This window comes from Klebsiella sp. K5-306 (genome assembly GCF_051835185.1).
GTDB lineage: Bacteria > Pseudomonadota > Gammaproteobacteria > Enterobacterales > Enterobacteriaceae > Klebsiella > Klebsiella oxytoca.
Genome location: NZ_JAIFJY010000016.1, coordinates 57,672 through 112,230 on the forward strand (window position 1 = coordinate 57,672; position 54,559 = coordinate 112,230).

Annotated in this window: 62 protein-coding genes (2 of these 62 only partly in view); 43 read left to right on the forward strand and 19 right to left on the reverse strand. The window is 54.3% G+C overall.

The annotated features are described in order from the left end of the window. The 4 genes in view from hslO to K2184_RS21905 are tightly spaced (at most 60 nt apart) and all read right to left on the reverse strand, a layout consistent with a single transcriptional unit that may run on beyond the window. On the reverse strand, positions 1-736 hold the 5' portion of the coding sequence (hslO, locus tag K2184_RS21890; protein ID WP_162556112.1) for an Hsp33 family molecular chaperone HslO. The gene continues 149 nt to the left of window position 1, outside the view; 736 of the gene's 885 nt are visible here — the first part of the coding sequence; the start codon lies at positions 734-736; its stop codon lies beyond the left edge, outside the window. 18 nt (positions 737-754) lie between these two features. Then, complete coding sequence (hslR, locus tag K2184_RS21895; protein WP_004115998.1) at positions 755-1,156, reverse strand: ribosome-associated heat shock protein Hsp15; 402 nt, start codon at positions 1,154-1,156, stop codon at positions 755-757. After that, positions 1,153-1,836: a GMP/IMP nucleotidase gene (yrfG, locus tag K2184_RS21900; RefSeq protein ID WP_004106458.1), complete on the reverse strand. Its 684-nt coding sequence runs from the start codon at positions 1,834-1,836 to the stop codon at positions 1,153-1,155. Before yrfG ends, hslR begins: the two co-directional genes overlap by 4 nt. 60 nt (positions 1,837-1,896) lie before the next feature. After that, the gene (locus tag K2184_RS21905) at positions 1,897-4,026 is read right to left on the reverse strand and encodes an intracellular growth attenuator family protein (RefSeq protein ID WP_163525601.1); all 2,130 of its coding nucleotides are present in this window, start codon (positions 4,024-4,026) and stop codon (positions 1,897-1,899) included. A 330-nt stretch (positions 4,027-4,356) separates the two neighbouring features. Here K2184_RS21905 and nudE point away from each other — a divergent pair, with 330 nt between their 5' ends. Next, positions 4,357-4,917: an ADP compounds hydrolase NudE gene (nudE, locus tag K2184_RS21910; protein WP_004106453.1), complete on the forward strand. Its 561-nt coding sequence runs from the start codon at positions 4,357-4,359 to the stop codon at positions 4,915-4,917. Positions 4,918-5,076: 159 nt separating this feature from the next. Here nudE and mrcA read toward each other — a convergent pair whose 3' ends face one another. Further along, a complete protein-coding gene (mrcA, locus tag K2184_RS21915) occupies positions 5,077-7,635 on the reverse strand; it encodes a peptidoglycan glycosyltransferase/peptidoglycan DD-transpeptidase MrcA (RefSeq protein WP_163525599.1) in 2,559 nt (852 codons plus the stop codon). 117 nt (positions 7,636-7,752) lie between these two features. Between mrcA and K2184_RS21920 the strand changes: the two genes are divergently transcribed. The 12 genes from K2184_RS21920 (at position 7,753) to trpS (ending at position 17,737) form a co-directional block, all read left to right on the forward strand. Then, complete coding sequence (locus tag K2184_RS21920) at positions 7,753-8,544, forward strand: hypothetical protein (protein WP_023329056.1); 792 nt, start codon at positions 7,753-7,755, stop codon at positions 8,542-8,544. Then, entirely contained in the window at positions 8,541-9,080 is a 540-nt protein-coding gene (locus tag K2184_RS21925) for a PilN domain-containing protein (protein WP_023321708.1), read from the forward strand. The genes K2184_RS21920 and K2184_RS21925 overlap by 4 nt, the downstream gene beginning before the upstream one ends. Then, on the forward strand, positions 9,064-9,504 hold the full coding sequence (locus tag K2184_RS21930) for a HofO family protein (protein WP_016810008.1): 441 nt from the start codon (positions 9,064-9,066) through the stop codon (positions 9,502-9,504). Before K2184_RS21925 ends, K2184_RS21930 begins: the two co-directional genes overlap by 17 nt. Beyond that, positions 9,494-9,901: a HofP DNA utilization family protein gene (locus tag K2184_RS21935; RefSeq protein WP_064361336.1), complete on the forward strand. Its 408-nt coding sequence runs from the start codon at positions 9,494-9,496 to the stop codon at positions 9,899-9,901. Before K2184_RS21930 ends, K2184_RS21935 begins: the two co-directional genes overlap by 11 nt. Next, a complete protein-coding gene (hofQ, locus tag K2184_RS21940; RefSeq protein WP_032726768.1) occupies positions 9,810-11,051 on the forward strand; it encodes a DNA uptake porin HofQ in 1,242 nt (413 codons plus the stop codon). The genes K2184_RS21935 and hofQ overlap by 92 nt, the downstream gene beginning before the upstream one ends. A gap of 269 nt (positions 11,052-11,320) precedes the next feature. Then, positions 11,321-11,842 (forward strand): shikimate kinase AroK, encoded by a 522-nt coding sequence (gene aroK, locus K2184_RS21945; RefSeq protein WP_004106441.1) that lies wholly within the window; start codon positions 11,321-11,323, stop codon positions 11,840-11,842. A gap of 54 nt (positions 11,843-11,896) precedes the next feature. Next, positions 11,897-12,991, forward strand: a complete 1,095-nt coding sequence (gene aroB / locus K2184_RS21950; protein ID WP_004106440.1) for a 3-dehydroquinate synthase — start codon at positions 11,897-11,899, stop codon at positions 12,989-12,991. A gap of 84 nt (positions 12,992-13,075) precedes the next feature. Continuing rightward, a complete protein-coding gene (damX, locus tag K2184_RS21955) occupies positions 13,076-14,386 on the forward strand; it encodes a cell division protein DamX (RefSeq protein ID WP_163525597.1) in 1,311 nt (436 codons plus the stop codon). A 78-nt stretch (positions 14,387-14,464) separates the two neighbouring features. Continuing rightward, positions 14,465-15,292, forward strand: coding sequence for an adenine-specific DNA-methyltransferase (gene dam / locus K2184_RS21960; protein ID WP_004106438.1), 828 nt, complete (start codon positions 14,465-14,467; stop codon positions 15,290-15,292). Between the two features lie 17 nt (positions 15,293-15,309). After that, positions 15,310-15,987 carry a ribulose-phosphate 3-epimerase gene (gene rpe, locus K2184_RS21965; protein WP_004106437.1) on the forward strand — a complete coding sequence of 226 codons (678 nt, stop codon included), beginning with the start codon at positions 15,310-15,312 and terminating at the stop codon, positions 15,985-15,987. Next, complete coding sequence (gph, locus tag K2184_RS21970; protein ID WP_004106435.1) at positions 15,980-16,729, forward strand: phosphoglycolate phosphatase; 750 nt, start codon at positions 15,980-15,982, stop codon at positions 16,727-16,729. Before rpe ends, gph begins: the two co-directional genes overlap by 8 nt. A 3-nt stretch (positions 16,730-16,732) precedes the next feature. Continuing rightward, a complete protein-coding gene (gene trpS, locus K2184_RS21975) occupies positions 16,733-17,737 on the forward strand; it encodes a tryptophan--tRNA ligase (RefSeq protein ID WP_004106433.1) in 1,005 nt (334 codons plus the stop codon). A 254-nt stretch (positions 17,738-17,991) separates the two neighbouring features. Here trpS and K2184_RS21980 read toward each other — a convergent pair whose 3' ends face one another. From K2184_RS21980 to nirB, 5 genes are all read right to left on the reverse strand, one after another. Next, positions 17,992-18,165, reverse strand: coding sequence for a YhfL family protein (locus tag K2184_RS21980; RefSeq protein ID WP_016810006.1), 174 nt, complete (start codon positions 18,163-18,165; stop codon positions 17,992-17,994). A gap of 231 nt (positions 18,166-18,396) precedes the next feature. Then, complete coding sequence (cysG, locus tag K2184_RS21985) at positions 18,397-19,770, reverse strand: siroheme synthase CysG (protein ID WP_004106431.1); 1,374 nt, start codon at positions 19,768-19,770, stop codon at positions 18,397-18,399. 220 nt (positions 19,771-19,990) lie between these two features. After that, on the reverse strand, positions 19,991-20,797 hold the full coding sequence (gene nirC / locus K2184_RS21990; protein ID WP_023321706.1) for a nitrite transporter NirC: 807 nt from the start codon (positions 20,795-20,797) through the stop codon (positions 19,991-19,993). Positions 20,798-20,935: 138 nt separating this feature from the next. Continuing rightward, positions 20,936-21,262, reverse strand: coding sequence for a nitrite reductase small subunit NirD (gene nirD / locus K2184_RS21995; protein WP_004106426.1), 327 nt, complete (start codon positions 21,260-21,262; stop codon positions 20,936-20,938). Continuing rightward, the gene (nirB, locus tag K2184_RS22000; RefSeq protein ID WP_023321705.1) at positions 21,259-23,802 is read right to left on the reverse strand and encodes an NADPH-nitrite reductase large subunit; all 2,544 of its coding nucleotides are present in this window, start codon (positions 23,800-23,802) and stop codon (positions 21,259-21,261) included. The genes nirD and nirB overlap by 4 nt, the downstream gene beginning before the upstream one ends. Positions 23,803-24,042: 240 nt before the next feature. Between nirB and K2184_RS22005 the strand changes: the two genes are divergently transcribed. Beyond that, on the forward strand, positions 24,043-25,365 hold the full coding sequence (locus K2184_RS22005) for a cytosine deaminase (protein ID WP_004106417.1): 1,323 nt from the start codon (positions 24,043-24,045) through the stop codon (positions 25,363-25,365). Here the strand turns inward: K2184_RS22005 and tsgA are convergent. After that, complete coding sequence (gene tsgA / locus K2184_RS22010; RefSeq protein WP_004106415.1) at positions 25,362-26,546, reverse strand: MFS transporter TsgA; 1,185 nt, start codon at positions 26,544-26,546, stop codon at positions 25,362-25,364. The genes K2184_RS22005 and tsgA overlap by 4 nt on opposite strands. A 277-nt stretch (positions 26,547-26,823) precedes the next feature. Here tsgA and ppiA point away from each other — a divergent pair, with 277 nt between their 5' ends. From ppiA to argD, 5 genes are all read left to right on the forward strand, one after another. Continuing rightward, a complete protein-coding gene (ppiA, locus tag K2184_RS22015) occupies positions 26,824-27,393 on the forward strand; it encodes a peptidylprolyl isomerase A (protein WP_004854889.1) in 570 nt (189 codons plus the stop codon). A 107-nt stretch (positions 27,394-27,500) separates the two neighbouring features. Continuing rightward, positions 27,501-27,668 carry a YhfG family protein gene (locus K2184_RS22020; RefSeq protein WP_004106412.1) on the forward strand — a complete coding sequence of 56 codons (168 nt, stop codon included), beginning with the start codon at positions 27,501-27,503 and terminating at the stop codon, positions 27,666-27,668. Further along, positions 27,658-28,260 (forward strand): putative adenosine monophosphate-protein transferase Fic, encoded by a 603-nt coding sequence (locus tag K2184_RS22025; protein ID WP_004106410.1) that lies wholly within the window; start codon positions 27,658-27,660, stop codon positions 28,258-28,260. The genes K2184_RS22020 and K2184_RS22025 overlap by 11 nt, the downstream gene beginning before the upstream one ends. 31 nt (positions 28,261-28,291) lie before the next feature. Further along, positions 28,292-28,855, forward strand: a complete 564-nt coding sequence (gene pabA, locus K2184_RS22030; protein WP_004106408.1) for an aminodeoxychorismate synthase component 2 — start codon at positions 28,292-28,294, stop codon at positions 28,853-28,855. 90 nt (positions 28,856-28,945) lie between these two features. Continuing rightward, a complete protein-coding gene (gene argD, locus K2184_RS22035) occupies positions 28,946-30,166 on the forward strand; it encodes a bifunctional acetylornithine/succinyldiaminopimelate transaminase (RefSeq protein WP_004106406.1) in 1,221 nt (406 codons plus the stop codon). Here the strand turns inward: argD and K2184_RS22040 are convergent. After that, positions 30,156-32,234, reverse strand: coding sequence for a YccS/YhfK family putative transporter (locus K2184_RS22040; RefSeq protein WP_049127652.1), 2,079 nt, complete (start codon positions 32,232-32,234; stop codon positions 30,156-30,158). The two genes, argD and K2184_RS22040, sit on opposite strands and share 11 nt — an antisense overlap. A gap of 51 nt (positions 32,235-32,285) precedes the next feature. Further along, complete coding sequence (crp, locus tag K2184_RS22045; protein ID WP_000242758.1) at positions 32,286-32,918, reverse strand: cAMP-activated global transcriptional regulator CRP; 633 nt, start codon at positions 32,916-32,918, stop codon at positions 32,286-32,288. A 304-nt stretch (positions 32,919-33,222) separates the two neighbouring features. Between crp and K2184_RS22050 the strand changes: the two genes are divergently transcribed. Next, a complete protein-coding gene (locus K2184_RS22050; protein WP_004106401.1) occupies positions 33,223-33,627 on the forward strand; it encodes an OsmC family protein in 405 nt (134 codons plus the stop codon). Positions 33,628-33,673: 46 nt separating this feature from the next. Here K2184_RS22050 and K2184_RS22055 read toward each other — a convergent pair whose 3' ends face one another. The 4 genes from K2184_RS22055 to K2184_RS22070 all read right to left on the reverse strand — a co-directional run bounded on the left by K2184_RS22055 (position 33,674) and on the right by K2184_RS22070 (position 37,889). Next, complete coding sequence (locus K2184_RS22055) at positions 33,674-34,543, reverse strand: phosphoribulokinase (protein ID WP_004106399.1); 870 nt, start codon at positions 34,541-34,543, stop codon at positions 33,674-33,676. Between the two features lie 35 nt (positions 34,544-34,578). Then, positions 34,579-34,797, reverse strand: coding sequence for a YheU family protein (locus tag K2184_RS22060; protein WP_004106398.1), 219 nt, complete (start codon positions 34,795-34,797; stop codon positions 34,579-34,581). Further along, positions 34,794-35,792, reverse strand: coding sequence for a hydrolase (locus tag K2184_RS22065; protein WP_163525604.1), 999 nt, complete (start codon positions 35,790-35,792; stop codon positions 34,794-34,796). Before K2184_RS22065 ends, K2184_RS22060 begins: the two co-directional genes overlap by 4 nt. Positions 35,793-35,984: 192 nt before the next feature. After that, positions 35,985-37,889 (reverse strand): ABC transporter ATP-binding protein, encoded by a 1,905-nt coding sequence (locus K2184_RS22070; protein ID WP_163525595.1) that lies wholly within the window; start codon positions 37,887-37,889, stop codon positions 35,985-35,987. Between the two features lie 172 nt (positions 37,890-38,061). On the opposite strand from K2184_RS22070, the gene kefG reads away from it, so the two are divergent. From kefG to slyD, 4 genes are all read left to right on the forward strand, one after another. After that, positions 38,062-38,625, forward strand: coding sequence for a glutathione-regulated potassium-efflux system ancillary protein KefG (kefG, locus tag K2184_RS22075; RefSeq protein WP_024274771.1), 564 nt, complete (start codon positions 38,062-38,064; stop codon positions 38,623-38,625). Continuing rightward, positions 38,612-40,417 carry a glutathione-regulated potassium-efflux system protein KefB gene (gene kefB / locus K2184_RS22080; protein WP_004115968.1) on the forward strand — a complete coding sequence of 602 codons (1,806 nt, stop codon included), beginning with the start codon at positions 38,612-38,614 and terminating at the stop codon, positions 40,415-40,417. Before kefG ends, kefB begins: the two co-directional genes overlap by 14 nt. Before the next feature lie 11 nt (positions 40,418-40,428). Further along, positions 40,429-40,629 carry a YheV family putative zinc ribbon protein gene (locus K2184_RS22085; RefSeq protein WP_004106389.1) on the forward strand — a complete coding sequence of 67 codons (201 nt, stop codon included), beginning with the start codon at positions 40,429-40,431 and terminating at the stop codon, positions 40,627-40,629. Between the two features lie 94 nt (positions 40,630-40,723). After that, positions 40,724-41,311: a peptidylprolyl isomerase gene (gene slyD, locus K2184_RS22090; protein ID WP_004106387.1), complete on the forward strand. Its 588-nt coding sequence runs from the start codon at positions 40,724-40,726 to the stop codon at positions 41,309-41,311. Positions 41,312-41,370: 59 nt separating this feature from the next. Here slyD and K2184_RS22095 read toward each other — a convergent pair whose 3' ends face one another. After that, on the reverse strand, positions 41,371-41,589 hold the full coding sequence (locus K2184_RS22095; protein WP_004106384.1) for a protein SlyX: 219 nt from the start codon (positions 41,587-41,589) through the stop codon (positions 41,371-41,373). 222 nt (positions 41,590-41,811) lie between these two features. Here K2184_RS22095 and fkpA point away from each other — a divergent pair, with 222 nt between their 5' ends. The 11 genes from fkpA (at position 41,812) to bfr (ending at position 50,025) form a co-directional block, all read left to right on the forward strand. After that, a complete protein-coding gene (fkpA, locus tag K2184_RS22100; protein ID WP_004106382.1) occupies positions 41,812-42,648 on the forward strand; it encodes an FKBP-type peptidyl-prolyl cis-trans isomerase in 837 nt (278 codons plus the stop codon). A gap of 165 nt (positions 42,649-42,813) precedes the next feature. Further along, complete coding sequence (locus K2184_RS22105; protein WP_004106380.1) at positions 42,814-43,536, forward strand: helix-turn-helix transcriptional regulator; 723 nt, start codon at positions 42,814-42,816, stop codon at positions 43,534-43,536. Then, positions 43,536-43,922 carry a sulfurtransferase complex subunit TusD gene (gene tusD, locus K2184_RS22110; protein ID WP_064343917.1) on the forward strand — a complete coding sequence of 129 codons (387 nt, stop codon included), beginning with the start codon at positions 43,536-43,538 and terminating at the stop codon, positions 43,920-43,922. Before K2184_RS22105 ends, tusD begins: the two co-directional genes overlap by 1 nt. Further along, positions 43,922-44,281 (forward strand): sulfurtransferase complex subunit TusC, encoded by a 360-nt coding sequence (gene tusC / locus K2184_RS22115; RefSeq protein WP_163525593.1) that lies wholly within the window; start codon positions 43,922-43,924, stop codon positions 44,279-44,281. The genes tusD and tusC overlap by 1 nt, the downstream gene beginning before the upstream one ends. Positions 44,282-44,288: 7 nt before the next feature. Beyond that, a complete protein-coding gene (tusB, locus tag K2184_RS22120) occupies positions 44,289-44,576 on the forward strand; it encodes a sulfurtransferase complex subunit TusB (protein ID WP_004106373.1) in 288 nt (95 codons plus the stop codon). A gap of 124 nt (positions 44,577-44,700) precedes the next feature. Then, positions 44,701-45,075, forward strand: coding sequence for a 30S ribosomal protein S12 (gene rpsL, locus K2184_RS22125; RefSeq protein WP_002920115.1), 375 nt, complete (start codon positions 44,701-44,703; stop codon positions 45,073-45,075). 95 nt (positions 45,076-45,170) lie between these two features. After that, entirely contained in the window at positions 45,171-45,641 is a 471-nt protein-coding gene (gene rpsG / locus K2184_RS22130) for a 30S ribosomal protein S7 (RefSeq protein ID WP_004106370.1), read from the forward strand. A gap of 96 nt (positions 45,642-45,737) precedes the next feature. After that, positions 45,738-47,852, forward strand: a complete 2,115-nt coding sequence (fusA, locus tag K2184_RS22135) for an elongation factor G (protein ID WP_004115957.1) — start codon at positions 45,738-45,740, stop codon at positions 47,850-47,852. Positions 47,853-47,922: 70 nt separating this feature from the next. After that, positions 47,923-49,107 (forward strand): elongation factor Tu, encoded by a 1,185-nt coding sequence (gene tuf / locus K2184_RS22140; protein ID WP_004115955.1) that lies wholly within the window; start codon positions 47,923-47,925, stop codon positions 49,105-49,107. Positions 49,108-49,280: 173 nt separating this feature from the next. Continuing rightward, the gene (gene bfd, locus K2184_RS22145; RefSeq protein ID WP_004106366.1) at positions 49,281-49,475 is read left to right on the forward strand and encodes a bacterioferritin-associated ferredoxin; all 195 of its coding nucleotides are present in this window, start codon (positions 49,281-49,283) and stop codon (positions 49,473-49,475) included. Between the two features lie 73 nt (positions 49,476-49,548). Beyond that, entirely contained in the window at positions 49,549-50,025 is a 477-nt protein-coding gene (gene bfr / locus K2184_RS22150) for a bacterioferritin (RefSeq protein ID WP_004106364.1), read from the forward strand. Here bfr and K2184_RS22155 read toward each other — a convergent pair. Continuing rightward, positions 50,009-50,485 carry a prepilin peptidase gene (locus K2184_RS22155; protein WP_024274769.1) on the reverse strand — a complete coding sequence of 159 codons (477 nt, stop codon included), beginning with the start codon at positions 50,483-50,485 and terminating at the stop codon, positions 50,009-50,011. The two genes, bfr and K2184_RS22155, sit on opposite strands and share 17 nt — an antisense overlap. A gap of 378 nt (positions 50,486-50,863) precedes the next feature. On the opposite strand from K2184_RS22155, the gene rpsJ reads away from it, so the two are divergent. The 8 genes in view from rpsJ to rpsC are tightly spaced (at most 32 nt apart) and all read left to right on the forward strand, a layout consistent with a single transcriptional unit that may run on beyond the window. Then, entirely contained in the window at positions 50,864-51,175 is a 312-nt protein-coding gene (rpsJ, locus tag K2184_RS22160; RefSeq protein ID WP_001181005.1) for a 30S ribosomal protein S10, read from the forward strand. A 32-nt stretch (positions 51,176-51,207) separates the two neighbouring features. Further along, on the forward strand, positions 51,208-51,837 hold the full coding sequence (gene rplC / locus K2184_RS22165; RefSeq protein WP_004106354.1) for a 50S ribosomal protein L3: 630 nt from the start codon (positions 51,208-51,210) through the stop codon (positions 51,835-51,837). A 10-nt stretch (positions 51,838-51,847) separates the two neighbouring features. Continuing rightward, complete coding sequence (gene rplD, locus K2184_RS22170) at positions 51,848-52,453, forward strand: 50S ribosomal protein L4 (RefSeq protein WP_003031119.1); 606 nt, start codon at positions 51,848-51,850, stop codon at positions 52,451-52,453. Further along, entirely contained in the window at positions 52,450-52,752 is a 303-nt protein-coding gene (gene rplW / locus K2184_RS22175; protein WP_000617546.1) for a 50S ribosomal protein L23, read from the forward strand. The genes rplD and rplW overlap by 4 nt, the downstream gene beginning before the upstream one ends. 17 nt (positions 52,753-52,769) lie before the next feature. Next, the gene (rplB, locus tag K2184_RS22180; protein WP_000301869.1) at positions 52,770-53,591 is read left to right on the forward strand and encodes a 50S ribosomal protein L2; all 822 of its coding nucleotides are present in this window, start codon (positions 52,770-52,772) and stop codon (positions 53,589-53,591) included. Between the two features lie 16 nt (positions 53,592-53,607). Further along, the gene (gene rpsS, locus K2184_RS22185) at positions 53,608-53,886 is read left to right on the forward strand and encodes a 30S ribosomal protein S19 (RefSeq protein WP_001138115.1); all 279 of its coding nucleotides are present in this window, start codon (positions 53,608-53,610) and stop codon (positions 53,884-53,886) included. A gap of 14 nt (positions 53,887-53,900) precedes the next feature. Next, positions 53,901-54,233, forward strand: a complete 333-nt coding sequence (rplV, locus tag K2184_RS22190; RefSeq protein WP_002919773.1) for a 50S ribosomal protein L22 — start codon at positions 53,901-53,903, stop codon at positions 54,231-54,233. 17 nt (positions 54,234-54,250) lie between these two features. Next, positions 54,251-54,559 carry the start of a 30S ribosomal protein S3 gene (rpsC, locus tag K2184_RS22195; protein WP_004106350.1) on the forward strand. It continues 390 nt past the right edge of the window, so 309 of the gene's 699 nt are visible here — the first part of the coding sequence; its start codon is at positions 54,251-54,253; its stop codon lies beyond the right edge, outside the window.

The following is a 54,559-nucleotide window of genomic DNA, read 5'->3' on the forward strand; positions in this document are numbered from 1 at the left end:
GCGTTTTCAGCGCGCCGGCGCAGCGTTCGCGAGAGCAGGTGCACTTAAACTCGACGTTCTGCGGCTCGTAAACGGTGACTTCCTCTTCGTGATACAAACGCCAGAGCACATCGTTCGCTGGCAGGGTAAACAGTTCTTCAGCTTTGATGGTTTCGGTCAGCGTGCTCAGATGTTCAAAATCAGCCGCCTGCGCATCTTGCGCCGGCAGAACCTGCAGCAGCATGCCGCCGGCCATCGGTTTGCCTTCGTGCTCGCCGCTGCGGATGATCAGCCGGGTCGGCAGCTGTTCGGAGCGCTGGAAGTAATCTTCCAGGCAGGAAGCCAGGGTGTCTCCCTCAAGGCCGACCACGCCCTGATAGCGCTCGCCCTCTTCCGGAGAGATGGTGATGACCAGATATCCGTTACCGACCATAGTTTTCAGATCCGCTCCATCCGGGATCTCGCCCTGGACGCGGGCTACGCCGCGCATCTGCTGCTGGTTGTTGCCGTTGATCACCGCCAGCGACAGCGGGCCATCGCCCTGCAGCTGAACGGTGATATCGCCAGCGAATTTCAGCGTCGCGGTCAGCAGGCTGGTGGCGACCAGCAGTTCCGCGAGCACGGTTTTCACCGGCTGCGGATAGCTATGGTTAGTCAGGATCTGTTCTAACGTTTCAGAAACTGTCACCAGCTCACCGCGTACGGCATAGTTTTCAAACAGATAGCGGTGTAATTGATCGTGTTGAGTCATAATCATCTCTCTTGCGGGCCACAGTTATTCACTATCGCCGTGTTTAAATCTCATCAGGTCGCGGCGCTCTTTCTTATCCGGACGCCTGTCGGGATGCGGCATAGTTAGCGCGTTCATTTTTCGCGCCAGCGCCATTTTCTCGCGTTTCTCGATGCTCTCTGCCGTCTCTTCATAGAGCGCGACGGCTTCGCTGGCAGGTCTGCGCTGTTCGGTAATGCCTTTTACCACGATAGTGCGTTCATCATTGCCCTGGCGGATCGTCAGGGTGGCGTTGAGTTCGACCACTTTTCCCGGCTTACTACGCTGTCCGTTGTAGTGTACCTTGCCGCCTTCAATCATCTCGCGCGCCAGCGCTCGGGTTTTATAAATGCGGGCTGCCCACAGCCATTTGTCCAGCCTGACGGCTACGACGGGTTTTTCTTTCATGGCCTCTCCTGTAGGGTCAGCGAGGGGATCAGATGCCGGTAGTCATTCAACCCGGGATGACGAACGTAGCTTTTTTCCGCCAGTCCGGAATCTGGGTTGGTGATGCCCAGGCAATAGCGGATGCCAAACTCCGCCGCCGCGTCCAGAATCGCCTCGTTATCGTCGACGAAGAGCGTATTACGCGCGTCGAAGCCGGTCTCTTCAGCCACAGCGTGCCACAGACGCTGATCTTCTTTCGGATAACCAAATGTGTGGGTGGAAAGCAATAAATCAAGGTGCGCATCCAGCCCGGTATGTTTTAGCTTCACCGCCAGATTGTGCGGATGCGCGTTAGTCAGCAAAATCCGGCGCTTACCGCTGGTTTTAAGCGCCTCAAGGAACGGCACGGTATCATCACGTAGCGTCGCCCTTGGCCCCTGCTCGCTGGTCATCGCACAAATATCCAAACCCAGGCGCTCGCTCCAGTAGTCCAGGCAGTACCAGTTTAGCGTATGTTGCACCGCATGATATTCCTGGCGCATCGCGTCTCTGGCTTCCTGCAGGTTGAGCCCGCGCGCGGCGCCCCAGGTTTCGGGAACCAGTTTTTGCCAGAAGTAGTTGTCGAAAGCGAGGTCGAGCAGCGTGCCGTCCATATCCAGCAGAACGGTATCAACCTCCTGCCAGGCGATATCAAAATGCATGGTAAGTCTCCAGCGAAGGGAAATTGCGCGACAGGGTATCACACCCCGCCGTACAGAGAATTATTCTTGCGGGTCCGGCGAGGAGAGCAGAACCGGATTCAGGCAGCTTTCGTAGTATTTCTGGATCTCTTCCTGGCGCTGGCGATGGCGCTGATAGCGACGAAAAGCCTGGATGCCGTGATACGCCGTGCAGCCCAGCATGGCCAGCAGCAGCAGCGTTGTCCCGAGGTAGCGCCACAGGCCAGTGCGGTCAGGGATACGGTGCAGGTTGATATGCTGCGTGCCGTTAGCATCGGTATAAAGGCTGGTGACGATACCTTCAGCCTGGAACGGCGTGTGCATCAACATGCTCGCCAGGCGCCGTAGTTCACTCCACTGCTGGTGCGCAGGGAAGTCGTATAATCCGGTGCTTGGCCAGGGCTGATTGACCAGGTCGCTGCCTTCATCGCTGGCAATCAGAAAACCGCCAGGCGCCGGGCTATTCAGCGCCTGAGCGGCACGTGAGGTTTCCCGACTGACGAACGGCGCGGTGGAGGTGGTAACCAGATTCTCCAGCGACTCCGCGCTTACCGGACGCAGCAGCACGTTAACCCCGTCCAGTTTGCCCGCGCTGGCGCGTTTGGTCAGCGTTTCCCAGTTACGGGTGTTACCGAGGTTAACCAGCGCATTCTTCAGGCGAACGCAATCGTCTTTCGCAGAGCACAGGTCGTTGGTTTTGGTGACGATATCGCCAAAGTCATCCAACAGCACCATGCCGGATTTCTGAATAGTGGAGCGTAGCGCCGGGCTGACCCGCGAATCGTCATCGGATTCGGGGTGGAGCTGGCGCTGAACGGTCTGCATCAGCGCGGCGGCCTTACTGACGATATCTGACTCCGGCAAGGGCAGGGGAGGCGCATCATTCCAGACGATTTGTGAACAATCGAACGGCATAAACGGCGAGTTTTCTTTTGCTGTCCACGCGCCCGGGGTGTGAATGTTACACATTCCCGAGCCTTTCAGGCGCAGCGTATCGCCAATGCGAATTTTCGATTTCTCCAGCTGGGCGACCGTAGTGGCTTCGATGGTCTGTGCGCCTTTTAGCCATGACAGCGTGAATTTAAACGGCATGTTTAGCGGAACGCTGGCCCACAGCATGACAACCACCAGTAGTGCTCCCAGGGCGATAATCGTGCTACGAAGCCAGTATTGAAGCGGGAAGTTTTTAACCTCATCGTGCAGCGACAGATAGCGTCCCTGGCGGACTACATGGCGGCTGAGATAGATGTCGATATCCGTTTGCTGACCAAGGTCCTGCGCGATCCACGGTTGCCAGTGGCGCGGGTAGATGAGGTCAATAATGCCGAGAGAAATATTGTTGGTATGCTCCTGGGTGTTTTCACCAAACAACCCCCAGCGTTTAGGCATACCGCGCAGACAATGAATTTCCCGCAGCGATGTTTTGCGCGGCGGCGCGTAGATTCCCCATACGCTGGCAAGAAGTAGCAGTATACCGCCGCCGAGAAGCCAGGGCGAAAAGACGTCGGGGGCGATCAGGCTACAATAAAACAGCAGGAACGCGGAGACTGCCAGAATAGCTTCGCGAAGGCCGTCGGGGCGGCTCAGTGCGTGCTCTTCGGGCGTTTCCGGGCGGATGTTGAGCAGCTCAATTTGTTCGCTCTCTTCCCCGCGGATAGATGCCTGGGTCGCCGGGGCTTGTTCAAGGGCGAAACCACGGGACTCCTGCGGATAGTCGCTCAGCGTCTGCCCGTTAAGCGCAATCACCAGCGGTAGGCTCGTGGTGGAGATTAATTCGACGCTGTTCTCGTCATTAATATGTTGCTCCCAGAATGGGGGCAGATGAATTTCTACTGAATCAAGGAAGTAGCGCCATTTGTTGAGATCGTCCGTGGTGATGCCGTAGCGAGTGATCGCTCGGGTAACGCTATAAACGGTATCGCTCTGTTCGTTCAGCATCAGGTTTAGCGGCGCGGTACTGGCGCCTGAAGCTGGCAACTGCTGGTTGCGGCTGAGACTTTCGAGGTATTTTTCTACGGCGCTGCGCTCTTCATCGGAGAGGTTGCGCGTAGCGGCATCGCTAAAGGCGTGCAGCAGCGGCAGGCGGCGACGTCTGGCATGCGAGCGATACCACCACCCGATAAGCAATGCGCAGATTAGCAGAGCTAACAAAAATATCAGAAAGGTGCCCATGCCCATCCCATCATAGTTATTCTTTTCTTATTGGTATCGTCGGTTGCCATTCATCATGCAGGTAAAACAGCCGTTGCCATCGGCACTTATCCTGTCAAAGCGGGAACATCTATTGTGCAATGCAGCAGCATACAACCTTATCAAAAACGTTAAAATCCAGGAATCGGTATATTCTCAAATACTGGTCAACCTATTGACTTTTGAGTCTTTGTGATAATAGGTTTCAAAACGAAAAGGTTGCAACTATGTAAATTAGTGGCGAATTGGATTGCCGAAACCGTGCTGCGTATCGCACAATGCCCTCTGTAATCACAGCATAGACCGATGACAATGAGCAAATCATTACAAAAACCCACCATTCTCAACGTTGAAACAGTCGCGCGCTCGCGCCTTTTTAATGTTGAAAGCGTGGACCTTGAGTTCAGCAACGGGGTGCGCCGCGTATATGAACGGATGCGGCCTTCTACCCGTGAAGCCGTGATGATTGTGCCGATTGTCGATGACCACATAATCCTGATTCGCGAATACGCTGTTGGTACCGAGTCCTATGAGCTGGGCTTTTCGAAAGGCCTGATCGATCCTGGCGAAAGCGTTATGGAAGCCGCCAACCGCGAACTGAAAGAAGAGGTCGGATTTGGCGCGCAAAAGCTGACGTTTTTGAAAAAGCTCAGCATGGCTCCGTCCTATTTCTCCAGCAAGATGAATATCCTGGTGGCGGAAGATCTGTATCCGGAATCGCTGCCTGGCGATGAGCCAGAGCCGCTGCCGCAGGTTCGCTGGCCGCTATCGCAGCTGATGACGCTGCTTGATGAAGAAGACTTCAACGAAGCCCGTAACGTGAGCGCGCTGTTCCTGCTGCGGGAATGGCTTCAGGCTCAGGGGCGACTTTAACGCACTCGCAGGTAAAAAACGCCCGTTGCCTGCGGAGTGAATGCCTGTACCGCACCGCCTGGGCGGGTAAGGCGCCAGCCGCCTGGCTACGCGGCGGGCAGCGTCTCTAGAATGGTGACCATCAGCCAAAGAAAAAAGCGCCCGCAGGCGCTTTTTTTGTCAGAACAGTTCGTGAGTCTCGCCCCCGCCATCGGTGATGGTGGTGCCCACTTCGTGAACGGCCTGCTGGGTAGGTTGAGTTCCCTCAATAAAGTACTCTGCGCGGCTATTCCCGCCGCTGGCTAACTGACCGGTGCTGCGGTCAATGTTGACCGTAATAATGCCCGGCGGCGGCGTGAGCGGCTCTTCCGGTACGCCTTCCAGCACCCTTTTCATAAAATCATCCCAGGCCGGCTGCGCGCTTTTGGCGCCACCTTCGTAGCCCGATATCTGATTTTTGATGGCGCCGGAGGCGGTGGTGCGGCCGAGATCGCGACGGTGGTCGTCAAAGCCAATCCATACCGATGTCACCACGCCAGGGCCATAGCCGGAGAACCACGCATCTTTTGAGCTGTTAGTGGTCCCGGTTTTGCCGCCGATATCGTGACGCTGCAGGTCGCGGCCTGCTCGCCAGCCGGTACCCATCCAGCCGGGTTCGCCGAAGATATTGGTGTTGAGGGCGCTTTTAATCAGGAACGCCAGCGGCGTGTTGATCACGTGCGGCGCATACTCCGGAGCGCCACTTTGCGCGACCAGAGACTGGTTTGCCTGCGCCAGCTGCGGCTGCGGAGGAACGCCGGGATTTTGCGGATCCTGCGAGGTCGCTACGTCCTCAACGTCTTTATTTTCCAGCACATCAGACTTCGGCGTATCGCCGTAAATCACCGGAATATTGCACTGTGGGCAGGCAATTTTTGGCCGCTCTTCAAAAATGACGCCGCCCTGATCGTTCTCGATTTTGCTGATGAAATAAGGGCTAACCAGGAAACCGCCGTTAGCCATAACCGAGTAGCCGCGCGCAACCTGCAGCGGCGTGAACGATGCGGAGCCCAGGGCCAGTGATTCGGTCCGCACGATGTTCTGCGCCGGGAAGCCGAAGCGCTGCAGATACTCAGCCGCGTAATCCACGCCCATAGCCCGCATCGCGCGGACCATCACCACGTTCTTTGATTGACCCAAACCCTGGCGCAGGCGGATAGGACCCGCATACTGCGGCGGGGAGTTTTTTGGCCGCCAGTCGGAGCCGGAACCGGCATCCCAGCGGGAAATCGGCACGTCGTTGAGCATGCTCGCCAGGGTCAGGCCTTTATCCATCGCCGCGGTGTAAAGGAACGGTTTAATGTTAGAGCCAACCTGACGCAGCGCTTGAGTGGCGCGGTTGAACTTGCTTTGGTTGAAATCGAAACCGCCGACCAGCGCAATGATTGCCCCGTTTTGCGGGTTGATCGATACCAGCGCCGAGTTGACGTCCGGCACCTGCGCCAGCCACCAGCTGTTGCCTACCTGGCGAACCCAGACCTGTTGTCCGGTCTGCACGACATCGTTCACCTTACGCGGCGTGGCGCCCTGTTGAGTATCGGAGATAAAGCGCCGCGCCCAGCGGACGCCTTCCATATTCAGCGACACCGAGGTTCCGCTGCTCAGTAGCGCGACGGCTTCCTGCGGATTTGCCGAAGTGATAACCGCCGGAGAGAGCGGTCCGGAGCCTGGGATTTTTTTCAGGGTATCGATGATTTTCTGGTTATCCCACGGCGTTTCACCCACTTTCCACAGCACCTTTTCCGGCCCGCGATAGCCGTGGCGCATATCGTAATCCAGCACGTTATTCCGCACCGCCTGCTGGGCTGCCTGCTGATTTTTACGGGTGATGGTGGTGTAGACGCGATAGCCGTCTTCATAAGCCTGCTCGCCGTAGCGGCTGACCATCTCCTGACGCACCATTTCGCTGAGATACGGCGAGGAGAAGGCGATTTCCGGGGTATGGTAGCTTGCGTCAATAGGCTGGCTACGCGCCTGATCGTACTGCGCCTGCGTGATGTAGCCTTCGCTCAGCATACGCGAGAGAACAACGTTGCGGCGGGCGGTTGCACGATCCATGGAATAGAGCGGGTTAAAGGTTGACGGCGCTTTAGGCAGGCCTGCAATCACCGCCATCTCGCTCAGCGTAAGCTGATCGACGGATTTGCCAAAGTAGACCTGCGCGGCCGCGCCGACGCCGTAGGCGCGATAGCCAAGATAGATTTTGTTCAGGTACAGCTCAAGAATTTCATCTTTATTAAGTAACTGCTCGATGCGGATCGCGAGGAAGGCCTCTTTCACCTTACGCATCAACGTTTTTTCGGGGCTCAGGAAGAAGTTACGCGCCAGCTGTTGGGTAATCGTACTGGCGCCCTGCGAGGCGTGACCGGAGAACATCGCGACGCTGGCGGCGCGGAAAATCCCGACAGGGTCAACGCCATGATGCTCATAAAAACGGCTATCTTCGGTGGCGATAAACGCTTTAATCAGCTCAGGCGGCATTTGCTGCAGCGTGACGGGAATACGGCGTTTTTCGCCATATTGCGCGATCAGCTCGCCATCCGCGCTATAGACCTGCATCGGGATTTGCAGGCGCACATCCTTCAGCGTTGCGACGTCGGGGAGCTGCGGCTCTATATATTTATAGAGACCAAAAATCGAGCCTGCTCCCAGCAGTACGCAACAGACTGCAAGGATAAAAAGATACTTTACGAACTTCACCGGAGATTTCTCATTTAGTTTTCATTGGGCAGTTTATAAACAAACGCGCAGTAGTATAAAGGCAAGCCTGGAGCATTGATATAGCGAAGCATATCGGCTGATAAGGAGATCGTAGGCATGGCTTTTAGAAACTGGCGCATAGGAATGCATATTCAGCAGGACCATATTGCTATTGTCGCGTTGTTGCATGAGCGCTCACGCTGGGCGCTGCGCCGCTGGTGGAATATCCCATTAATGCCCGGCACCGTGCGTCAGGGGATGGTAGTGGACGTTGAGTCGCTGGCCCACCAGTTGCAAAGCTGGCGGCGGGAGCTGCCTTTGCAGCATCAAGTCTGCATTGCCTTCCCGGCGGCGCGAACGCTGCAGAAGCAGCTCCTGCGTCCGCAGATTTCATTAAGAGAAAGCGAGCAGGCGACATGGATAACCAGCGCCATGGCGCAGCAGCTGGAAATGCCCGCCTCTTCGCTGTGCGTCGATTATGCCCAATCTGCTGCGGTCGATGGCTGGCGGGTTACCGCTGCGCAGCGCTTAGACGTCAACGCACTATGCCGGCTGGCAACCCGCCTCAGGTTAAGAGTGGTGGGGATTGTCCCGGATGCCAGCGCGCTTAGCGCTTTTATCCCCTGGCTGCCGGTTGAAACGCAGGGGCTGGCGTGGCGCGACGAAGCGAGCTGGCTTTGGGCAACCGCCGAGAACTGGGGATACTGTTTGTGCAGCGACGCTCCCTCTTTTCCCCACATGGTTTCCCGGGTAAACGCCGGAGCATTTCGTCTCTGCACTTCAGCGCCGTGCGACGGGCAGAGCTTTGACGCCTGGAGCGTCATCGATCGCCTGCAGCCGCCTCTGCCGAGCTGCGGCGACAGCTATACCGTTGCTCTGGGGTTGGCGCTGGGAGCGCGCCAGCTATGAGCCACATCGTCAACTTTCTTCCCTGGCGCGAAACGCGGCGAAAACAGCGCCTGCGCATAGGCGGCCTGTTGAGCGTCGGTTTACTGCTTATCCTGCTTGCGGCGCTGCTTGCCCCACGGCTCAACAAACGGACCGCTCACTGGCTGGCAACCGTTAAGCTAAACGCTGATAACCAGCTTTACAGCGCATTACAGCAGCGTGAGCGCACCATGCGTCAGCAGCTACAGCACAGGGAGCAACAGCGCCTGCGCCGCCTGCGGCGCGAAAAAACCGCCGCGTGGCAGCCAAGGCTGCAGGAGATAGCGGCGCGTATGCCGGAAGATGCCTGGTTAACCCATCTGGAATACCGCCAGAACGCTCTGTCGCTGAGCGGGCTAACGTTGAATCTTAAAGGGTTAGCCGCGCTGGAAAAGGCGCTGGCAAACATTAGCGGTTTTCTTCCGGCAAAGGCAGGGGAAACGCACCGCGATAGCGAAGGGCGCTGGCTATTTCACTTTTCCATGGTTGGAGAGGACGAACATGCGGGGGAGCATTGAACGCTTGCTGGCGGAGCGTAAAAGTCTGTTAGCGATACCTCTCCTGCTGGTTCTGATTGCCGCAATCGGCCGCTGGCTCATGCTGCCTTCCCAGACAGAAACGCCAGTGGAGCTCTCGCCGCGCATACAGATGCAGTGGCGAAAACTGCTGCCGCTGGTGAGCGCGCTACGTGCCGCCGGAATAGATGACGCAGCGACCCAGCCATTTTCTCCCATTGAGCTCCCTGTGGCTGGGGCGGCGCTTATCGCCTGGCGGCCGATGGGCGGTGGGGGCGAGATGCAGCTGGAGGCTGACTGGCAAGCGGTGCCTGCGCTCTTTTCCTGGCTTGCCCGCTGCGGGATGCGGGCTACGGCTTTCTCTGTGCAGCCGGAAAAACAGGCTCTACGGTTGACTTTGCATCTGGGGGCGGAAGATGCGCCTTAAATGGTGGTACTGGCTGCTGTTCCCACTTCCGCTGCTGGCGGTGGAACGCGATCCGTTCCGCCCCCCGGTGGATCGCTGCCGGACGGCGCAGCTTAGCCAGTGGCGCTATGGCGGAGCTGTCGGCGACCCGCTGGCGCTTATTGGCATCTTGCAGGATAGCGCCGGGAAGTGGCGTCGGGTGAGGGCGGAGACGATTTTGCCCGCGGGCTGGCGGGTGACGCTGCTGACGGCAGAGAAAATAACCATATTAACCGGCCCCGGATGTGAACCCGCACAGTGGGTCTGGCTGCGAAAGGGAATAAAGAATGATGCGATGGATAAGCCTGCTGTTTCTGCTCCTGCCGCTGATGGGCGACGCGGCAAAAAAGGATCTTCCCGTGTCGCTGGTCATCGATGATGCCCCGGTGGCCCAGGTACTCCAGTCGTTGGCGGAGCTAAAGCAAAAAAATCTCGTGATCGCTCCTGACGTCAGCGGCTCGGTATCTCTTCATCTGAATGAGGTTCCCTGGCTGCAGGCGTTGCGATCGGTGATCGACAGCGCCGGTTTGACCCTTACCCAGCAAGGTTCGGTTCTCTACGTACACACCCAGGCGTGGCAAAAGGCGCAGCAGATGAACCTTGAGGCGGAAAGAGCAAAGCGTCTGCAGAATCTCCCTTTGCAGGGGCATAGCGTGACCCTTCGCTATGCTGATGCGGAGGATCTGGCTAAAGCCGGCGAAAAATTGCTGAGCGCTCGCGGACATCTGACGGTCGATAAGCGAACCAACCGTCTGTTGATTCGAGATGATGCCCGGCACCTTCCGGCGTTAAAAGCATGGGCCCAGGAGATGGATGTACCCGTAGGTCAGGTCGAGCTGGCGGCGCATATCGTTTCAATGAGCGAAACCAGCCTGCGGGAACTGGGCGTTAAATGGAGCCTGGCAGAAGCGAGCATCCCGCCAGGCTCGGGTAAATTAACCACCTTGAGCAGCAACCTGGCGGTAGGGGATGCCAGTACAAGGGCCGGGTTTAACATCGGCCGCATCAGCGGGCGGCTTCTGGAGCTGGAGCTCTCCGCGCTTGAGCGGAAGCAGCAGGTAGACATCATCGCCAGCCCTCGACTGCTGGCTTCGCATATGCAGCCCGCCAGCATTAAGCAAGGAAGCGAGATACCTTATCAGGTCTCCAGCGGCGAAAGCGGCGCAACCTCTGTGGAGTTTAAAGAGGCGGTGCTGGGGATGGAGGTAACGCCGACGGTGTTACATCAAAACCGCGTACGTTTAAAACTCAGAATTAGCGAAAATACGCCGGGCCAGGTGCTCAAACAGGATAATGGCGAAGTATTGGCTATTGATAAACAAGAAATAGAAACTCAGGTAGAGGTTAAAAGCGGCGAGACCCTGGCTTTAGGCGGTATCTTTGCGCAAAAAAATAAAACTTCTCGCGAGGGTATTCCTCTCCTTAGCGACATCCCCTGGTTTGGCCAGCTGTTTCGCCGCGACGGCAAGGATAACGAACGACGTGAACTGGTTGTCTTCATCACTCCACGTATTCTGGCAGTGCATTAAGCGGGTTTTTCATGCTAAACACGTTTCAGGTGTTTGACGTGAGGACGGATTTAGCATACAAGGGGTACCGATTTGAGAGTCGGGTACGACATCAATCCTCCCTTTCTTGTCCGGTGATTTATTCTGTTGCCAAACCAGCCGGAGTATTGAGATAATTTTTAGTCTGACTCTCGCTCTATTGCATATGAGGTTTCAGTTCATGTCCTGCTGCGCTGGGTGTCTGCGAAGCGGGTTTACCATTAACGAATAGTCTTAGTAGTACCGAAAAAATGGCAGAGAAACGCAATATCTTTCTGGTTGGGCCTATGGGTGCCGGCAAAAGCACTATTGGGCGCCAGTTAGCCCAACAGCTCAACATGGAATTTTACGATTCCGATCAAGAAATTGAGAAACGCACTGGCGCAGATGTGGGTTGGGTCTTTGATGTAGAAGGCGAAGACGGCTTCCGCGACCGTGAAGAAAAAATCATCAATGAGTTGACGGAAAAACAGGGAATCGTGCTGGCAACCGGCGGTGGCTCTGTAAAATCCCGTGAAACGCGTAACCGTCTCTCCGCCCGCGGCGTGGTGGTGTACCTGGAAACAACTATCGAAAAGCAGCTTGCCCGTACGCAGCGCGATAAAAAGCGTCCTTTGTTACAAGTTGATGCGCCGCCTCGCGAAGTTCTGGAAGCGTTGGCAGATGAGCGCAATCCACTGTACGAAGAGATTGCTGATGTCACTATCCGCACTGACGATCAAAGCGCGAAAGTGGTAGCAAACCAGATTATTCATATGCTGGAAAGCAATTGATTCTGGCTTAATAAAGTGCGTCAGAGTAAAAGCAACTGAGGTGGACGTCGCGTTATGGAGAGGCTTACTGTAACCCTCGGGGAACGTAGTTACCCGATTACCATCGCGGCTGGTTTGTTTAACGATCCAGCTTCCTTCCTGCCACTGAAATCAGGCGATCAGGTTATGCTGGTCACCAATGAAACGCTGGCGCCGCTTTATCTGGATACCGTACGCTCCGTACTTGAGCAAGCGGGAGTAAAAGTCGATAGCGTGATTCTTCCCGACGGCGAGCAGTTTAAAAGCCTGGCGGTGATGGATACTGTTTTTACCGCGCTATTGCAAAAACCACACGGCCGCGACACGACGCTAGTGGCGCTCGGCGGTGGGGTGATCGGTGATTTAACCGGATTTGCCGCCGCCAGCTACCAGCGTGGCGTGCGCTTTATTCAGGTTCCTACCACTCTGCTGTCGCAGGTGGACTCTTCGGTGGGCGGCAAAACGGCCGTCAACCACCCTCTCGGTAAAAACATGATTGGCGCCTTCTGGCAGCCAGTTTCCGTTGTTGTCGATCTCAACTGTCTTAAAACGCTGCCGAAGCGTGAGCTCTCTTCCGGTCTGGCTGAAGTGATCAAGTACGGCGTGATTCTTGACGGCGAATTTTTCGACTGGCTGGAAAATAATATTGATGCACTGATGGCGCTGGATGAAAAAGCGATGGCGTACTGTATCCGTCGCTGTTGTGAGCTGAAAGCTGAAGTTGTCGCTGCCGACGAGCGCGAAACCGGGTTACGTGCTTTACTCAATCTTGGCCATACTTTTGGTCATGCTATCGAAGCTGAAATGGGCTACGGTAATTGGTTACATGGTGAAGCGGTTGCTGCCGGTATGGTGATGGCGGCGCATGCGTCCGAGCGTTTGGGGCGGTTTAATCCGCAGGATACGCAGCGAATTATCCATCTGCTGCAACGTGCAGGCCTGCCGGTGTGCGGGCCGCAGGAGATGACAGCTGACGCGTATTTGCCCCACATGATGCGTGATAAAAAAGTACTGGCAGGCGAGATGCGGCTGGTGCTACCCCTCGCGATAGGGAAGAGCGAGATACGCGGCGGAGTACCGCATGATGTTGTTCTTGGCGCGATTGCTGATACTCAGCAGGCGCAACAATAAGAAGGTCTGGCCGCGTTCGCGCGGCGTTATCATTTCGGGTGACATGCAATAGTCGTGAGCATAAGCCTTTTAGTGGGGTGTTAAATGGATGAATTAAAACCAGAAGACGATATGAAAGCCGATCGCAGCGATCGTCGTACTGGTCGTTCTCGTCAGTCTTCAGAGCGTGATGCCGATCCGCAAATCAATTTTGATGATGTCGATCTTGATGATGCTGACGATGGTCGCCCGACGCGCGGCAGCAAAGCACGCCGTGAGCGCGATGAAGAGCAGTATGAAGAGTACGAAGAAGAAGTAGAGTCTGACGAAGGCGATGACGAAGAGCGTCAGGTTGAGCGTCGTCCGCGTAAGCGTAAGAAAGCGCCGGCAAAACCGGCCTCCCGTCAGTACATCATGATGGGCGTGGGCATCCTCGTTCTGCTGCTGCTGATCGTTGGCGTTGGTTCCGCGCTGAAATCACCATCCTCATCCAACGAGCAAACCGCTTCCGGCGAGAAGAGCATCAACTTGTCCGGAGATCAGGACAATAATACCCAGCCAGCGGCCCAGGACTCCTCTGCGGCAAACAACGCGCAATCGCAGGATGTCTCTCTGCCGCCCATCGCGTCTAACCCGACTCAAGGGCAGGCGACGGCTGAACCACAAGGGCAGCAGCGCGTTGAGGTTCAGGGTGACCTGAATAACGCGCTGACCCAGCAGCAGGGGCAAATTGATAGCGCGGTAGCCAACTCTACTCTGCCTACAGAACCTGCTACCGTTGCGCCGCTGCGCAATGGCGCCGCCCCGCGTCAGGCCACTACCGAGCGTCAGACGGCGGCAGCGCCGCGTCCGGCTGAGCGTAAGCATACGGTTATCGAACCAAAACCGCAGGCCACGGCGAAAGCGCCGACGCAGCCGAAACAGGTTCCGGTTCAGCCTAAGCGTACAGAAAGCGTCGCCGCTACGACCCCGGCAAAAACTCAGCCGACCACTAAGCCTACCGCTACTGCACAGGCTAAACCGGCTGCGACTACCGCTCCTGCGGCGACCACCGCGACAGCATCTACTGCTCCGGCTGCGACTGCAGCTGCCGCTCCGGCAGCAACAGCGGCGACTACGGGTAAAAGCGCTGGCGATGTTGGTTCGATGAAGTCTGCGCCGTCCGGCCACTATACGCTGCAGCTCAGCAGCTCTTCTAACTACAACAACCTTAACAGTTGGGCGAAGAAAGAGAAGCTGGAGAAATATGTTGTCTACGAGACTACGCGTAACGGTCAGCCCTGGTATGTGCTGGTGAGCGGTATTTACGCTTCAAAAGATGAAGCGAAACGTGCCGTTGCTACGCTGCCAGCAGATGTACAGGCGAAAAATCCGTGGGCAAAACCGCTGCATCAGGTTCAGTCTGACCTGAAATAATGCCGCAGTGTAGTCTGAAGCGCTGGATGCTGTCGGAGCTTTCTCCACAGCCGGAGAATGTGTAATTAGTTAGGCAGCATGAAAAAGAATCGCGCTTTTCTGAAATGGGCAGGGGGCAAATACCCCCTGCTTGATGATATTAAAAAGCACTTGCCGCAGGGCGACTGCTTGATTGAGCCTTTCGTGGGCGCCGGGTCGGTATTTCTTAATACCGACTTTTCTCGTTATATCCTCGCTGATATCAATAGTGATTTGATCGATCTGTATAACATCGTCAAACTGCAAACCGATGAGTACGTTGCGGCGGCGCGAGAGATGTTTACGCCTGAGAACAACGTTGCTGAACAGTATTATCTGTTTCGCGACGAGTTTAACCAGAGCCAAGAGCCGCTGCGCCGCGCGGTGCTGTTCCTGTATCTGAACCGTCATGGCTACAATGGTCTGTGTCGCTACAACCTGCGCGGGGAGTTCAACGTGCCCTTTGGCCGTTATAAAAAGCCCTATTTTCCCGAAGCTGAACTGTATCATTTCGCGGAGAAGGCGCAGCATGCCGAGTTTCATTGTGAATCTTATGAAGAGTGCATGAAGCGGGCAGATCACCGTTCCGTTGTTTACTGCGATCCGCCCTATGCGCCGCTGTCGTCAACGGCTAACTTCACGGCCTATCATACGAATAGCTTTAGCCAGGAGCAGCAGGAGCTGCTGGCTAAAAAAGCGGAATCGCTGATGAAAAAGCGTATTCCAGTGCTGATTTCCAACCATCGCACGCCGCTCACTCAGGAGTGGTATAAAAACGCCGCTGAGACGCATATTGTGAAGGTTCGACGCAGCATCAGCAGTAACGGTGGTACACGTAAGAAGGTGGACGAGCTTCTGGCTCTGTACCGTCCGCCCAAGACCAAATAAATTTCAAGGAGATGCGGATGAAGCAGTATTTGATTGCCCCTTCGATTCTGTCGGCTGATTTTGCCCGTCTGGGCGAGGATACCGCCAATGCGTTGGCTGCGGGTGCGGATGTTGTGCACTTTGACGTGATGGACAACCACTACGTGCCGAATCTGACTATTGGTCCGATGGTGCTGAAATCACTGCGAAATTACGGTATCACCGCGCCGATTGATGTGCATTTGATGGTCAAGCCGGTTGACCGCATCATCCCTGATTTTGCCGCCGCGGGCGCCAGCATCATTACTTTCCATCCGGAAGCTTCCGAACACGTTGACCGTACGCTGCAGCTTATCAAAGAGCACGGCTGTAAAGCCGGCCTGGTATTTAACCCGGCGACCTCCCTGAGCTACCTCGATTACGTGATGGATAAGCTGGATGTCATTCTGTTGATGTCCGTCAACCCTGGCTTTGGTGGTCAGTCCTTTATTCCGCATACCCTGGATAAACTGCGTGAAGTTCGTCGTCGCATTGATGAATCCGGCTACGACATCCGTCTGGAAGTGGATGGCGGTGTAAAAGTGAGCAACATCGCTGAGATTGCTGCTGCCGGTGCGGATATGTTTGTTGCCGGCTCGGCTATTTTCGATCAGCCGGACTACAAAAAAGTCGTTGAACAAATGCGTAGTGAATTAGCAAAGGTTAGCCATGGATAAGTTACACAACATTCGCGGTGTGGCGTTTGATCTCGACGGAACGCTGGTGGACAGCGCGCCGGGATTGACCGCTGCCGTTGATAACGCCCTGTATGCGCTGGAACTCCCGATGGCGGGCGAAGAGCGAGTCGTGACCTGGATTGGTAACGGCGCTGACGTACTCATCCAGCGGGCCCTGACCTGGGCTCGTCAGGAGCGCGCGACGCTCAGAGCGGCGCAGGGCAAACCTTCCGTCGATCATGATGATATCCCGCAGGCTGAGCAACAGGCCATTTTGCGCAAGTTGTTCGATCGCTACTATGGCGAAGTGGCGGAAGAGGGGAGCTTTTTGTTTCCTGCCGTTGCCGATACGCTGGGCGCGCTGCACGCAAAAGGCCTGCCGCTGGCGCTGGTGACCAATAAGCCAACGCCGTTTGTCGCGCCAATACTGTCGTCGCTGGATATCGCCAAATATTTTACCGTTGTTATCGGCGGCGATGACGTAAAAAACAAAAAACCGCACCCGGAACCGCTGCTGATGGTCGCGGAGAAACTGGGGCTGGCTCCCGCAGAGCTGCTGTTCGTTGGCGACTCGCGCAATGATATTCAGGCCGCGAAGGCCGCCGGCTGCTGCTCTATCGGATTGACCTACGGCTACAACTACGGCGAGCCGATTTCGTTGAGTGAGCCGGATTATATCTTTGACCAATTTAATGAACTCTTGCCCGCTTTCGGGCTACCGTACAGTGAAAATCAGGAATAAAAAATGACCAAGCCCATCGTTTTTAGTGGCGCACAGCCCTCAGGTGAATTGACCATTGGCAACTATATGGGTGCGCTGCGTCAGTGGGTAAACATGCAGGACGATTACCACTGCATTTACTGCATCGTTGACCAGCACGCGATTACCGTCCGTCAGGATCCGCAGCAGCTGCGTAAGGCGACGCTGGATACGCTTGCGCTGTATCTGGCGTGCGGTATCGACCCGAAAAAAAGCACCATTTTTGTTCAGTCCCACGTGCCTGAGCATGCGCAGCTGGGCTGGGCGCTGAACTGCTACACCTATTTCGGCGAACTGAGCCGTATGACCCAGTTTAAAGACAAGTCATCGCGCTATGCGGAAAACATTAACGCCGGTCTGTTTGACTATCCGGTATTGATGGCTGCCGACATTCTGCTGTATCAGACTAACCAGGTCCCGGTTGGCGAAGACCAGAAGCAGCACCTGGAACTGAGCCGCGATGTCGCCCAGCGTTTCAACGCTATCTATGGCGACGTGTTTAAAGTTCCGGAACCGTTTATTCCCAAATCCGGCGCGCGCGTGATGTCGCTGCTGGAGCCGACCAAAAAGATGTCCAAGTCAGATGATAACCGCAACAACGTTATCGGTCTGCTGGAAGACCCGAAATCGGTAGTGAAGAAGATCAAACGCGCGGTCACCGACTCCGACGAGCCGCCGGTTGTTCGCTACGACATCCAGAACAAAGCGGGTGTTTCCAACCTGCTGGATATTCTCTCTGCGGTTACCGGTCAGAGCATTCCAGAGCTGGAGCAGCATTTTGAAGGCAAAATGTACGGTCATCTGAAGGGCGAGGTGGCAGAAGCCGTTTCCGGTATGCTGACCGAACTGCAGGAGCGCTATCACCGATTCCGCGGTGATGAAGCCTTCCTTAATCAGGTCATGAAAGAGGGCGCAGAGAAAGCCAGCGCTCGCGCTTCCGTGACCCTGAAAGCGGTTTACGAAGCGATTGGTTTCGTCGCCAAACCCTGATGGATTAACGGTGGTTGAGCAATAAAAGCCGGGTGCAAAACATCCGGCTTTTTCATTGGTAATCGCTGATGCCATATGATGCAGTGGTTCTGTAAACGCTCTGCATTTACTAGCGAGGAGCACTCGTTGATTGGCCGGAAAGCAGCGAGCCCGAAATGTCATTATTCGTATCGCTCATACACAATCATGACTTTCTTAATTGTACTGGTTTTTAGGCCGCATATAAAAAGGCCGGAATAATCCGACCTGAGATTTTATTTCTGATCTGCTGCGGGTCCACAGCCGCCTATCATCTTGGAAATAGAAATTGCAGGATGAAGGAGATAGTCATAACTGCATGTTTTATTTTTGTTTTCAATGTGGCCGGTGCAGGCAGTGAGCGACGTGAGAACTGCCGCTAATGCAGCGAACCTGAGCATGTTTTTCATAAGATAATCCCTGTTGTATGATATATAATATATTTGACTTTCCATTGCTAATAAGAAACGGCTTTTGAGTCATTTCTTATTTTTGATTTAATAGGATTTTATTTTGGGTGTCAAATTTTCAAGGATTAAATTAACTTAATTGCTTTTTAAATATTATGGAATATATTTGCGGCAAGATTATGTTGAAAGAAAATATGGCCCAATATTAATGGTAATAGTGGGCCAGGAAGATTAGTGATTTGAGAACCAGTTCAGCTTGTCGCGCAGGCCGACAACGCGACCGACAATAATCAGCGCGGGGCTGGCCATTTGCTTCGCCAGAATATCCAGCTGTTCTAACGTACCGGTGACCACCTTCTGGGTTATCGCCGTGCCGTTCTCAACGATGGCAGCGGGCATATCCGCCGCCATGCCGTGGGCAATCAGTTTTTCCCGGATCGCCGGAGCCTGGTTCAGGCCCATGTAGAACACCAGGGTCTGTTTCTCTACCGCCAGGTTTTCCCAGTCCAGTTCGCCGCCGGTCTTAAGGTGGCCGGTGACCAGGCGCACGCCCTGGGCAAAATCCCGGTGAGTCAGGGGGATGCCGGAGTAGGCGGAACAGCCAGAGGCCGCGGTAATTCCCGGTACTACCGAGAAAGGAATACCCGCATGACACAAAGTTTCCAGCTCTTCGCCGCCGCGACCAAAGATAAACGGATCGCCACCTTTCAGGCGAACAACGCGTTTTCCACCCTGGGCTTCGCGCAGCAGAATCTGGTTAATCTCTTCCTGCGGTACGCAGTGGTAGCCCGAGCGTTTTCCCACGAAGACCCGATCGGCATCGCGGCGCACCAGATTCATGATGTCGTCGGAGACCAGGCGGTCATAAACCACTACATCGGCCTGCTGTATTTGCTGCAGGCCTTTGAGGGTCAGCAGTCCGGCGTCGCCAGGACCTGCGCCTACCAGCACCACTTCGCCGCGATGGTCCAGCGGCTCGGTCAGCAGCTGCTCCGTAGCGTCCGCGACGGCCTGGCGGTCCTCGTTGGCCAGCGACTGCGCCAGCCTGTCGTTAACAAACAGCTTCTCCCAGAAGCGTCGGCGCTCGCCGACGGTGGCAAACTGCTTCTTCACCCTTGAACGCAGCTGACCTGCATAGTGGGCCAGCTGGCCTAAATGTAATGGCAGAACCGACTCCAGCTTTTCGCGCAGCAGGCGCGCCAGCACCGGCGAGGTGCCGCCGGAAGAGACGGCAACCATCAGCGGTGAACGGTCGATAATCGACGGCATAATAAAGCTGGCTTGCTGAGGCGCATCGACCACGTTGCAAAATATTCGCCTTTCTTCCGCTGATTCGCTGACTTGTTGATTAACCGCTTCGTTATCGGTAGCAGCGATGGCCAGCCAGCAGTTATCCAGCAGCGCAGGATTAAACTCGCCCTGGACCAGGGTTAGCATGTTTGCATCGGCCCATACCTGGAATTGCGGCACAAAATCCAGGGCATTAACCGTCAATCTGGCGCCAGCGTCCAGTAACAGGCGAGCTTTACGTTCAGCCACATCGCCGCCGCCGACTAACAAACAGTCACGATCGCGTAATTGGCAAAATATAGGCAAATGGTCCACGACATTCCCTCTTAATTATTGGCAGCAGCCTTAGAATCTGGCTATCAGGCTATTTTATTTGTCAGGTTGAACCTGGGCAGTGCTCACACAAAATTCATCGAGTTTTGAACGCCCTTTAGGGCGGCCCGAAGGGTGAGCGTAGCGAATCATCCTCACGTACTACGTGTACGTTCCGGTTGTTTCGCGCTGTCCGCGTTCAACCTGCCTTCACCGATTACGCCTACTGAGCCAGACTCTCAGTCTCGTTAGTTTTTTCCGGGGCGGGGCGCTCCGATTTCGGCGTAGCATACCAATAACCCAATCCCATAAATACGACACCGGACAAAGTATTGCCGAGTGTTACCCATAACAAATTGTGACCTATTCCCGCAAGGGTATACGCATCGCTGTGATGGCCAAACCAGGAGAGGGCAAAAAGCGTCATGTTGGCGACGGAGTGCTCATAGCCGGACGCGATAAACGCCAGTAGACACCACCAGATGGCGATAAATTTGGCCGCGCCCTCGGTACGAATCGCCATCCAGATCGCCAGACACACCAGCCAGTTACACAGCGCGCCTTTGAAAAAGAGCGCCATCGCGGATTGGCTGGTTTTTGCCAGCGCGACGGTATGCACGAGGCTGCTATCGACCGGCAGCAGGCTGCCGCTACCCCAGCAATACAGCAGCGCCACGAAAACCGAACCCAGCAGATTACCCATCCAGGTCTGGGGCAGAATCGCCCACATCTGACTCTGGCTGATGGTGCCCGCTTTCACGCCCAGCGTAAGGAACATGGTGTGGCCGGTGAACAATTCAGAGCCGGCGATAATCACCAGCGTTAACGCAATGCCAAAGGTGGCGCCCATCACCAGCGGGCGGACCGCAGGATCGAGCAGGTTGCCGAGGGTAAAAATAAGAATGATGCCGAGGCCGACATAGGCTCCCGCCATCATTGAGCTGACCCAGAAGCTGATTGGATTATTGGCCGAAAGGCGCGCAATGCGGGCGGCGTTGGCCGCGCACTTGTTTATTGTGTCCGTAAACATAGGATTTCCTTTAACACCTCATCCTTTGCGCTGCTTCCTGGTTGGCAGCCTTCGCGACGCAGCACAGATGATGTTGTGTCATCAATTGAAGGTAAAAAATTTAAAAAAAAGGGAGGCGTTGCGCCTCCCTTAAATTGCTTAACCACGTAACTGCACGATGCCGTCTTTCACTCGGGCTTCATAGTGCGCTACCGAATGGCTTTCATCTTCCATACACAGGCCGTCACGCAGGCGGAAGCGCTGCTTTTTCAGCGGGCTGGCCACCCACAGCTCGCCCTGATGCTCGGCGATCAGGCCGCGAGAGAGGACGCTGGACTCGAAGAACGGATCGATATTGCTAATCGCAAACACCTGGTCACCGTGATACGGGCGGAAAATCGCCACTTGTTTATCGCCTAACAGCGCGCAGACGCCGGTTTCCGGCAGGATGTCATCGAGTTTGCAGATATTTTTCCACTGGCTCATGCGTTTTCCTCCACCAGAGTTACCGGGATACGTTCGTACGGCGTGGCCGGGCGATGTTGCTCACGCTCAGGCACGACCTGGACGTTAGGGTCGCGCTTGTCGCTGTTGATAAAGTGTTTGAAGCGTACCTGGGCCGCTGGCGAGTTAACGGTTTCTGTCCACTCGCAGACTACCGCTGCACGCAGGCGAGCCATCTCTTCTTCCAGATGCTCGTTCAGTCCCAGCTTGTCGTCGATGATGACCGACTTCAGATAATCGATGCCGCCTTCCAGGTTATCTAACCACGGTGCGGTACGGGTCAGTTTGTCGGCGGTACGGATATAGAACATCATGAAGCGGTCGAGATATTTCATTAATGTTTCGCGATCCAGATCCGCTGCGAGCAGATCCGCGTGGCGGGGTTTCATACCGCCGTTACCGCAGACGTAAAGGTTCCAGCCTTTCTCCGTGGCGATGATGCCGACGTCTTTACCCTGAGCTTCCGCGCATTCGCGGGTACAGCCGGAGACGCCAAACTTCATTTTGTGCGGCGTACGGATGCCTTTGTAGCGGTTTTCCAGCTCTACGCCGAAGCCGACGCTATCGCCCACGCCGTAGCGGCACCAGGTGCTGCCTACGCAGGTTTTCGCCATTCGCAGCGCCTTAGCGTATGCGTGACCGGTTTCGAAGCCCGCGTCGATCAGCTGACGCCAGATTTCCGGCAGATCGTCTTTTTGTGCGCCAAACAGGCCGATACGCTGGGAACCGGTGATCTTGGTATACAGGTTAAATTCACGAGCGATACGGCCTACCGCCACCAGCCCTTCCGGGGTGATTTCACCGCCGGCAGAGCGGGGAATAACGGAGTAGGTGCCGTCTTTCTGGATATTGGCCAGGAAGTTGTCGTTGGTATCCTGCAGCGGGGTGTGCTGCGGTTTCAGAATATATTCGTTCCAGCAGGAGGCCAGCAGCGAGCCAACGGTCGGTTTACAAACCTCACAGCCGTAGCCTTTACCGTGTTTTGCCAGCAGCTCTTCAAAGGTTTTGATGCCTTCCACGCGGATGAGGTGGAACAGTTCCTGACGGGAGTACGCAAAGTGCTCGCACAGGTTATTGTTGACTTCGATGCCCTGTTTCGCCAGTTCGGCGTTGAGAACCTGAGTCACCAGCGGGATACAGCCGCCGCAGCCGGTGCCGGCTTTGGTTTCTGCTTTCAGCGCCGCCACGGTGTGGCAGCCTTTATTAATAGCGGCAATCAATGCGCCTTTGGTGACGTCAAAGCAGGAGCAAATTTGTGCGCTGTCCGGCAGTTTATCCACGCCAATTGACGGCTTACCGCTGCCCGCATGCGCCGGGAGGATCAGCGAGTCCGGGTTTTCCGGCAGTTCGATCGCATTGAGCACCAGCTGCAGCAGATTGCCGTAATCGCTGGTGTCGCCCACCAGCACCGCGCCGAGCAGGGTCTTGTTGTCAGGGCTGACGATAAGGCGTTTGTAGACCTCTTTGCTTTCGTCGAGGTAAACGTAGCTGCGCGCGCCTGGCGTGCGTCCGTGAGCGTCGCCAATCCCGCCGACGTCAACGCCCAGCAGCTTTAGCTTGGCGCTCAGATCCGCGCCTTCAAAGGCGTTTTCTGTTTTCAGGATATGGTCAACGGTAACCTGGGCCATTTTATAGCCCGGGGCGACCAGGCCATAAACGCGGTTATTCCAGCTGGCACATTCCCCGATGGCGTAGATATCCGGGTCAGAAGTCTGACAGGCGTCATTGATCACAATGCCGCCGCGTGGAGCGACTTCCAGACCGCACTGGGTGGCCAGCTTATCGCGCGGGCGGATACCGGTAGAGAAAACGATGAAGTCAACTTCCAGCTCGCTGCCGTCGGCAAAACGCATGGTTTTACGCGCTTCGCGTCCTTCCTGGACAATCTCTTTGGTATTTTTGCTGGTGTGCACCCGCACGCCCATGCTTTCAATCTTACGGCGCAGCTGTTCGCCGCCCATCTGATCCAGCTGTTCCGCCATCAGCATGGGGGCGAATTCAATGACGTGGGTTTCAACGCCGAGGTTTTTTAGCGCCCCAGCGGCTTCCAGGCCTAACAGACCGCCGCCGACGACGGCGCCGCGCTTGCTGCGACGGGCGCAGGCTTCAATAGCGTTCAGGTCTTCAATAGTGCGATAAACAAAGCAGTCCTGAGTTTCAGAACCTTTTATCGGCGGGATCCACGGATAGGAGCCGGTTGCCATAATCAGCTTGTCATAGAAAACGGTACGGCCTGCGCTGGAGTGGATGACCTTCTCCTGGCGGTTGATGGTAATGGCGCGTTCACCGACCAGTACCTTAACGCCGTGCTTCTCGTAGAAACCTTCCCGTACCAAAGAGAGCTCTTCGGCAGTATGGTGAGAGAAGTAGGAGGAGAGGTGTACGCGGTCGTAGGCGATACGGGGTTCTTCACAGAAGACGGTAATATCGAACAGGCTGGCGTCGGATTTATCAAGAAGGTCCTCAATAAAGCGGTGGCCGACCATACCATTACCAATGATAGCGAGTCTGACTTTGCTCATTTTTGCCTCGATTTCTTTTATATTACCGCCTACCTTAACGATTCAGCCGCGACACTTATTGATGCAAATCAATTACACCTTTACCTACTACTTAAGTGGTATGTTTATGATTTGTCAGTATTTTTATAAGTGACGGAAAACGCTGGCTTTTCCTTTTTGCTTTTTTTATGTACAAAATTAGCAACGGATACCCACGGCGGGTTGAGTAAAATTTCAGCAACAATTACGGGAGTCATCGATATGACAGCAGCGCCGCTTTGGTTAATTGAGAACGTTCGTCTGCCCGATCGCGAAGGGTTATGGCAGATAGCGATAGACAAGGGGCGCTTCGGGGATATCACCCCTATGGGGGAGGCGCGCAAAGAGAATTTTGAAGTGCTGAATGCGCGCGGCGGGCTGGCCATCCCCCCTTTTATTGAACCGCATATTCACCTCGATACGACCCAGACCGCCGGCGAGCCGAACTGGAATCAGTCCGGTACCCTGTTTGAAGGGATTGAGCGATGGGCGGAGCGTAAGGCGCTGTTGAGCCATGAAGACGTGAAAGCCCGCGCCTGGAAGACGTTGAAATGGCAAATTGCCAACGGTATTCAGTTTGTGCGCACCCACGTCGACGTTTCCGATCCGACGCTGACCGCGCTCAAAGCCATGCTGGAGGTGAAGCAGGAAGTCGCGCCGTGGGTAGATTTGCAGATTGTCGCCTTCCCACAAGAGGGGATTTTATCCTATCCCAATGGTGAGGCTCTGCTGGAAGAAGCCCTGCGGCTGGGCGCCGATGTGGTGGGCGCCATCCCGCATTTTGAATTCACTCGCGAATATGGCGTGGAGTCCCTGCACATCGCTTTTCGTCTGGCGAAAAAGTATCAGCGGCCTTTAGATATCCACTGTGATGAAATCGATGATGAACAGTCGCGATTCGTTGAGACCGTGGCGGCCCTGGCGTTAAAAGAGGGGATTGGGCCGAGAGTGACCGCCAGCCATACCACCGCGATGCACTCCTACAATGGCGCTTATACATCACGTCTTTTTCGTTTGCTGAAACTGTCCGGCATTAACTTCGTGGCTAACCCGCTGGTCAATATTCACCTTCAGGGACGGTTTGACGACTATCCGAAACGCCGCGGCATCACGCGCGTGAAGGAGCTGATGGCGGCGGGCATTAACGTCTGCTTTGGCCATGACGATGTCTTTGATCCCTGGTATCCGCTGGGAACCGGCAACATGCTGCAGGTGCTGCACATGGGGCTGCACGTTTGTCAGATGATGGGCTATCAGCAGATTAACGATGGACTCAAGCTGGTGACGGAAAATAGCGCGCGAACGTTTGGCCTGAGCGATTACGGTATTGCGACGGGGAACACGGCGAATCTGGTGATTCTCCCTGCGGAAAACGGGTTTGAGGCTGTGCGTTGTCAGGTTCCGGTTCGTTGGTCAATTCGCCAGGGGAGAGTTATCGCTACCACGCAGCTGGCGCAAACCTGGGTACAGATGGATCGGGGCGGGGAGGAGCTGTTCTTTACCCGAAATAGCCCCTTTGCCGGAACAAAGGGGCCTGAGGCTTAGTGCGATTCCGCTGCCGCGTTGTTCTGGCGGTGGCGGGAGACGAAGCCGAGGATCAGACACATCACAAAGACCACGGCATAGAGGCCGTTAGCGGTATGCAGCGCTGCCAGCGGTCCGCTGGCGGCAACGATAGGGCCGGTAACGACGAAAGTCAGCATGGTACCCACGGTGCCGCAGGTCAGAATGAAGTTCACCAGCTTCGGCGACGACACTTTAGTTTGCAGTGACCCCAGGGTGATGATCGACGTATAGATGGCGCTGGAGAAGAAGCCGAGGGTGAGAATAAACCACGGCATATGCTCCGGCGAACCGTTAATAAACAGATACATCAGCACCGTCGCCACGCCCGCCAGCACGGTCAGAATACGCTGCAGGTCAAAGAAGCGCAGGATGAAGCTGAATGACCACATGCCGATCATGTACGACATCCAGAAATCGCTTACCAGCTTACCCGCATCGCCAAGGCTCATGCCCAGGCCTTTGGCGTATTCCGGTACCCAGGAGATGAAACCCAACTGGCCGAGGATGTAGCACAGGGCGGCGATGGAGAGAAACAGCACGCCGATACCCCATTTTTCTTTCACGACCGGCTGGCTATCCTGCAGGGCTTTTTTGCCCAGGACCGGGAATTCACAGCCGAAGGTCAGAATGAAAATAGCGACGTAGACCAGGCCGATGCAGGCATAAACCCAGTACCATTCGATGCTGCGCGCCAGCAGATAGGCGGCCAGCATCGGGAAGATCATCCCCGCCATGCTGAAGAAGGAGTCGGTGAACAGCAGCCGCGCGCCGCGCTGACGACCTTCGTACATATGGGTAATCAAGAAGGTACCAATCGACATGGTGATCCCGCTGACCAGCCCAAGCACGAACATCGAGGCGGAAAACAGCGCCAGGCTATGGCTGAACATCAAACCGGCGACGGCCAGAATCATCAGGATAAAGCCAAAGCGCAGTTGCGTTTTCAGCGGAACAATTTCCATCAGCCAAGCGTTCAGGAAGATAGAGATCAGGATACCGGCATTAAGAAAGGTAAAGGTGTTGCTCATGCTGGAGACGGGCAGATGAAAATAATCTGCGATGTTTCCCATCACCATCCCGGTGACAATCACCAACGCGCCGGTCAGGGCGTAGGAGAAGAAGCTGATCCATGTGAGCTTGATACGATTGCTGTTAGTCATGACAGGCCTGTGAATAGAAATGTAAAGCGCGTTGACTCTGCGCCGGGCGGACAGATTTTATGCGTTAGCGTGATTCAAGCAAACGTTTATTCTGAAATTTATAGTTTTTTGCAATTGTTAGTGTGACTTGTATCACATTTGATTATTTGGCGGAGCGCCTGGCCCATCGTTACAAGTGTTTCAGCTAAGTAAAATTAGGTAAAAGGCTAGCCCAGGATGCAAAGGCTCTTTAGAATCAAAGCACTCGGTTTTTATTCTGCTCCGTTAAGGAATTTCCATGCTCAAATCAACTCTCGCGGCGGTGGCTGCCGTTTTCGCCATTTCAGCATTTTCCCCGGCCATGGCGGCAAAGGGGGATCCTCATGTGTTGCTGACCACGTCTGCGGGCAATATTGAGCTTGAGCTGAATAGCCAGAAAGCGCCCATCTCGGTTGATAACTTCCTCAAGTACGTGAACAGCGGTTTTTATAACAACACCACTTTTCACCGTGTGATCCCGGGCTTTATGGTGCAGGGCGGCGGCTTTAACGAACAGATGCAGCAGAAACAGCCTAATCCGCCGATTAAAAATGAAGCCGACAACGGTCTGCGCAACACGCGCGGCACCATCGCCATGGCGCGTACTGCCGATCAGGACAGCGCCACCAGCCAGTTCTTTATCAATATTGCGGATAACGCCTTCCTCGATCATGGCCAGCGTGATTTCGGCTATGCGGTGTTTGGTAAAGTAGTCAAAGGCATGGACGTCGCGGATAAAATTTCTCAGGTGCCGACTCACAACGTTGGGCCGTATCAAAATGTTCCGTCCAAACCTATCGTTATTCTTTCCGCAAAAGTACTGCCGTAATCTTAATTGCGCGGGTAACGCTCACCCGCGCATTCCCCGCTTCCCTGCGAAATCGCTTTTTGCCGCTTATACTTGTGGCTACTGCGGACATGTCAGGGAGGTGTTAAATGAAAAAGCTCACCGAAAAACAGAAATCCCGACTCTGGGAGGATCGACGCAACGTGAATTTTCAGGCCAGCCGGCGGCTGGAGGGCGTCGATATTCCGCTAATCAACCTTACTCCCGAAGAAGCCCTGGCGCGTATTGCGGCGTTAAGGAGCCACTATGAGCGATAAATTTGGTGAGGGCCGGGATCCTTATCTTTACTCCGGTCTGCAGGTCATGCGTAACCGCTTAGGTATCCGCCAGGCACAGCGCCTTGAGCAGGCGGCGTGGGAGCTGACCGCGCTACGCGCGGCAACCATCGAACTCGGGCCACTGGTGCGCGGCTTGCCTCATCTCTGCGCGATTCATCGCCAGCTCTATCAGGATATTTTCGACTGGGCGGGACAACTGCGTGAAGTGGATATCTATCAGGGCGACACCCGTTTCTGCCATTTCGCCTATATCGAAAAAGAGGGGAACACGCTCTTTCAGGCCCTGGAAGAGGAAGGCTATCTGGTGGGGCTTGCTCAGGATAAATTCATTGAACGTCTCGCTCATTACTACTGCGAAATTAACGTCCTGCATCCTTTCCGAATCGGCAACGGCCTGGCGCAACGCATTTTCTTTGAACAACTGGCTATTCATGCTGGCTATACGCTGGACTGGCGTGATATTGCCGTCGATGTATGGAACCAGGCCAACCAGAGTGGCGCAATGGGCGACCTTTCTCCACTGCAGACGATATTTCGTAAAGTGGTAAGCGAAGCTGCGGAAACTGAGTAGAATAGCGCGGTTCTTTGTTCCCGGAGCCGCTATGATCCTGCTTATCGATAACTACGATTCTTTTACCTGGAATCTGTACCAGTATTTCTGCGAACTTGGGGCAGAAGTGCAGGTCAGGCGTAATGACGAGCTGACGTTAGCGGAAATTGTTGCGCTGGCGCCCGCGAAAATCGTTATTTCGCCGGGGCCCTGCACGCCGAATGAGTCCGGGATTTCGCTGGCGGTTATTCGCCACTTCTCCGGCAAGACGCCAATCTTAGGCGTTTGCCTGGGCCACCAGGCGATAGCCCAGGTTTTCGGCGCCGCGATCGTGCGGGCGGCCAAAGTCATGCACGGGAAAACGTCCCCCATTAGCCATCGTGGCCAGGGGGTATTTCGTGGCCTCAATAATCCGCTAACCGTGACCCGCTACCACTCCCTGCTGATTGACCCGCTAACGCTGCCTGAATGCTTTGAGGTGACCGCTCGCAGCGAGGAGGGTGAGATCATGGGCATTCGCCACCGCGAATTCGACCTTGAGGGCGTGCAATTTCATCCGGAGAGCATTCTCAGCGAACAGGGCCACCAGCTGCTGGCAAACTTCTTCAATCGGTGATTTGTAGTTGCCATGGGTTGATTTTTTATGCATATTTTGTGATTAGATTATCATAATCACTATCGCATAACGAAGAGGGATGGGCACGACATGGCAACTGAACAACCGGCGATCACCCGCGCGACATTCGATGAGGTTATTTTGCCAATTTATGCACCGGCGGAATTTATTCCGGTGAAGGGCAAAGGAAGCCGGGTATGGGATCAGCAGGGGAAAGAGTACGTTGATTTCGCCGGGGGTATTGCCGTGACTGCGCTCGGACATTGCCATCCGGCGCTGGTGGCGGCACTCCATGAACAGGGTGAAAAGCTGTGGCATACCAGCAACGTTTTTACCAACGAACCGGCCCTGCGCCTGGGGCGTAAGCTGGTTGATGCGACGTTCGCCGATCGCGTCGTGTTTATGAACTCCGGAACCGAAGCCAACGAAACGGCTTTTAAGCTGGCGCGCCACTATACCGTCACTCGCCATAGTCCGTACAAAACCAAAATTATTGCCTTCCATAACGCATTCCACGGTCGATCGCTGTTTACCGTCTCCGTTGGCGGGCAGCCGAAATATTCCGATGGTTTTGGGCCTAAACCGGCCGATATCGTTCACGTGCCGTTTAACGATTTACACGCGGTGAAAGCCGTGATGGACGATCATACCTGCGCGGTGGTGGTCGAGCCGATTCAGGGAGAAGGCGGCGTGACCGCAGCGACGCCGGAATTTCTGCAAGGCTTGCGCGATCTGTGCGACCAGCATCAGGCTTTGCTGGTCTTTGATGAAGTTCAGTGCGGTATGGGGCGCACGGGCTCGCTGTTTGCTTATATGCACTATGGCGTGACGCCGGATATTCTGACCAGCGCCAAGGCGCTGGGCGGCGGTTTCCCAATCAGCGCGATGCTGACCACCCATGACATCGCCAGCGCGTTCCACGCCGGTTCTCATGGATCGACCTACGGCGGTAACCCACTGGCCTGCGCGGTGGGCGGAGCGGCGTTCGATCTGATTAACACACCGGAAGTGCTGGACGGCGTCACCGCGAAGCGCGAGCTGTTTGTTGAGCACCTTCAGCAAATTGACGCGCGGTTCGATCTGTTCAGCGATATCCGCGGCATGGGGCTGCTTATCGGCGCCGAGCTTAAGCCGCAGTATCACGGGAAGGCGCGCGATTTCCTCTACGCCGCCGCAGAGGCTGGTGTCATGGTGCTCAATGCCGGACCGGACGTGATGCGCTTTGTACCGTCGCTGGTGATTGATGATAGCGATATTGCTGAAGGCATGACGCGCTTTGCCCAGGCTGTTGAGCGGGTGCTCAGCGCTTAGTGGCGCGCAGCCAGATGCCATGATGCGGACGCTGACGCCATGCCACCGATGAAATCGTGTGCATGGTGTTCAGATGCCCGAGGATGCGCTGCAGATGCTGCTCCATTGTACTGAGCGGGCCGCGAGGAACCTCCGCATCCTGCGCCTCCATGATATTCACATCCCCTGCGCTGCCCGGCCCATCGGAATCCAGCCGCTGCTGGCAGCGCTGGAGCGCAATCTCGCAGGACTCCAGATAACGTTGCGCCAGATCTGGCGTGAGCATATTGTGCTCGCGCGCCAGGGTGGTCATGGCGTTGATATGCTCGACAATAAACTGGCTGTGGGTAACCCACAGCTTCATATCTTCCAGATAGTGCGAGTTAAAACCGGGTTCCTGCATTGCCTGATTCAGCGAGTTAAACAGCGCGTTATGCGCCTGGTTGACGCGCATTCGCTGATAGGCCAGCGCCGGGGCCTGATGGTCGTCGCTGAGGATCAGCCTGATAGCATCCTGATCGGCTTCCAGCGCATCGTGGGCATTTTTGCGCAGCAGGCCGCTTTGCCATTGCGGCCATAGCCAGACCATACCCCCGAAGGCGATCAGGCAGCCAATCAGCGTATCAATCAGCCTGGCAACGATAAACTGTTCGCCGTTCAGGGTGAGTAGCTGCAGGGTATACACTGCCGTTACCGTAAATCCGACCATCGCCCAGCCGTAGTTCTTGCGGATAATCAGATAGCTTAACAGCGTGATAAAGAGCATCGCGGTCAGCGTATAGCCTTCAGGGACGTGAAAGTGCAGCGTCAGTCCGGCAATGACCAGCCCGGCAATGGTTCCTGCAGCCCGGTGGACGATGCGTACTCGGGTGGCGCCGTAGCCGTTTTGCGTCACGAACAGAACCGTCATCAGGATCCAGTAGGGTTTTGGCAGGTTTAGCGCGCTGCCCATCAGGCTGGCGACGCTCAGCATCACGCTGATACGCGCCGCATTTCGTAAGGCCGGCGACTTAAGCGACAGATAGTTTTTCAGGGCAGGCAGCAGCGGCAGGCGACGGGTTTTATCCGCCATCAGGTTACGCGCGTACAGCGGCCGCTGGGTGCGCAGAACCCGGGCAATACGGCTGAAATGCCAGGCGCAAAACTGCCCGACCGGGTTATCGGGATGCTGCCAGGCGATTTTTTCCAGCGCACCGATCTGTTTATCCATCTGAAAGCGCTGAGGATAACGATGGTAAAGGAGATCGTCCGCCAGCACCCGCAGGCGGGCGGCAACGGTTTGCGCGTTCCAGCGAATCACCGCTTCCGCATGGCTGCGCTCCACCAGTTTTTGCACCTCTTCCGGCTGATGAAGGCTGACGGAAATATGCTCCTGCAGGTCCAGTCCAACCTGGAATGCGCGCAGCAGGCGTTTATGATCGCTGCGCTGGTTGGCCGCCAACATATGCATCTGCTGATAGCACTGGGTTATCAGATCTACCACCTTTTGCTGTCGATTAAGCAGCGGCGGCAACGATGTTGAGGGGTCCGTATGCTGGGTGAGCAGACTGTATTTGGCCTCGCAATAATTGGCCAGCTCGCGATACAGCAGACTTAAGGATTCGCGCAGCGGCTGTTCGCGCCATAGCCAGAACCAGACCCAGTTAAAAACGCCATACCATAACGTCCCGAGCGCGTAGATCAGCAGCGGCTCCCAGATCGGCATGTTGCCCGCGAGACTGAGCGTAAATATAGCCGCGATAAGCGAGGCGGGCAGCAGCCTTGCGTGCAGAGAGCTGATTTCGGCCGTGACGCCGAGGATGAGCGCCAGACCCGTGAGGATCAGCGGCAAAGGTATTTCTCGCTGCAGAAGGAGTTGAACGATCAGGCTACTGCCGGCAAACAGGCAGCCGCCGATAATCAGGCGTTTAAAGAAACGCTTATGCGGTGTATCCAGCCCGGCAACGTTGCAGCAGGCGGGAACAAGAGAAAACAGCAGCCCCTGCTGTAGATGACCGAACAGAAGCCCTATCGCAACCGGCAGACACAACACCAGCGTTTGCCGCAGTGCATAGTTGACTTCCGGGTGGTAAATCAGCCTGCGCCACATGAGGGGAAAACAAAAACGGCGTATTGTCAGGCAATACGCCGTTTTACCGACTTAACGGGTACCGTAGACGACGATAGTTTTACCGTGTGCCGAGATCAGGTTTTGATCTTCCAGCATTTTCAGGATGCGGCCAACGGTTTCGCGAGAGCATCCGACAATCTGACCGATTTCCTGGCGGGTAATTTTAATTTGCATACCGTCCGGGTGGGTCATCGCATCCGGCTGTTTTGCCAGGTTCAGCAGCGTCTGGGCGATACGGCCAGTCACGTCGAGGAAAGCGAGGTTGCCCACTTTTTCCGACGTAACCTGCAGACGGCGCGCCATCTGCGAAGAGAGACGCATCAGGATATCCGGGTTAACCTGGATCAGCTGACGGAATTTTTTGTAGGAGATTTCGGCCACTTCACATGCGGTTTTCGCACGTACCCAGGCGCTACGCTCCTGACCTTCTTCAAACAGGCCTAATTCACCGATGAAATCGCCCTGGTTGAGGTAAGAGAGGATCATCTCTTTACCTTCTTCATCCTTGATGAGTACAGCCACGGAGCCCTTAACGATGTAGTACAACGTTTCTGCTTTTTCACCCTGGTGGATCAGCGTGCTCTTTGATGGGTACTTATGAATGTGGCAATGAGACAAGAACCATTCAAGGGTAGGGTCTGTTTGCGGTTTGCCAAGCACCATGCGCGGTTATCCTCTGTTATAAGCTATCTCCGGGTGCCGACACTACACGGCATCCGGGCATGCAATCGTATTGAATCCCTATACCTGGGAATCCGGCTGAAAGTGTTCTGCAGCCTGTAATGTGAACTCCTCTGCATACATGCAGTACATCAATGTATTACTGTAGCATCCAGACTGTTTTAGCATAGCTTTCGCCGCATGTCTCCTGGTGTCTCGCTTCAGCATGACCCAGGTCGCCTTCCGTTGCGAGAATTGTTATCTACGCGTAATCTGTCAGGAAAATTACAGCCCTGGAGTTAAATTTATGCAAGCGCGAGTGAAGTGGGTTGAAGGGTTAACCTTCATCGGTGAGTCGGCTTCTGGCCACCAGATTCTGATGGACGGTAATTCCGGGGATAAAGCGCCCAGCCCGATGGAAATGGTGCTGATGGCGGCAGGCGGGTGCAGCGCGATTGACGTGGTTTCCATTTTGCAGAAGGGGCGTCATAACGTCACCAACTGCGAAGTTAAGCTGACCTCGGAGCGTCGCGAAGAGGCGCCGCGTCTGTTTACCCATATCAATCTGCACTTTATCGTGACCGGTAAGGAGTTAAAAGACGCGGCCGTTTCCCGCGCCGTTGACCTGTCGGCGGAAAAATACTGCTCGGTGGCGCTGATGCTTGAGAAGGCGGTAAACATTACTCACTCTTATGAAGTGATCGAAGGATAAACGGAACCGACCCCGGTAGGTTATGTTGCCGCCGGGGCGATCGCAGCTAGCTTATTTTCTTGCCTTCCATCAGCCGTTCAACCAGCGGCGCCATAATCAGCTCCATCGCCAGCCCCATTTTTCCGCCCGGTACCACCAGCGTGTTCATATGTGAGATAAACGAACCCTGAAGCATCGCCAGAAGCCACGGAAAATCGATATTTTTCAGGTTGCGGAAATGAATCACCACGAAGCTTTCATCCAGGGAAGGGATGGCTTTGGCCGCAAAGGGATTGGACGTATCCACCGTGGGGACGCGCTGGAAGTTGAGATGGGTGCGCGAAAACTGCGGGGTGATAAAGTTGATGTAGTCCTCCATCGAGCGGACCACCGAGTCCATCACCGCCTCCCGAGAGTGGCCGCGTTCACTGGTGTCGCGGATAAGCTTCTGGATCCACTCAAGATTAACGATGGGCACCACGCCGACCAGAAGGTCGACATGGTTTGCGACGTTGTGCTGCGGCGTCACGACGCCGCCGTGCAGGCCTTCGTAAAACAGGACGTCAGTCGGCTCGGGCAGCGGCTGCCAGGGCGTGAAGGTCCCCGGAACTTGGTTCCACGGCACGGCTTCGTCATAGGTATGCAAATACTTGCGCGACTGGCCTTTGCCGCTTAGCCCATACTCAGAAAACGTCTGTTCCAGCAGGCCAAAGTCGTTGGCCTCTGGGCCGAAGTAGCTGATATGTTTGCCCTGATCCCGCGCTTTGCGGATCGCCATGTCCATTTCCGGGCGGGTGTAGCGGTGAAAGCTATCCCCTTCGACTTCAGCGGCATGCAGATTCAGCTGGGCGAAGATTTTGCGGAAAGCGAGGCTGGTGGTTGTGGTACCCGCGCCGCTGGAGCCCGTGACGGCAATCACCGGATGTTTGGCAGACATAACAACTCCCTGGATAAACGATAGTGTGTGCCGCCTTAGCCGTGAAACTGCTTGCGGGGCATGATGTTGACCGTCTCGTGCAGCTCTGACCATACCAGCACGGCCTCTCCGCTTTTTAGCTGCTGTTTTACATCAGAGACTTTATCAACCAGCGAACGTTCATGTTCACCATAATCGGTGCCTTCGCGCAAGACAAAACTTTCGATCAGGCTATCCAGCGTTTCGGGAGCGAGCTCTTGCCAGGGTATGATCATAATTTTCCTCCTAACCAGCGGGTTAGCCAATCCGGAATACGTCTTTCAAGCCACATCTCTGGCTTACGCAAGGTACCGCCGACGAACCCAACGTGCCCGCCGTGCTCCGTCAGCTGATACTCGACATTCGCTGGCAATTGTTCCTGCGGCGGTATCGAGTGATGGTCCATAAAAGGGTCGTCTTTTGCGTGAATAATCAGCGTGGGCTTCGTGATATCGCTTAAGCGCGGCATGGCGCTGCACTGGCGATAATAGTCCAGCGCATCGGCAAAACCGTGGATCCTCGCGGTGATGCTGTCGTCAAATTCGCGGATACGGCGCATGCTTTTTAGCTGACGTAAATCGACGGGCAGAGAGCCAGGATAGGCTTTTAGCTTACGTGCGGCGTTGGCTTTTAGCAGATTAAGCAAATAGCGCTGATAAACCCGTGAGAAACCTTTATCCATATGATAGCTACAGGCTTCCAGCATAAACGGAGCCGAGACGATTACCGCGGCATCGACCGGAATGTCGTAGCCTTCTTTTGCCAGCAGGCAGCCCAGCATATTGCCCCCGAGCGAATAACCTACCGCTGCGGTCGGTGCCGAACCGTATTCGCGCTGGAGCCAGCGCAGAAACCAGGAGCCGTCTTCCGTTTCGCCCGAATGGTAGATGCGGTTATTTCGGTTGGGTTCGCCGCTACAGCCGCGAAAATGCATCACCACGCCCAGCCAGCCGCGCTGCATTGCCGCATGGATAAGTCCGTGTGCGTAAGGGCTGTGCAGGCTGCCCTCCAGGCCATGAAATACCACCAGTCTGGGTTTATGGCGTGCCTGAGAAGGATCTTCACTCCAGGCCAGATCGACAAAGTCGCCATCCGGCAGTTCAAGACGCTGCCAGTGGGGAGTGAAACGGAGTTTGCGACGGATTAGCCGCGGCAACATGGTTTGCAAATGACGATTGCCTACGCCGCGCATCGGATGAAACTGCTGCGAGTCGTTTTCCGGGGGCGTCATTTCTGTAGGAGTGATATCAACCATAGCACCAGAGCAATTAATAATCTTTATCCATACTATACCGCGCATGAAGTACGCAGGTTAGCCAATATGTGGTCTTGCGGTTAATCGGTAGGCAGGTTACGTGTAAAAAGCCGCGGAGAGAGAGGTAAACAGGCGGGTTTCCCCGCCTCGCTGTAGCGCATGTTGCCGCTAGCCCTCCTGCAGCATCTGCTCCAGCTGTTCCTGCGCATCCAGCCAGGCCATTTCACACTCTTCGAGGCCGGACTTTGCGCTGGCCTGCTGCTGTAAACATTCGGTAAGCTCTGTTTTACGGCTTTGATCGTACAGGCCGCTGTCGCCGAGCTTCTCTTCCGCCTGCGCCAGCTGGGCGTTGAGCTTCTCCATCTCTTTTTCCAGACGGATAATCTCTTTACGCAGCGGCTGGGTTTGCGTACGCAGCTCGGCTTCGCGGCGTTTCTGATCTTTACGCGCCTGGGCGCTGTTGCCGTTTTCTTTCGGTTCTTCCGATGCCTGGCTTTCCAGCTTTTGCGAGTCGCTCAACCACTGCTGGTAGTCTTCGAGATCGCCGTCGAAAGGTTCGACTTTGCTATCGTGCACCAGATAAAGATCGTCGGTAGTGGAACGAATCAGATGGCGGTCGTGGGAGACCACCACCAGGGCGCCTTCAAAATCAATTAACGCTTCAGTTAGCGCCTGGCGCATGTCGAGATCGAGGTGGTTGGTCGGTTCATCAAGCAGCAGCAGGTTAGGGCGTTGCCAGACGATCAGCGCCAGCACCAGGCGCGCCTTCTCGCCGCCGGAGAAACGCTTTGTCTCTTCGTTGACTTTGTCGCTCTGGAACCCGAAACCGCCCAGATAGTCGCGCAGTTTCTGCTCCAGCTCCTGCGGCGCCAGGCGGGCAAGATGCTGGAGCGGGGATTCGTCCGTGCGCAGGAATTCAAGCTGGTGCTGAGCAAAGTAGCCAAGCTTGATGCCTTTCGCCAGGCCAATTTCACCGCGCAGCGGCTGTAGCTCGCCGGCCAGCAGCTTAATCAGCGTGGATTTACCCGCTCCGTTACGCCCCAGCAGACCGATGCGCGACCCTGGAACCAGATTCAGCTTGATCGAATCGAGAATGACGCGCTCGCCATAGCCGGCGCTGACTTTTTCCATCTTCAGCAGTGGATTGGGCAGGCTTTCCGGCGCACGGAAGCTAAAGTGGAACGGATTATCAACGTGGGCAGGGGCGATGAGCTCCATACGCTCGAGCATTTTGATACGGCTTTGCGCCTGCTTGGCTTTGGTCGCTTTCGCGCGGAAACGATCGATATAGCTCTGCAGATGGGCCACGCGCTGCTGCTGGCTCTCATACATCGCTTGTTGTTGAGAAAGGCGGGTTGCGCGCTGCACTTCGAAAGAGCTGTAGTTGCCGGTGTATTCGAACATCGTTTGCTGTTCGATATGAATAATTTTGTCGACGATTGGGTCAAGGAAGTCGCGATCGTGGGAGATCAGGATCAGCGTGCCGCTGTAGCTTTTAAGCCACTTCTCCAGCCAGATTACCGCGTCGAGGTCGAGGTGGTTAGTCGGTTCATCAAGCAGTAGCAGATCGGAACGGCAAATAAGCGCCTGCGCGAGGTTAAGACGCATGCGCCAGCCGCCGGAAAAGTCGCTCACCGGCCTCTCAAGCTGTTCATTGCTGAAACCGAGGCCGTGCAGCAGGCTGGCCGCGCGGGATCTTATGGTCCAGGCATCGATGGCATCCAGCTTACCGTGGACCGTCGCAATGGCATGTCCGTCATTTCGTTCGTTGGCCGCGTGCAAATCCGCCTCCAGCTTGCGGAATTCGCGATCGCCGTCAATAACATAGTCTATAGCCGGCTGAGGAAGGGCCGGCGTTTCCTGGTTAACCCAGGCCAGCTGCCAGCTACCGGGAAAAGTCATCGAGCCGCCGTCGGCGCTAATCTCGTTTTTCAAAAGCGAAAGCAGCGTGGATTTACCGCAGCCGTTTTTACCCACCAGGCCGACTTTTTGCCCTGGGTTGATGGTGGCGCTGGCGTTGTCCAGCAGGACGCGTACGCCGCGACGAATTTGTAACGAGGAGAAAACAATCATAAGGCGCCGTATGTTCTGACTATGTTAATTTGTCATTATGATAATGTAGTGTGGAGCGAATCGCTCAACCGGGCCGCAATGGTAGCCCAAAATGAAGACGATACACAAAGTCATTCTGGTTGCGTCGGGACGCAGCCGCTGCACAGGCCGCCAGAAGACGTTCGGGAGGGGAATGATGTCTCAGACAGCGAAGGTTTTGCTGCTGTATGCCCACCCAGAATCTCAGGATTCCGTGGCCAACCGGGTTTTGCTTGAACCGGCCTTACAGTTGTCGAATGTTACCGTGCACGATCTTTACGCGCACTATCCGGATTTTTTTATCGATATCGCCCATGAGCAGGATCTCCTGCGCCAGCATGAGGTGATTGTTTTTCAGCATCCGCTTTATACCTGGAGCTGTCCGGCGCTGATGAAAGAGTGGCTGGATAGGGTGCTCAGCCGTGGTTTTGCCAGCGGGGCGGGAGGGAACCAGCTGGCGGGAAAGTACTGGCGTAGCGTGATTACCACCGGGGAGCCGGAGAGCGCCTATCGACGCGATGCCCATCGCTATCCAATAAATGACATTCTTCGCCCTTTCGAACTGACCGCCGGCATGTGCCGCATGCACTGGATAAGCCCGATTATCGTCTACTGGGCGCGGCGGCAATCGCCTGACGATCTGAAAAGCCGCGCTCGTGCCTACCGCGACTGGCTGGCTAATCCTGTAACGGCTGGAGGTACAAATGGCGGGAGCTGATTTACTGCTGGCCGGGGTGTTATTTCTGTTTGCCGCGGTGGTGGCGGTACCGCTGGCGGCGAGGCTGGGTATCGGCGCCGTGCTGGGGTATCTGCTGGCCGGTATCGCCATTGGCCCCTGGGGATTAGGGTTTATCAGCGATGTTGATGAAATCCTTCACTTCTCAGAATTAGGTGTCGTCTTTCTGATGTTTATTATTGGGCTGGAGCTGAATCCGTCCAAGCTCTGGCGGCTAAGAAGCTCAATTTTCGGCGTAGGCGCCGCGCAGGTCGCTTTCAGCGCGCTCATTCTTGGCGGCTTGCTCATGCTTAGCGACTTCTCATGGCGCGCTGCGGTGGTGGGCGGACTTGGGCTGGCGATGTCTTCAACCGCGATGGCGCTGCAGCTGATGCGTGAAAAAGGCATGAGCCGCAGCGAGTCCGGGCAACTGGGATTCTCCGTATTGCTGTTTCAGGATCTGGCCGTTATCCCGGCCCTGGCGGTGGTGCCCCTGCTTGCCGGTTCAGGTGACGACCACTTTAATTGGCTCACCATCGGGATGAAGGTCCTGGCCTTTGGCGGGATGCTGGTTGGCGGCCGTTTTCTGCTGAGGCCGGTATTTCGTTTTATCGCCGGATCCGGCGTGCGGGAGGTCTTCACCGCAGCGACGCTGCTGCTGGTTCTTGCATCGGCTTTATTTATGGATGCGCTCGGTTTGTCGATGGCGCTGGGGACCTTTATCGCCGGCGTTCTGCTGGCCGAGAGTGAGTATCGGCACGAACTGGAAATCGCTATTGAGCCCTTTAAAGGGCTCCTGCTCGGGCTGTTTTTTATTTCCGTTGGCATGGCGCTGAACCTTGGCGTGCTCTATACCCACCTGCTATGGGTAGCGGCCAGCGTCGCAATACTGGTGTCGGTAAAAGGCGTCGTGCTGTATCTCCTTGCGCGGGTGTACGGCCTGCGTAGCGCAGAACGGGTGCAGTTTGCCGGAGTGCTGAGCCAGGGGGGAGAATTCGCTTTTGTGCTGTTCTCATTACCTGCCTCGATGCGCCTTTTTCAGAACGATCAAATGGCTCTACTGCTGGTGACGGTGACATTGTCGATGATGACCACGCCGCTGTTGATGAAGCTAATCGACAAAATACTCTCTCGCCGATTCAATCAATCCGAAGAGGAGGGCGAGGCTCCGTGGGTCGAAGATGATAAACCGCAGGTCATTATCGTTGGTTTTGGGCGCTTTGGTCAGGTGATTGGCCGCCTGCTGATGGCTAACAAAATGCGTATTACGGTGCTGGAGCGCGATATCAGCGCGGTCAATCTGATGCGCCAATATGGCTATAAGGTCTACTTTGGCGATGCGACGCAGCTGGAGCTCCTGCGCTCGGCAGGAGCCGAAGAGGCGCAGTCGATCGTCATTACCTGCAATGAGCCGGAAGATACCATGAAGCTGGTCGAGATGTGTCAACAACACTTTCCACATCTTCATATTCTGGCGCGAGCGCGAGGACGCGTCGAGGCGCATGAACTGCTGCAGGCGGGTGTGGCGCAGTTTTCTCGTGAAACCTTCTCCAGCGCGCTCGAGCTAGGGCGTAAAGCGCTTATCTCGCTAGGCATGCACCCTCATCAGGCGCAGCGCGCGCAGCTGCATTTTCGGCGTCTTGATATGCGAATGTTGCGTGAGTTAATGCCGGTTCATAGTGATACTCTGCAGATATCCCGCGTGCGGGAAGCCAGGCGCGAGCTGGAGGAAATTTTTCAGCGTGAGATGCAAAAAGAGAGCAGACAGTTAGACGGCTGGGATGAATTTGAATAAAGGTAAATGATATGGCTGTGCGTAAACGTTTTATTGCCGGGGCGAAATGCCCGGCGTGCCAGGCTCAGGATTCGCTGGCGATGTGGCGTGAGAATAATGTCGATATAGTTGAGTGCGTTAAGTGTGGACACCAGATGCGAGAGGCGGATAAAGAGGTCCGCGAGCATGTTCGCAAAGAAGAGCAAGTGATAGGCATTTTTCATCCGGACTAGCGTTATCGGGCGGCTTTTTTTAAGCTAAAGGGTACACGGCTGCAGAATTCCGCTACAATCTGCGCCACTATTCTTCCCATGCTCAGGAGATATCATGAAAGTAGCAAAAGACCTGGTGGTCAGCCTGGCCTATCAGGTACGTACAGAAGACGGTGTGTTGGTTGATGAGTCTCCGGTAAGCGCGCCGCTGGACTACCTGCATGGTCACGGTTCCCTGATTTCCGGCCTGGAAAGCGCGCTGGATGGTCACGAAGTGGGCGACAAATTTGACGTAGAAGTCGGCGCTAATGACGCGTACGGCCAGTACGACGAAAACCTGGTACAGCGCGTTCCTAAAGACGTGTTTATGGGCGTTGACGAGCTGCAGGTTGGCATGCGCTTCCTCGCGGAAACCGATCAGGGCCCGGTACCGGTAGAAATCACCGAAGTGGGTGACGAACACGTTGTTGTTGACGGTAACCACATGCTGGCTGGCCAGAATCTGAAGTTCAACGTTGAAGTTGTCGCGCTTCGCGAAGCAACGGCGGAAGAGCTGGAACACGGTCATGTACATGGCGCTCACGGCCACGATCACGGTCACGACCACGATCATGACGGTTGCTGCGGTGGCCACGGTCACGGCCATGACCATGAACATGGCAAAGGCGGCTGCGGCGGTAACGGCGGCTGCGGTTGCCACTAATTCCATCGCGCTAGCGTTCTGGAATAGAAAAAAGCGGGGAGACCCGCTTTTTTTACGTCTTAATAGTGCGGTGGAGGCGTTTCTTCTGCCTGTGAAGCCATATGCGAGGGCTGAGTAGCTTTCAGCTTTTCCACCATCAGGCGCATATGTTCGCGCATCCTGGCCATTTCTATCTCGTGGGCGGTGACGGTCTTGTTGAGGTCTTCAATGGTGATTTCCTGAAACGCCAGTCTGCTCTCCAGCTCTGCAAGGCGAGTCTCTAAAGTGCTATCGTGCATGAGTAACCTCTTCTGTCTGATCCTGCGGGCGGATTCTACTGAAGTTTCAGCATTCACGCAGCATCGTTACGCCTGACAGGAAACTAATTCATACAAAAATAGTCTGAAATGAGGCGATATTCAGGTACGTCTGTATGTTGATTTGTTCTGCAACGTTCTATAGTACGTTTTTTGTTTTTTATGATAACCCTGGGGTGAGATGCCCCGGCCCTGGAGAAATGGATGAAATCACTGTTTAAAGTAACGCTGCTGGCGACCACAATGGCCGTCGCCCTGAATGCACCGCTGACCTTTGCTGCTGAAACTGTGACCAAAGCAGCCACCGAAGCGAAAGCGGCACCTGCAACGGACAGCAAATCGGCATTCAAAAATGACGATCAGAAATCTGCATATGCGCTGGGTGCATCGCTGGGACGTTACATGGAAAACTCCCTGAAAGAACAAGAAAAACTGGGCATCAAATTAGATAAAGCTCAGCTGATTGCCGGCGTTCAGGACGCTTTTGCCGATAAGAGCAAACTGTCCGATCAGGAGATCGAACAGACTCTGCAGGCGTTTGAAACTCGCGTAAAAACCGCTGCTCAGCAGAAAATGGAAAAAGATGCTGCTGAGAATGAGGCAAAAGGTAAAGCTTATCGCGATGCCTATGCGAAAAAGCAGGGTGTGAAAAAAGCGAATTCCGGTCTGCTGTACAAAGTAGAGAAAGCGGGTACGGGCGAAGCGCCGAAAGACAGCGATACCGTTGTTGTTAACTACAAAGGTACGCTGATCGATGGTAAAGAGTTTGATAACTCTTACACCCGTGGCGAACCGCTGTCCTTCCGTCTGGACGGCGTAATCCCTGGCTGGACTGAAGGCCTGAAGAACATCAAGAAAGGCGGTAAAATTCAGCTGGTCATTCCGCCGGATCTGGCTTACGGCAAAACCGGCGTACCGGGTATCCCGGCTAACTCCACTCTGGTATTTGATGTAGAGCTGTTGGACATCAAACCGGCTCCGAAAGCGGACGCCAAGCCTGAAGCCGCGGCCGAAGCGCCAGCCGCTGACGCGAAGAAGTAATCTGGCTCAAGCCGCCGCCTCCAGGGCGGCGGCTTTTTTATTGAGGGCAGATATAATTAAAACTGGAAAGAACCTCAGGCGCTGTATTACTTTAGATAGATTAATAATGATGATGAGCCTGCCCTGACGATAACGACAGGCTCCTGAAAAGGAGTGCTTTTTTCCATGTCCAGGTCGCTTTTAACCAACGAGACCAGCGAGCTTGATTTGCTGGATCAACGTCCTTTTGACCAGACCGACTTCGATATCCTTAAATCCTATGAAGCGGTAGTGGACGGGTTAGCGATGCTCATCGGTTCCCACTGTGAAATCGTACTGCACTCATTGCAGGACTTAAAATGTTCCGCTATTCGTATCGCCAACGGTGAACATACCGGCCGTCAGATCGGCTCGCCAATTACCGACCTTGCGTTGCGCATGTTGCACGATATGACTGGGGCCGATAGCAGCGTTTCCAAATGCTATTTTACTCGCGCCAAAAGCGGCGTACTGATGAAATCAGTGACCATCGCTATCCGCAACCGTGACCATCGGGTTATTGGCCTGCTGTGCATCAACATGAACCTTGACGTGCCGTTCTCGCAAATAATGAGCACCTTTATTCCGCCAGAAACGACAGAAGTGAATTCACAGGTCAACTTTGCTTCATCGGTTGACGACCTGGTTGCACAGACGCTTGAGTTCACTATTGAAGAGGTGAATGCCGACCGCAACGTTTCTAACAACGCCAAAAATCGTCAGATCGTTCTGAACCTCTATGAGAAAGGGATCTTTGATATCAAAGACGCCATTAATCAGGTAGCGGATCGGCTGAACATCTCTAAGCACACGGTATATCTCTATATTCGTCAGTTCAAAAGCGGAGATTTCCAGGGGCTGGATAAATAATGCGTTTTGCCATTACGGTGACGGGGCCGGCTTATGGTACGCAGCAGGCCAGCAGCGCACTGCAGTTTGCCCGAGCCGTGTTGCAGGAAGGCCACGAATTGCTCAGTATCTTTTTCTATCGTGAAGGCGTCTACAATGCGAATCAGCTAACTGCCCCCGCCAGCGATGAGTTTGATCTGGTCCGGGCCTGGCAGGCATTACATGACGACCACGGCGTCTCCTTACATATCTGTGTAGCCGCAGCTTTACGACGTGGCATAACCGATGCACAGGAGGCGCAGCAGCTGAGTTTGCCTGCGCATAATTTGCAGCCGGGCTTTACGCTGAGTGGATTAGGTGCGTTGGCGGAAGCTGCCTTAACCTGCGACCGGATGGTGCAGTTCTGATGAAACGCATAGCCTTTATTTTTTCGTCCGCACCCCATGGCTCAGCATCGGGCAGGGAAGGGCTGGATGCCCTGCTGGCTACATCCGCACTGACGGAAGAGATTGGCGTCTTCTTCGTCGGAGATGGCGTATTTCAGCTCCTTCCGGAGCAGCGGCCAGCCGCAGTGCTGGCGCGCGATTATATCTCTACCTTTAAACTCCTGTCGCTATACGATATTGAACAGTGTTGGATTTGCGCGGCTTCAGCGCGCGAGCGCGGCCTGACTTCCGCCACGCCGTGGGTCGTGGACGGTAAATGGCTGGAGCCAGAGGCTCTGCGCGCCCGGCTGGACGATTTTAACGTGATACTGCGTTTCTGAGGTCTGAATGCTCCACACATTAAGCACATCCCCCTGGCACGCCGATATTGCGGCTATGCTCCGTTTGATAAAAGAAGGTGACGAGCTGCTGCTGCTGTCGGACGGCGTTATCGCCGCTGTCGCTCAAGGCCGTTTCCTTGAAATCCTGCAATCTGCCCCCATATCCCTCTACGCTCTGCAAGACGATATCGAAGCCCGCGGGCTGGCTGGTCAAATTGCGGACAGTGTCGTCAGGGTTAGCTATACTGATTTCGTCAGACTTTCAGTCAAACATGCCGGTCAGTTGTCCTGGTAATGGCGGGATTGTTGTATATTTCTTGACACCTTTTCGGCACCGCCCTAAAATTCTGCGTCCTCATATTATATGAGGCGATTTATTACGTGTTTACGAAGCAAAAGCTAAAACCAGGAGCTATTTAATGGCAACAATTAACCAGCTGGTACGCAAACCACGCGCGCGCAAAGTTGCAAAGAGCAACGTGCCGGCGCTGGAAGCCTGCCCGCAGAAACGTGGCGTATGTACTCGTGTATATACCACCACTCCTAAGAAACCGAACTCCGCACTGCGTAAAGTTTGCCGTGTGCGTCTGACTAACGGTTTCGAAGTCACCTCCTACATCGGTGGTGAAGGTCACAACCTGCAGGAGCACTCCGTGATCCTGATCCGTGGCGGTCGTGTTAAAGACCTTCCGGGTGTTCGTTACCACACCGTTCGTGGTGCGCTTGACTGCTCCGGCGTTAAAGACCGTAAGCAAGCTCGCTCCAAGTATGGCGTGAAGCGTCCTAAGGCTTAATGGTTCTCCGTTAAGTAAGGCCAAACGTTTTATATTAATGTCAAACTAAACTCTTAGAGTTTTGGACAATCCTGAATTAACAACGGAGTATTTCCATGCCACGTCGTCGCGTCATTGGTCAGCGTAAAATCCTGCCGGATCCTAAGTTCGGATCAGAACTGCTGGCTAAATTTGTAAATATCCTGATGGTAGATGGTAAAAAATCTACTGCAGAAGCAATCGTATACAGCGCGCTGGAGACCCTGGCTCAGCGCTCTGGTAAAAATGAACTGGAAGCATTCGAAGTCGCTCTCGACAACGTTCGCCCGACTGTCGAAGTTAAGTCCCGCCGCGTTGGTGGTTCTACTTATCAGGTTCCAGTTGAAGTCCGTCCGGTTCGTCGTAATGCTCTGGCAATGCGTTGGATCGTTGAAGCTGCTCGTAAACGTGGTGATAAATCCATGGCTCTGCGTCTGGCGAACGAACTTTCTGATGCTGCAGACAACAAAGGTACTGCAGTTAAGAAACGTGAAGACGTTCACCGTATGGCAGAAGCCAACAAGGCGTTCGCACACTACCGTTGGTAATCCCTTCGGAGTCTTAGTCACCAGGCGGGCGCTTCAGGTAAGTCGCCCGTTTTGGATAACTTAACTGAACGCCTAAAGAAATAAACGAGGAATCAAATGGCTCGTACAACACCCATCGCACGCTACCGTAACATCGGTATCAGTGCGCACATCGACGCCGGTAAAACTACTACTACCGAACGTATTCTGTTCTACACCGGTGTAAACCACAAAATCGGTGAAGTTCATGACGGCGCTGCCACCATGGACTGGATGGAGCAGGAGCAAGAGCGTGGTATTACTATCACCTCCGCAGCGACTACTGCATTCTGGTCAGGTATGGCTAAGCAGTATGAACCGCATCGCGTAAACATCATCGACACCCCGGGGCACGTTGACTTCACTATCGAAGTAGAACGTTCCATGCGTGTGCTTGATGGTGCAGTAATGGTTTACTGCGCAGTTGGTGGTGTTCAGCCTCAGTCTGAAACCGTATGGCGTCAGGCAAACAAATATAAAGTTCCGCGCATTGCGTTCGTTAACAAAATGGACCGTATGGGTGCGAACTTCCTGAAAGTTGTTGGTCAGATCAAAACCCGTCTGGGCGCGAACCCTGTTCCGCTGCAGCTGGCGATTGGCGCTGAAGAAGCGTTCACCGGTGTTGTTGACCTGGTGAAAATGAAAGCCATCAACTGGAACGAAGAAGATGCAGGCGTAACCTTCACTTACGAAGATATTCCGGCAGACATGCAGGAACTGGCCGAAGAATGGCACCAGAACCTGATCGAGTCCGCTGCTGAAGCTTCTGAAGAGCTGATGGAAAAATACCTGGGTGGCGAAGAACTGACTGAAGAAGAGATTAAAACTGCTCTGCGTCAGCGCGTTCTGAATAACGAAATCATCCTTGTAACCTGTGGTTCTGCGTTCAAGAACAAAGGCGTACAGGCGATGCTGGATGCGGTAGTTGACTACCTGCCATCCCCGGTCGACGTTCCTGCGATCAACGGTATCCTGGACGATGGTAAAGATACTCCTGCTGAGCGTCACGCTAGCGATGATGAGCCGTTTGCTGCTCTGGCATTCAAAATCGCTACCGACCCGTTCGTGGGTAACCTGACCTTCTTCCGCGTGTACTCTGGTGTGGTTAACTCTGGTGATACCATCCTGAACTCCGTGAAAGCTGCTCGTGAGCGTTTCGGTCGTATCGTACAGATGCACGCTAACAAACGTGAAGAGATCAAAGAAGTTCGCGCGGGCGATATCGCTGCTGCTATCGGTCTGAAAGACGTTACTACGGGTGATACTCTGTGTGATCCTAACGCGCCGATCATTCTGGAGCGTATGGAATTCCCTGAGCCGGTAATCTCTATCGCCGTTGAACCGAAAACCAAAGCTGACCAGGAAAAAATGGGTCTGGCTCTGGGCCGTCTGGCTAAAGAAGACCCGTCTTTCCGCGTATGGACTGATGAAGAATCTAACCAGACTATCATCGCCGGTATGGGTGAGCTGCACCTCGACATCATCGTTGACCGTATGAAACGTGAATTCAACGTTGAAGCGAACGTCGGTAAACCTCAGGTTGCTTACCGTGAAGCGATTCGCGCGAAAGTTACCGATATCGAAGGTAAACACGCTAAACAGTCTGGTGGTCGCGGTCAGTATGGTCACGTCGTTATCGACATGTACCCGCTGGAGCCGGGCTCTAACCCGAAAGGTTACGAGTTCATCAACGACATTAAAGGTGGTGTAATTCCTGGTGAATACATCCCGGCCGTTGATAAAGGCATCCAGGAGCAGCTGAAAGCTGGCCCTCTGGCTGGTTATCCGGTAGTTGATCTGGGCGTGCGTCTGCACTTCGGTTCTTACCACGACGTTGACTCCTCTGAACTGGCGTTTAAACTGGCCGCTTCTATTGCCTTCAAAGATGGCTTTAAGAAAGCGAAACCAGTTCTGCTTGAGCCGATCATGAAGGTTGAAGTAGAAACTCCGGAAGAGAACACTGGTGACGTTATCGGTGACCTTAGCCGTCGTCGCGGTATGCTGCGCGGTCAGGAATCCAACGTGACTGGCGTTGTGATCCACGCTGAAGTTCCGCTGTCTGAAATGTTCGGATATGCAACTCAGCTGCGTTCTCTGACCAAAGGTCGTGCTTCTTACTCCATGGAGTTCCTGAAGTATGATGATGCGCCGAACAACGTTGCTCAGGCCGTAATCGAAGCCCGTGGTAAATAAGCCGCAGGGTTAAAACCAAAGTCCCGTGCTCTCTCCTGAAGGGGAGAGCACTATAGTAAGGAATATAGCCGTGTCTAAAGAAAAATTTGAACGTACAAAACCGCACGTCAACGTCGGTACTATCGGCCACGTTGACCATGGTAAAACTACTCTGACCGCTGCAATCACTACCGTTCTGGCTAAAACCTACGGTGGTGCTGCTCGCGCATTCGACCAGATCGATAACGCGCCGGAAGAAAAAGCTCGTGGTATCACCATCAACACTTCCCACGTTGAATATGACACCCCGACTCGCCACTACGCGCACGTAGACTGCCCGGGCCACGCCGACTATGTTAAAAACATGATCACCGGTGCTGCGCAGATGGACGGCGCGATCCTGGTTGTTGCTGCGACTGACGGCCCGATGCCGCAGACTCGTGAGCACATCCTGCTGGGTCGTCAGGTAGGCGTTCCGTACATCATCGTGTTCCTGAACAAGTGCGACATGGTTGATGACGAAGAGCTGCTGGAACTGGTTGAAATGGAAGTTCGTGAACTTCTGTCTCAGTACGATTTCCCGGGCGACGACACTCCGATCGTTCGTGGTTCTGCTCTGAAAGCTCTGGAAGGCGACGCTGAGTGGGAATCTAAAATCATCGAACTGGCTGGCTTCCTGGATTCTTATATTCCGGAACCAGAGCGTGCGATTGACAAGCCGTTCCTGCTGCCGATCGAAGACGTATTCTCCATCTCCGGTCGTGGTACCGTTGTTACCGGTCGTGTAGAGCGCGGTATCATCAAAGTTGGCGAAGAAGTTGAAATCGTTGGTATCAAAGACACTGCTAAGTCTACCTGTACTGGCGTTGAAATGTTCCGCAAACTGCTGGACGAAGGCCGTGCTGGTGAGAACGTTGGTGTTCTGCTGCGTGGTATCAAACGTGAAGAAATCGAACGTGGTCAGGTACTGGCTAAGCCGGGCTCTATCAAGCCGCACACCAAGTTCGAATCTGAAGTTTATATCCTGTCCAAAGACGAAGGCGGCCGTCACACTCCGTTCTTCAAAGGCTACCGTCCGCAGTTCTACTTCCGTACAACTGACGTGACTGGCACCATCGAACTGCCGGAAGGCGTAGAGATGGTTATGCCGGGCGACAACATCAAAATGGTTGTTACCCTGATCCACCCGATCGCGATGGACGACGGTCTGCGTTTCGCAATCCGTGAAGGCGGCCGTACCGTTGGCGCGGGCGTTGTTGCTAAAGTTCTCGGCTAATTATTAGTCCGGAATGAAAAAGGGCGCTAAGGCGCCCTTTTTGCTGTCTGTAATTTGAGAGCATATCCGTGAAAGATTACAGAGAATAAATGACATGTATATTTAATAAACAGACTATTGTAATCATAACTATTCTCATTTACACTTCGCCTGTAAGTTGAACGGGAGTATGTATGTACGTTTGTCTGTGTAATGGTGTGAACGATAAAAAAATTCGTCAGGCTGTGCGCCAGTTTCACCCTCAATCTTTCCAGCAGTTGCGCAAATTTATTCCCGTGGGAAATCAATGCGGTAAGTGTGTGCGCGCGGCCAGAGAAATTATGGAAGATGAATTAACTCGCATGCCGGAATATCAAGAGATTGCCTGAAGACCACGGCTTAACTTTGACATCCTAATAGCCCGAACTACGCTTCAATAAGTGGAAGCGGAGGGACTATATAATGAAAGGTGATGTCAAAATCATAAGTTATCTCAATAAATTATTGGGAAATGAGCTGGTCGCAATTAATCAGTACTTTCTCCATGCGAGAATGTTCAAAAACTGGGGCCTGATGCGCCTCAATGATGTCGAATACCATGAATCCATCGATGAAATGAAGCATGCCGATAAGTATATCGAGCGTATTTTGTTTCTTGAGGGGATCCCTAACCTGCAGGACCTCGGTAAACTCCGCATTGGGGAGGACGTCGAGGAGATGCTGCAATCTGACCTGAGGCTGGAACTGGAAGGGGCAAAGGATCTACGAGAAGCCATTGCCTATGCCGACAGCGTCCATGACTACGTCAGCCGGGATATGTTAATCACTATCCTTGCAGACGAAGAAGGGCATATCGATTGGCTTGAAACCGAACTGGATCTCATAGCTAAAATTGGTCTGCAGAATTATCTTCAGTCGCAGATTAAAGTGGCGGACTAAGAAAGGTCATACCTTCAGATGATAAACCCGCTACGGCCAGAAAAGGGCCAAAAGGTAGCGGGTTATGTAATGCCTCTCTTTCTCTGGTGCGTAGAATCACTACTGCTACGGCAGCGCATGCCAGAATCGTTGCGATAAGAACCAGCTGCGGTAAAGCTCTCCAGCCATGCCAGGCTCCGAGTGCGGCGAGTAACTTTACATCACCGTAGCCGATACCTTCAGACCCACGTACTCCCCTGTAGAACCAATAAATCAACGCAAAGGCCAGATAGCCTGCTATCGCTCCCCATACCGCATGCGGAAGATTGACCGGCGACATAGATACATAGTAAAGCAGCCCGCTCCAGAGCAGAGGGCAGGTGAATTTATCGGGTAGCAAGCCATAGCGCAGATCGTGCCAGCTGAGAGTGAGCAATAAGCCGCCGTAGATAATAAAGAAGACAACGTTCGCAACTGCCATTGATTTTCTCCATGTTGTGGCTGTTAGCACCGAGTGTGCTGAGGTGGAGAGCATCTGGCAAAGGCCAATGACCGGGAATGGACTGACTTATCCAAATTTTTTATGTCTACAGGTTGCGTTACGGCGTGAGCGGAAGCGGACTCGCAGAAAGAAGTGATGATTTTCTACGCAGTACTTGCGTTGTGGCTGAATTTGCGTATAATGCGCGGGCCTGTCAAAGTTGACGGCCGGTTCGATATGAACCCTGGTAGCAGCAACAAGCTACCAAACAATGTTCCCAATTGGGGAACTATGTAAGAACGGTTACACTCTCCCATCAATCGTAATGGGTATGAGGAGTAACCATTTCGTCTATAAAATAATTGGAGCTCTGGTCTCATGCAGAACCAAAGAATCCGTATCCGCCTTAAAGCGTTTGATCATCGTCTGATCGATCAATCAACCGCGGAAATCGTCGAGACTGCTAAGCGCACTGGTGCGCAAGTCCGTGGTCCGATCCCGCTGCCGACCCGCAAAGAGCGCTTTACCGTTCTGATCTCTCCGCACGTTAACAAAGACGCGCGCGATCAGTACGAAATCCGCACTCATAAGCGTCTGGTTGACATCGTTGAGCCAACTGAAAAAACCGTTGATGCTCTGATGCGTCTGGATCTGGCTGCCGGTGTAGACGTGCAGATCAGCCTGGGTTAATCAGGTCATCGAGCGATTGAGAGGTTGAAACAATGATTGGTTTAGTCGGTAAAAAAGTGGGCATGACCCGCATCTTCACTGAAGATGGCGTATCTATCCCAGTAACCGTAATCGAAGTTGAAGCAAACCGCGTTACTCAGGTTAAAGATCTGGCTAACGATGGCTACCGTGCCGTTCAGGTTACCACTGGTGCTAAAAAAGCTAACCGTGTAACCAAACCGGAAGCGGGTCACTTCGCTAAAGCTGGCGTTGAAGCTGGCCGTGGTCTGTGGGAATTCCGTCTGGCTGACGGCGAAGAGTTCACCGTAGGTCAGGACATTAGCGTTGAGCTGTTTGCTGACGTTAAAAAAGTTGACGTAACCGGTACCTCTAAAGGTAAAGGTTTTGCTGGTACCGTTAAGCGCTGGAACTTCCGTACCCAGGACGCAACTCACGGTAACTCCTTGTCTCACCGCGTTCCGGGTTCTATCGGTCAGAACCAGACTCCGGGCAAAGTGTTCAAAGGCAAGAAAATGGCAGGTCAGCTGGGTAACGAACGTGTAACCGTTCAGAGCCTGGACGTAGTACGTGTTGACGCTGAGCGCAACCTGCTGCTGGTTAAAGGTGCAGTCCCGGGTGCAACCGGTAGCGACCTGATCGTTAAACCAGCTGTGAAGGCGTAAGGGGATAGCAATGGAATTAGTATTGAAAGACGCGCAGAGCGCGCTGACTGTTTCCGAAACTACCTTCGGTCGTGATTTCAACGAAGCGCTGGTTCACCAGGTTGTAGTTGCTTATGCAGCTGGTGCTCGTCAGGGTACTCGTGCTCAGAAGACTCGTGCTGAAGTAACTGGTTCAGGCAAAAAGCCGTGGCGCCAGAAAGGTACCGGCCGTGCGCGTTCAGGTTCTATCAAGAGCCCGATCTGGCGTTCAGGTGGCGTGACCTTCGCTGCTCGTCCGCAGGACCACAGTCAAAAAGTTAACAAAAAGATGTACCGCGGCGCGCTGAAAAGCATTCTGTCCGAACTGGTACGTCAGGATCGTCTGATCGTTGTCGAATCTTTCTCTGTAGAAGCGCCTAAAACTAAGCTGCTGGCACAGAAACTGAAAGACATGGCTCTGGAAGATGTGCTGATCATCACCGGTGAGCTGGACGAGAACCTGTTCCTTGCTGCGCGCAACCTGCACAAGGTTGACGTACGTGATGCAACTGGTATCGACCCGGTTAGCCTGATCGCCTTCGACAAAGTCGTAATGACTGCTGATGCTGTTAAGCAAGTTGAGGAGATGCTGGCATGATTCGTGAAGAACGTCTGCTGAAGGTGCTGCGCGCACCGCACGTTTCTGAAAAAGCGTCTACTGCGATGGAAAAAACTAACACCATCGTTCTCAAAGTTGCTAAAGACGCGACCAAAGCAGAGATCAAAGCTGCTGTGCAGAAACTGTTTGAAGTCGAAGTCGAAGTCGTTAACACCCTGGTGGTTAAAGGGAAAGTTAAACGTCACGGACAGCGTATCGGTCGTCGTAGCGACTGGAAAAAAGCTTACGTCACCCTGAAGGAAGGCCAGAATCTGGACTTCGTCGGCGGCGCTGAGTAAGTCGGAGGAGTAATACAATGGCAGTTGTTAAATGTAAACCGACATCTCCGGGTCGTCGCCACGTTGTTAAAGTGGTCAACCCAGAGCTGCACAAGGGCAAACCTTTTGCTCCGCTGGTTGAAAAAAACAGCAAATCCGGTGGTCGTAACAACAATGGCCGTATCACCACTCGTCATATCGGTGGTGGTCACAAACAGGCCTACCGTATTGTTGACTTCAAACGCAACAAAGATGGTATCCCGGCAGTTGTTGAACGTCTTGAGTACGATCCGAACCGCTCCGCGAACATCGCGCTGGTTCTGTACAAAGACGGTGAGCGCCGTTACATTCTGGCCCCTAAAGGCCTGAAAGCTGGCGACCAGATTCAGTCTGGCGTTGATGCTGCAATCAAAGCAGGCAACACCCTGCCGATGCGCAATATCCCGGTTGGTTCTACCGTTCATAACGTAGAAATGAAACCAGGTAAAGGCGGTCAGCTGGCTCGTTCCGCTGGTACTTACGTTCAGATCGTTGCTCGCGATGGTGCTTATGTCACCCTGCGTCTGCGTTCTGGTGAAATGCGTAAAGTCGAAGCAGACTGCCGCGCTACTCTGGGCGAAGTTGGCAATGCTGAGCATATGCTGCGCGTTCTGGGTAAAGCAGGTGCTGCACGCTGGCGTGGCGTTCGTCCTACCGTTCGCGGTACTGCGATGAACCCAGTCGACCACCCACATGGTGGTGGTGAAGGTCGTAACTTTGGTAAGCACCCGGTAACTCCGTGGGGCGTTCAGACCAAAGGTAAGAAGACCCGCAGCAACAAGCGTACTGATAAATTCATCGTACGTCGCCGTAGCAAATAATTTTAGAGGATAAGCCATGCCACGTTCTCTCAAGAAAGGTCCTTTTATTGACCTGCACTTGCTGAAGAAGGTAGAGAAAGCGGTGGAAAGCGGAGACAAGAAGCCCCTGCGCACTTGGTCCCGTCGTTCAACGATCTTTCCTAACATGATCGGTTTGACCATCGCTGTCCATAATGGTCGTCAGCACGTTCCAGTTTTTGTTTCCGACGAAATGGTTGGTCACAAACTGGGTGAATTCGCACCGACTCGTACTTATCGCGGCCACGCTGCTGATAAAAAAGCGAAGAAGAAATAAGGTAGGAGGAAGAGATGGAAACTTTAGCTCAACATCGCCATGCTCGTTCTTCTGCTCAGAAGGTACGCCTTGTTGCTGACCTGATTCGCGGTAAGAAAGTGTCGCAGGCCCTGGATATTCTGACCTACACCAACAAGAAAGCTGCTGTACTGGTCAAGAAGGTACTGGAATCTGCCATTGCTAACGCTGAACACAACGATGGCGCTGACATTGATGATCTGAAAGTTGCGAAAATTTTCGTAGACGAAGGCCCGAGCATGAAGCGCATTATGCCGCGTGCTAAAGGTCGTGCAGATCGCATCCTGAAGCGCACCAGCCACATTACTGTGGTTGTGTCCGATCGCTGAGACTCTGGAGACTAGCAATGGGTCAGAAAGTACATCCTAATGGTATTCGCCTGGGTATTGTAAAACCATGGAACTCTACCTGGTTTGCGAACACCAAAGAATTCGCTGACAACCTGGACAGCGATTTTAAAGTACGTCAGTACCTGACTAAGGAACTGGCGAAAGCGTCTGTATCTCGCATCGTTATCGAGCGTCCGGCTAAGAGCATTCGTGTGACCATTCACACCGCTCGCCCGGGTATCGTTATCGGTAAGAAAGGCGAAGACGTAGAAAAACTGCGCAAGGTCGTCGCGGATCTCGCTGGCGTGCCTGCACAGATCAATATT

Coding starts and splice junctions, on each gene's coding strand:
- K2184_RS22070 (WP_163525595.1), bottom strand. CDS start 37,889: ATGATTGTTTTCTCCTCGTTACAAATTCGTCGCGGCGTACGCGTCCTG.
- K2184_RS21925 (WP_023321708.1), top strand. CDS start 8,541: ATGAGCCACATCGTCAACTTTCTTCCCTGGCGCGAAACGCGGCGAAAA.
- K2184_RS21935 (WP_064361336.1), top strand. CDS start 9,494: ATGCGCCTTAAATGGTGGTACTGGCTGCTGTTCCCACTTCCGCTGCTG.
- K2184_RS22055 (WP_004106399.1), bottom strand. CDS start 34,543: ATGTCTGCCAAACATCCGGTGATTGCCGTCACGGGCTCCAGCGGCGCG.
- hofQ (WP_032726768.1), top strand. CDS start 9,810: ATGATGCGATGGATAAGCCTGCTGTTTCTGCTCCTGCCGCTGATGGGC.
- ppiA (WP_004854889.1), top strand. CDS start 26,824: ATGCTCAAATCAACTCTCGCGGCGGTGGCTGCCGTTTTCGCCATTTCA.
- rplW (WP_000617546.1), top strand. CDS start 52,450: ATGATTCGTGAAGAACGTCTGCTGAAGGTGCTGCGCGCACCGCACGTT.
- trpS (WP_004106433.1), top strand. CDS start 16,733: ATGACCAAGCCCATCGTTTTTAGTGGCGCACAGCCCTCAGGTGAATTG.
- bfr (WP_004106364.1), top strand. CDS start 49,549: ATGAAAGGTGATGTCAAAATCATAAGTTATCTCAATAAATTATTGGGA.
- tusC (WP_163525593.1), top strand. CDS start 43,922: ATGAAACGCATAGCCTTTATTTTTTCGTCCGCACCCCATGGCTCAGCA.
- bfd (WP_004106366.1), top strand. CDS start 49,281: ATGTACGTTTGTCTGTGTAATGGTGTGAACGATAAAAAAATTCGTCAG.
- tusD (WP_064343917.1), top strand. CDS start 43,536: ATGCGTTTTGCCATTACGGTGACGGGGCCGGCTTATGGTACGCAGCAG.
- rpe (WP_004106437.1), top strand. CDS start 15,310: ATGAAGCAGTATTTGATTGCCCCTTCGATTCTGTCGGCTGATTTTGCC.
- argD (WP_004106406.1), top strand. CDS start 28,946: ATGGCAACTGAACAACCGGCGATCACCCGCGCGACATTCGATGAGGTT.
- aroK (WP_004106441.1), top strand. CDS start 11,321: ATGGCAGAGAAACGCAATATCTTTCTGGTTGGGCCTATGGGTGCCGGC.
- K2184_RS22105 (WP_004106380.1), top strand. CDS start 42,814: ATGTCCAGGTCGCTTTTAACCAACGAGACCAGCGAGCTTGATTTGCTG.
- nudE (WP_004106453.1), top strand. CDS start 4,357: ATGAGCAAATCATTACAAAAACCCACCATTCTCAACGTTGAAACAGTC.
- nirC (WP_023321706.1), bottom strand. CDS start 20,797: ATGTTTACGGACACAATAAACAAGTGCGCGGCCAACGCCGCCCGCATT.
- rplD (WP_003031119.1), top strand. CDS start 51,848: ATGGAATTAGTATTGAAAGACGCGCAGAGCGCGCTGACTGTTTCCGAA.
- hslR (WP_004115998.1), bottom strand. CDS start 1,156: ATGAAAGAAAAACCCGTCGTAGCCGTCAGGCTGGACAAATGGCTGTGG.
- K2184_RS22155 (WP_024274769.1), bottom strand. CDS start 50,485: ATGGCAGTTGCGAACGTTGTCTTCTTTATTATCTACGGCGGCTTATTG.
- rplB (WP_000301869.1), top strand. CDS start 52,770: ATGGCAGTTGTTAAATGTAAACCGACATCTCCGGGTCGTCGCCACGTT.
- aroB (WP_004106440.1), top strand. CDS start 11,897: ATGGAGAGGCTTACTGTAACCCTCGGGGAACGTAGTTACCCGATTACC.
- K2184_RS21905 (WP_163525601.1), bottom strand. CDS start 4,026: ATGGGCACCTTTCTGATATTTTTGTTAGCTCTGCTAATCTGCGCATTG.
- kefG (WP_024274771.1), top strand. CDS start 38,062: ATGATGTCTCAGACAGCGAAGGTTTTGCTGCTGTATGCCCACCCAGAA.
- rpsG (WP_004106370.1), top strand. CDS start 45,171: ATGCCACGTCGTCGCGTCATTGGTCAGCGTAAAATCCTGCCGGATCCT.
- K2184_RS21920 (WP_023329056.1), top strand. CDS start 7,753: ATGGCTTTTAGAAACTGGCGCATAGGAATGCATATTCAGCAGGACCAT.
- gph (WP_004106435.1), top strand. CDS start 15,980: ATGGATAAGTTACACAACATTCGCGGTGTGGCGTTTGATCTCGACGGA.
- rpsS (WP_001138115.1), top strand. CDS start 53,608: ATGCCACGTTCTCTCAAGAAAGGTCCTTTTATTGACCTGCACTTGCTG.
- fusA (WP_004115957.1), top strand. CDS start 45,738: ATGGCTCGTACAACACCCATCGCACGCTACCGTAACATCGGTATCAGT.
- K2184_RS21930 (WP_016810008.1), top strand. CDS start 9,064: ATGCGGGGGAGCATTGAACGCTTGCTGGCGGAGCGTAAAAGTCTGTTA.
- K2184_RS22020 (WP_004106412.1), top strand. CDS start 27,501: ATGAAAAAGCTCACCGAAAAACAGAAATCCCGACTCTGGGAGGATCGA.
- K2184_RS22065 (WP_163525604.1), bottom strand. CDS start 35,792: ATGACGCCCCCGGAAAACGACTCGCAGCAGTTTCATCCGATGCGCGGC.
- damX (WP_163525597.1), top strand. CDS start 13,076: ATGGATGAATTAAAACCAGAAGACGATATGAAAGCCGATCGCAGCGAT.
- crp (WP_000242758.1), bottom strand. CDS start 32,918: ATGGTGCTTGGCAAACCGCAAACAGACCCTACCCTTGAATGGTTCTTG.
- rplV (WP_002919773.1), top strand. CDS start 53,901: ATGGAAACTTTAGCTCAACATCGCCATGCTCGTTCTTCTGCTCAGAAG.
- K2184_RS22085 (WP_004106389.1), top strand. CDS start 40,429: ATGGCTGTGCGTAAACGTTTTATTGCCGGGGCGAAATGCCCGGCGTGC.
- rpsJ (WP_001181005.1), top strand. CDS start 50,864: ATGCAGAACCAAAGAATCCGTATCCGCCTTAAAGCGTTTGATCATCGT.
- K2184_RS22095 (WP_004106384.1), bottom strand. CDS start 41,589: ATGCACGATAGCACTTTAGAGACTCGCCTTGCAGAGCTGGAGAGCAGA.
- dam (WP_004106438.1), top strand. CDS start 14,465: ATGAAAAAGAATCGCGCTTTTCTGAAATGGGCAGGGGGCAAATACCCC.
- yrfG (WP_004106458.1), bottom strand. CDS start 1,836: ATGCATTTTGATATCGCCTGGCAGGAGGTTGATACCGTTCTGCTGGAT.
- K2184_RS21980 (WP_016810006.1), bottom strand. CDS start 18,165: ATGAAAAACATGCTCAGGTTCGCTGCATTAGCGGCAGTTCTCACGTCG.
- rpsL (WP_002920115.1), top strand. CDS start 44,701: ATGGCAACAATTAACCAGCTGGTACGCAAACCACGCGCGCGCAAAGTT.
- nirB (WP_023321705.1), bottom strand. CDS start 23,802: ATGAGCAAAGTCAGACTCGCTATCATTGGTAATGGTATGGTCGGCCAC.
- K2184_RS22005 (WP_004106417.1), top strand. CDS start 24,043: ATGACAGCAGCGCCGCTTTGGTTAATTGAGAACGTTCGTCTGCCCGAT.
- fkpA (WP_004106382.1), top strand. CDS start 41,812: ATGAAATCACTGTTTAAAGTAACGCTGCTGGCGACCACAATGGCCGTC.
- K2184_RS22025 (WP_004106410.1), top strand. CDS start 27,658: ATGAGCGATAAATTTGGTGAGGGCCGGGATCCTTATCTTTACTCCGGT.
- kefB (WP_004115968.1), top strand. CDS start 38,612: ATGGCGGGAGCTGATTTACTGCTGGCCGGGGTGTTATTTCTGTTTGCC.
- rplC (WP_004106354.1), top strand. CDS start 51,208: ATGATTGGTTTAGTCGGTAAAAAAGTGGGCATGACCCGCATCTTCACT.
- K2184_RS22060 (WP_004106398.1), bottom strand. CDS start 34,797: ATGATCATACCCTGGCAAGAGCTCGCTCCCGAAACGCTGGATAGCCTG.
- slyD (WP_004106387.1), top strand. CDS start 40,724: ATGAAAGTAGCAAAAGACCTGGTGGTCAGCCTGGCCTATCAGGTACGT.
- K2184_RS22040 (WP_049127652.1), bottom strand. CDS start 32,234: ATGTGGCGCAGGCTGATTTACCACCCGGAAGTCAACTATGCACTGCGG.
- tusB (WP_004106373.1), top strand. CDS start 44,289: ATGCTCCACACATTAAGCACATCCCCCTGGCACGCCGATATTGCGGCT.
- tsgA (WP_004106415.1), bottom strand. CDS start 26,546: ATGACTAACAGCAATCGTATCAAGCTCACATGGATCAGCTTCTTCTCC.
- pabA (WP_004106408.1), top strand. CDS start 28,292: ATGATCCTGCTTATCGATAACTACGATTCTTTTACCTGGAATCTGTAC.
- nirD (WP_004106426.1), bottom strand. CDS start 21,262: ATGAGCCAGTGGAAAAATATCTGCAAACTCGATGACATCCTGCCGGAA.
- K2184_RS22050 (WP_004106401.1), top strand. CDS start 33,223: ATGCAAGCGCGAGTGAAGTGGGTTGAAGGGTTAACCTTCATCGGTGAG.